Origin of the sequence: Pantoea eucrina (assembly GCF_001691555.1) — a bacterium.
Classification (GTDB): Bacteria; Pseudomonadota; Gammaproteobacteria; order Enterobacterales; family Enterobacteriaceae; genus Pantoea; species Pantoea borealis.
In genome coordinates, this window is sequence record NZ_MAYN01000008.1 from 1,690,840 (window position 1) to 1,748,510 (window position 57,671).

The following is a 57,671-nucleotide window of genomic DNA, read 5'->3' on the forward strand; positions in this document are numbered from 1 at the left end:
GCGGTAGATCGCGCCAGAGTCGAGCAGATGCCACCGCAATGACTCTGCCATCGCTTTGCATAACGTCCCTTTCCCTGCGCCGCTTGGGCCATCGATAGTAATTACCGGGGCGATTACCGTCATTGTTCTCTCCTGTTACAGCCTGCTTATTAACAGTCCAGGGACTGTCTGAATTGCGCAGTAGTATACGCTGCCTGCAGCCGGTTAGTTACCCCTGCACATCGACAGCGGTGACAGTTTGCGCTTTTTCAGATGATTTTCTGTGCAGAAAGACCAGTGGAGTGCAAAGCGATCCGGCGCACATACGCCGGATCGGGCTATCAGGAAGCGTGGCTGACTTTTGCCAGCTGCCGGAAATAGTCCGGGAAGGTTTTGGCTGTACAGCCTGGATCGAGGATCGTTACCGGCGTATCGGAAAGTGCAACCAGAGAAAAGCACATCGCCATACGGTGATCGTTATAGGTGCCGATATCTGCGTGCTGCAGCTGCGCAGGTGGCGTAATCCGGATAAAATCGTGGCCCTCTTCGACTTCTGCGCCCACTTTACGTAGTTCAGTTGCCATGGCCGCCAGACGATCGGTTTCTTTCACGCGCCAGTTGTAAATATTACGCATCAGCGTAGTGCCCTGTGCAAACAGCGCCGTCGTTGCGATAGTCATCGCTGCGTCCGGGATATGGTTCATGTCCATGTCGATGGCGTTCAGTTCACCGCGTGTACAGGCGATGTAGTTATCCCCCCACTCGATCACCGCGCCCATTTTTTCCAGTACGTCAGCAAAGCGGATATCGCCCTGCACGCTATTACGGCCAATGCCGGTAACCCGTACGGTGCCGCCGCGAATGGCCGCTGCAGCGAGGAAATAGGAAGCTGAAGAGGCGTCCCCTTCCACCAGGTATTCGCCCGGTGACTGATACTGCTGCTGACCTTTAACAATAAACCGCTGATAATGCTGGTTTTCAACTTCTACGCCAAAGCAGCGCATCAGATGCAGCGTGATATCAATATAAGGTTTAGAAACCAGATCGCCTGCGATCGTGATACAGGTATCCTGCTGCGCCAGCGGCGCAGTCATCAGCAGCGCAGTCAGAAACTGGCTGGATACGCTGCCATCAACGCTGACGTCACCGCCGGTGAAACCACCGTTCAGGCGCAGCGGCGGATAATCACGCTGTTCCAGATAATCAATACTGGCCCCACCCTGACGCAGCGCATCGACCAGGTGACCGATAGGACGCTCTTTCATGCGCGGCTCACCGGTTAACACCACGGCGTGGTCGCCCAGGCAGAGTGCAGCAGCCAGCGGGCGCATTGCGGTGCCCGCATTACCAAGAAACAGCTCCAGCGGCTGCTCCGCATGAAGGGCGCCACCGTTGCCTGTAACTTCGCATACGGTGCGGTCAGCGGAAAGCGTGTAGCTGACGCCCAGCGCCTGCAGCGCAGTGAGCATATGTTTTACATCATCGCTGTCAAGCAGGTTAGTCAGGCGCGTCGTGCCGTTAGCCAGCGCGGCCAGCAGCAGTGCACGGTTTGAAACGCTTTTTGAACCCGGCAGGTTGACCGTGCCGTCGATGCGGGCAATCGGTTGAAGAGTCAGGGAGTCCTGCATGTGAAACGAAATCTCCAAAAATACGAAACCCCGTCTGTTGACGGGGTCTGATACCAGACAAGCTGGCGTGAAACACAGATCAGCCGTGACGACGCTCGAACTCTGTCATAAATTCGGTCAGCGCTTTAACGCCTTCCAGCGGCATGGCGTTGTAGATAGATGCACGCATACCGCCCACAACACGGTGGCCCTTCAGCGCATGCAAACCTGCCTTCAGCGACTCTTCCAGGAATAACTTATCCAGTGAGTCATCTGCCAGCTGGAACGGAACATTCATACGTGAGCGGTTTGCGCTGGCAACCTCATTACGATAAAAACTGCTGTTATCAATGGTGCCATAGAGCAGTTCAGCTTTTGCCTGATTCAGCTTATCCATCTCACTGATGCCGCCTTTCTCTTTCAGCCATTTGAAGACCAGACCAGAAAGATACCAGGCGAAAGTAGGCGGCGTATTAAACATTGAGTCGTTTTCTGCCAGCACGCTGTAGTCAAGAATAGAAGGTACGTAGCGCTGGGCTTTGCCCAGCAGATCCTCACGTACTACAACCAGCGTCAGCCCCGCCGGGCCAATATTTTTCTGCGCACCGGCATAAATCAGACCATAGCGGCTGACATCGATAGGCCGGGAGAGAATAGTAGAAGATAGATCGGCCACCACGGTTTTATTGCCGAAATCGGGCTCTTCATCAATCGCCAGACCATCAATGGTTTCATTAGGGCAGAAATGCACATAAGCGGCATTGTCGCTTAGCTGCCAGTCGCGCATAGGCAGTAGCGCGCGCTTGCCGTCCAGCGTGGTTTTGATATCAATCGCGTTTGGCGTGCAATATTTTTCTGCTTCTTTAATTGCGCTGTGTGCCCAGTAACCGCCATCGATGTAATCAGCCGTGGTCGCCTCACCCAGCAGATTCCCCGGGATCGCCGCAAACTGCGCACGGGCACCACCATGACAGAATAAAACTTTGTAATTGGCCGGGATTTTAAGCAGATCGCGAAAATCCTGTTCCGCCGCTTCTGCCACGGCCATAAACTCTTTACTGCGGTGGCTAATCTCCATCACTGACGTGCCTAAACCATGCCAGTTGGTCAGCTCCTGCTCTGCGCGACGAAGTACTTCCACCGGCAGCATTGCCGGGCCGGAGCTAAAATTGTAAACCTGCGTCATGTCCCCTCACCACTCTCTGCTTGAACGGTTATGAATCTCTCTCCGGTTTTATCATTGCCTCCGGGCGGCTGCAATCATTTATCCGGCCGCGATCACATTTCTGAGGCACACCTGGCCGCAGCTTATATTACAAATGTAACGCACTGCGGGATATTGTGAGGCGGGCTGCACCAGGCCTGCCCGACCGTGGCCGGCTGTTGGCTCTGTCGGCGTTACGCCGGGAGAAAATGCCGGGGATGATAGCGCCACTGCGGTAAAACCCGTATTATTGCGCGCTTTACGCCCACCTTATCGACTTGAGAGAGCGCCACTATGACGCAAACGTTTATTCCAGGAAAAGATGCCGCGCTGGAAGACTCCATCGCCCGCTTCCAGCAAAAACTGCAGGATCTGGGTTTTAATATTGAAGAGGCTTCATGGCTGAATCCGGTTCCGCACGTCTGGTCCGTACATATTCGCGATCGCGATTGCCCGCTCTGCTTTACCAACGGCAAGGGTGCCAGTAAAAAAGCGGCACTGGCCTCAGCGCTGGGTGAATATTTTGAACGCCTCTCAACCAACTACTTTTTTGCGGATTTCTGGCTGGGTAAAACCATCGCGAACGGCGATTTTGTTCACTATCCGAATGAGAAGTGGTTTGCACTGCCGGATGACGAAAGCCTGCCTGAAGGCATTCTTGATGCACGCCTGCGTCAGTTTTACGATCCGGACGCCAGCCTGAGCGCGGCGGATTTAATCGATCTGCAGTCCGGCAATACCGCGCGCGGCATTTGTGGCCTGCCGTTCACGCGTCAGTCCGATCAGCAGACTGTGTATATCCCGATGAATATTATCGGCAACCTTTATGTCTCCAACGGCATGTCCGCAGGCAATACCGCGAATGAAGCACGCGTACAGGGGCTGTCTGAGGTTTTTGAGCGTCATATTAAAAACCGTATTATCGCTGAATCCATCAGCCTGCCTGAAATTCCGGCTGAGGTGATGCAGCGTTATCCCGATGTAATTGAAGCTATCGGGCGACTGGAAGCGGAAGGCTTTCCTATCTTCGCTTACGACGCCTCCCTGGGCGGCAACTATCCGGTTATCTGCGTAGTGCTGTTCAACCCGGCCAATGGTACCTGCTTTGCCTCATTTGGTGCCCATCCTGACTTTGGCGTGGCGCTGGAACGTACCGTTACTGAACTTCTGCAGGGCCGGGGTCTTAAAGATCTGGATGTCTTTACGCCGCCGACCTTTGACGATGAAGAAGTGGCTGAGCATGCAAACCTGGAGACACACTTTATCGATTCCAGCGGTCTGATCTCCTGGGATATGTTTAAAGATGAAGCAGACTATCCGTTTGTGGACTGGAGCTTTGCCGGCACGACCCAGGAAGAGTTCGCTACGCTGATGGCCATCTTTGCTGCAGAAGATAAAGAAGTTTATATCGCGGATTATGAACATCTGGGCGTGTATGCCTGCCGCATTATCGTACCGGGTATGTCCGACATCTATCCGGCGGAAGATCTGCTGCTGGCTAATAACAATATGGGCGCTTCACTGCGTGAAACGCTGCTGGCACTGCCGGCCAGCGAGTGGCAGCCTGAGGCCTATCTGGCGCTCATTGAACAGCTGGATGAAGAGGGCCATGATGACTTCACACGCGTGCGTGAGCTGCTGGGTCTTGCAACCGGCAAAGATAATGGCTGGTATACACTGCGTATCGGCGAGCTGAAAGCGATGCTGGCGCTGGCGGGAGGCGATCTCGATCAGGCGCTGATCTGGACGGAGTGGACCATGGAGTTCAACCAGTCAATTTTCAGCGCAGAGCGTGCTAATTATTATCGCTGTCTGCAGACGCTGCTGCTGCTGGCTATGGAAGATGAGCGCGAACCGGTGCAGTATCATCGTGCGTTTGTCCGGATGTATGGTCAGGCGGCGGTTGACGCCGCGTCTGCTGCCCTTAGCGGTGAAGCGCCATTTTATGGTCTGCAGGCCATCGATGAAGATCTGCATGCGCTACCTGCTCATCAGGCGCTGCTGGCGGCGTATGAAAAACTGCAGGCGGCAAAACGCCGCTACTGGTCCGCGGTGTAAGCACTGCGTGGGAATTGTTTACTGACGTCAGTGAAACAGGTATGGCCAGACGGCTGTACCTGTTTTTTTTACCGCGCTACACCTGCCATTAAAATAAATCTGCATATTTTAAAATTATTTTATTTATTTAAATTCAATAGCTTGAATGAATTTAATGCTATTCCCTCTTCCTTCTCCTGACTAAAGATGATCCATATCAAGTCCGCTGCTTACCGGCTTTGTTAGCATCTCCTCAGACCTGTTACGGAGAGCGTAAGCGTGAAAGCTGACAATCCCTTTAATGCTTTATTGCCTGCGGCAATGGCTAAAGTTGCTGAAGAGGCGGGCGTCTATAAAGCAACTAAACATCCCCTTACGACCTTTTTCCTTGCCATTACCGCCGGCGTCTTTATCTCGATCGCCTTTGTGTTCTATATCACCGCGACCACTGGCAGCACACTGCTGCCGTGGGGCGTGGCCAGACTCATAGGGGGCATCTGCTTTTCGCTGGGTCTGATGCTGGTGGTGGTATGCGGTGCCGATCTCTTTACCTCAACTGTTCTTATTGTCGTGGCCAAAGCCAGCGGGCGTATCAGCTGGCTGCAGCTGGCCCGCCACTGGCTGAATGTCTACGTCGGCAACCTGTGCGGCGCGCTCTTTTTCGTCATGCTGATCTGGCTGGCCGGTGAGCATATGGTGGCTGGGGGTGCGTGGGGACTTAATCTGCTGCAAACCGCCGATCACAAGATGCATCACAGCTTTGCAGAGGCCGTAGCACTGGGCACGCTGGCTAATCTGCTGGTCTGTCTGGCCGTCTGGATGAGCTATTCCGGACGCAGCCTGACTGACAAGATGATTGCCATGATTCTGCCGGTGGCGATGTTTGTTGCCAGCGGCTTTGAACACAGCATCGCCAATATGTTTCTGATCCCGATGGCCATCCTGATCCGCGATTTTGCCGCACCGGAGTTCTGGCAGCTGACCGGTACCACTGCCGCTCAATTTCCGGCACTCAATTTCAGCGATTTCATTTTCAACAATCTTATCCCGGTCACGCTCGGCAATATTATCGGCGGCGGTGTACTGGTTGGATTGACTTACTGGGTTATCTATCTGCGCGGTTCTGCGCCGGCAGCGTAATTGTGTCCGGGGGCAGCAATGCGTCCGGCAAGAGAGTCTCCTTAAACAAGGCAGGTATATCATGTCCGAACTGAATGAAAAAATGGCAACAGCCTGGGAAGGATTCAAGGCCGGGGAGTGGCAAAGCTGCGTTAACGTACGCGACTTTATCCAGAATAACTATACGCCGTATGAAGGCGACGAATCGTTTCTCGCCGGTGCCACCCCCGCGACAACGGCACTGTGGAACCGCGTACTGGAAGGGATCAAAATCGAGAACCGTACGCATGCGCCGGTAGATTTTGATACCGATCTGGCCTCCACCATTACCTCGCATGATGCAGGCTATATCGACAAATCTCTGGAAACTATCGTTGGTCTGCAGACTGACGCGCCACTGAAACGTGCCATTATTCCTTTTGGCGGCATCAAAATGGTGGAAGGCTCCTGTAAAGTTTATGGACGTGAGCTCGATCCGGCGCTAAAAAAAATCTTTACGGATTATCGTAAAACCCATAACCAGGGCGTATTTGACGTCTATACGCCGGATATTCTGCGCTGCCGTAAATCAGGCGTACTGACCGGGCTGCCTGACGCCTACGGCCGTGGTCGTATTATTGGTGATTACCGTCGCGTTGCGCTCTACGGCATTGACTATCTGATGCAGGACAAAGTCGCGCAGTTCACGTCGCTGCAGCACGATATGGAAAACGGCGTGGATCTGGAAGCCACCATTCGCCTGCGCGAAGAGATCGCTGAACAGCACCGTGCGCTGGGCCAGATCAAAGCGATGGCGGCAAAATATGGCTGTGATATCTCTCTGCCGGCCACCACCGCGCAGGAAGCGGTACAGTGGACCTATTTTGGTTATCTGGCGGCCGTAAAATCGCAAAACGGCGCCGCAATGTCATTTGGTCGCGTATCTACTTTCCTGGATATTTATATTGAACGCGATATGCAGGCTGGCAGGCTCACTGAAGAGCAGGCGCAGGAGCTGATTGACCATCTGGTCATGAAACTGCGCATGGTGCGTTTCCTGCGCACGCCGGAATATGACGAGCTGTTCTCAGGCGATCCTATCTGGGCGACGGAATCACTCGCCGGAATGGGCGTCGACGGACGCACGCTGGTGACTAAAACCACGTTCCGCTTCCTGAATACGCTCTACACCATGGGCCCCTCCCCTGAGCCTAACATGACCATTCTCTGGTCCGAAAAGCTGCCGCTCAACTTTAAAAAATATGCGGCTAAAGTCTCCATCGATACCTCGTCACTGCAGTATGAAAATGATGACCTGATGCGTCCTGACTTTGATAATGACGACTACGCTATCGCCTGCTGCGTCAGTCCGATGATTGTCGGCAAACAGATGCAGTTCTTCGGCGCGCGTGCCAACTTGGCCAAAACGCTGCTGTACGCCATCAATGGCGGGATGGATGAAAAACTCAAAATGCAGGTCGGGCCAAAAGAGGCGCCTATTACCGATGAAGTGCTCGACTTTGAAACAGTCATGGCACGCATGGATCACTTTATGGACTGGCTGGCGCAGCAGTATGTCACCGCGCTGAACATCATCCACTATATGCACGATAAATATAGCTATGAAGCTGCGCTGATGGCGCTGCACGATCGCGACGTTTATCGCACCATGGCATGCGGGATTGCCGGGCTCTCAGTGGCAGCGGACTCTCTCTCTGCCATCAAGTATGCCCGGGTGAAACCCATACGTGATGCTGACGGGCTGGCCACCGACTTTGACATTGAGGGCGATTATCCGCAGTTCGGTAATAATGACCCGCGCGTCGACGATCTGGCCTGCGATCTGGTTGAACGCTTTATGAAAAAGATTCAGCAGCTCCGGACCTATCGCAACGCCGTACCAACCCAGTCCGTGCTGACCATTACCTCAAACGTGGTATATGGCAAAAAGACCGGTAATACTCCGGATGGTCGCCGCGCCGGTGCGCCGTTCGGCCCGGGTGCCAATCCGATGCACGGACGCGATCAGAAAGGGGCCGTAGCCTCGCTGACCTCAGTGGCTAAATTGCCGTTTGCCTATGCAAAAGATGGCATCTCCTACACCTTCTCCATCGTGCCCAATGCGCTCGGCAAAGATGATGAGGTGCGGAAATCAAACCTTGCGGGCCTGATGGATGGTTATTTCCATCATGAAGCGGACCTGGAAGGCGGCCAGCATCTGAATGTCAACGTCATGAATCGCGATATGCTGCTGGACGCGATGGCGCATCCGGAAAATTACCCGCAGCTCACCATACGCGTTTCGGGTTATGCAGTGCGCTTCAATTCGCTGACCCGTGAGCAGCAGCAGGATGTGATCACCCGCACCTTTACTGCCTCACTCTGATGATAAACAGGGCTCCCTGACAGGGGCCCTGTTTCAGAGTCCGTTTTGGCAGCGTGCTGACGCGGGCACGCTGGCAAAACTGACTTCCCTGCTGAGCGCAACAAAGATTGCGTTGCCTGAAACAGGCTAATCCGGAGAACCATCGCTATGTCTGCTGTCGGTCGTATTCACTCTATTGAATCCTGCGGAACCGTTGACGGTCCCGGCATTCGTTTCATCACATTTTTCCAGGGCTGCCTGATGCGCTGTCTCTACTGCCATAACCGCGACACCTGGGATACCCACGGCGGCAAAACGGTGACGGTTGATGAGCTGATGCAGGATGTGCTTGCCTGCCGTCATTTTATAACGGCGTCCGGCGGAGGGGTAACTGCCTCCGGCGGCGAGGCGATCCTGCAGGCGGAGTTTGTGCGTGACTGGTTCCGCGCCTGTAAACAGGCGGGCATTCACACCTGCCTCGATACCAACGGTTTTGTGCGGCGCTATGAGCCGGTAATCGATGAGCTGCTGGAAGTAACCGACCTGGTGATGCTGGATCTGAAACAGATTAATGATGAGATCCATGAAATTCTGGCCGGCGTTTCTAATCATCGCACGCTCGATTTTGCCCGCTATCTGCAGAAAATCAATAAACGCACCTGGATCCGCTATGTGGTGGTGCCGGGCTATTCAGATGACGATGACTCCGTGCACCGGCTCGGCCGGTTTACTGCGGAGATGCAGAATGTGGAAAAAATAGAGCTGCTTCCCTATCACGAGCTGGGCAAGCATAAATGGCAGGCTATGGGGGAAACGTATCAGCTGGAGGGCGTCAGGCCGCCAGCAAAAGAGACGATGGAGCGCATCAAAGGAATTCTGGCGGGCTACGGCCACAACGTCATGTATTAAAAACCAGAGAGAGCGACCTGCTCTCTCTGATGTTTGAACCTGTCAGGCGTGCGCCACCGGCGTCGCATGATGATCGGCTTTGCGCAGCAGCATGACCAGATAGACCAGCGCCACCGCAGCGATCATTACAAACAGCAGCTGGTCAGAGTAATGCTGCATCAGCATTGAGGTCATTGCCGGTCCCACCAGGCTGCCTACGGTATAACTGAACAGCAGCGCCTGATTCATCGCCACCAGTTCGTGGTGTGCAACGGTCTCACAGGCCCATGACATGGCAACCGGGTAGAGCGTAAAGCCTGCCAGCCCCAGCACAAACAGCGCCGGCGCCATTGCCGTATCACCCAGCATCGCCATGGCGCCGAGGATCACAACAAACACCTGCACGCGCAGGACCATCAGACGGCCAAAGCGATCGGCCAGACGCCCGATAGGCCACTGTCCGATAATACCGGAACTCACCAGCAGCGCCATCCAGTAGCCTACTGAAGCATCGCTCATACCGCGATGCGACAGATAGAGCGGCATCAGCCCATAGAGTGATCCCAGTACAATGCCGGAAATAATGCAGCCGTTGATCCCGAGGCGTGAACTGCGGCGGCGCAGCATGCTCCAGATGCGGGTGGTGGAGGCCTCTTCGCTCTCCGCTACCATACTCACCTGTACAAAAAGCAGTGGCAGTATCGCGCAGACAATCAGCGCCGTCACCCAGGGGATAACGTGCAGCAGTTCAGTGGAGACGCTGCTGACCAGCAGCTGCCCGGCCACCGTACCGAGATAATAGACAATCATATAGGCAGCCAGCAGCTGACCGCGGTTACGCACCGTACCGCTGCAGAGCAGCGCGCTTTCCACTACTACCCAGATTAGCGCACAGCCTACGCCAGCGCTGAAGCGCAGCAGCGTCCAGCTGGAGAACCCTTCCAGCAGCACCATTCCCATCGTCGCCAGAGCAAACAGCACGCTGGCAAAATAGAAGCAGCGATTAAAACCGTAGCGCGCAATCAGCCAGCCAGCCAGCAGCGTGCCCGCCAGATTGCCGGTGTAATAGGCAGAACTCGCCATGCCTACCTGCCAGGTAGGCAGCTGCTCATGAGCAAGCCAGAGCGGCACCAGCGTATTAAGCACAGCGATAGAAACCGTCATCAGCATTAAGCCGCAGAGCAGCAGCAGGACGGGGCGCGACCAGGTAAGCATAAGGATAAAACCAATGGAAAGAAGCGAGAATTGCGCGCAGTTTGCCACTGGAAAACGGAAAGTCAACGAAGAGAAAAACGGCACCGCACAATTTGCTGCTGAACAATTTATTTTTTTTATCTTCAGGCGGTTAGAAGCATAATAAACAAAGCCGGATTAAAATCTATCATTATGAATTTACAGATTTTTAGCGCTTAACTGCCGGCGCTCTTCGATAACGTTTATTTGTGATAACTTTGCAGGGAAAAGGCATTGCTGCGAACGATATTGCCCATAAAAAAACCCGGCCAGCGCCGGGTTCTTTAATCAGGGTACGATCAGCCAATATACTCCAGACCGCCCATATAAGGACGCAGCACGTCCGGAACGGCAATCCGGCCATCGGCCTGCTGATAGTTTTCCAGTACTGCAACCAGCGTACGACCTACCGCCAGTCCCGATCCGTTCAGCGTATGCAGCAGGCGCGGCTTTTTATCACTTTTGCTGCGGCAGCGTGCCTGCATACGACGCGCCTGGAAATCCCACATGTTGGAGCAGGAGGAGATTTCACGGTAGGTATTCTGCGCCGGCAGCCAGACTTCGAGATCGTAGGTTTTCACTGCGCCAAAGCCCATATCACCGGTGCAGAGCAGCACTTTACGGTAGGGAAGATTAAGCAGTTGCAGCACTTTCTCCGCATGTCCGGTCAGCGCTTCAAGTGCATCCATAGAGGTTTCCGGCGCAACGATCTGCACCATCTCAACTTTGTCGAACTGGTGCATACGGATCAGCCCGCGCGTATCACGCCCGTACGAACCTGCCTCAGAGCGGAAACATGGCGTATGCGCCGTCAGCCTGATTGGCAGACTCTCTTCTTCGACGATTTCATCACGCACCAGATTAGTCAGCGGCACTTCAGCGGTAGGGATCAGCGCATAGTTACTGCTGCCCGCCTCTTCACCCAGCGGTTTGGTGTGAAACAGGTCTTCGCCAAATTTTGGCAGCTGCCCGGTGCCATACAGCGTATCGTGGTTAACCAGATACGGCACATAGGTTTCCAGGTAGCCGTGCTCCTGCGTGTGCAGATCGATCATAAACTGACTCAGGGCGCGATGCAGGCGGGCAATCTGCCCCTGCATTACGATAAAGCGGGAACCGGTCAGTTTAACGGCGGCGGCAAAATCCAGCCCCCTGACCGATTCACCCAGCTCCACGTGATCTTTAACCGGGAAGTCAAACTGGCGCGGCTCCCCCCAGCGACTGATTTCCAGGTTCTCACTGTCATCTTTACCCAGAGGAACGTCATCAGCCGGGAGGTTTGGCAGCGCCAGCGCAAAATCGCGGATCGCATTTTGCAGCACATCCAGTTCAGCTTTAGCCGCATCCAGACGTTCACCCAGCGTATTCACTTCCTGACGCAGCGGCTCGATATCTTCCCCACGGGCTTTTGCCTGACCGATGGATTTGGATCGGGCATTACGCTCAGCCTGCAGATTTTCTGTCTCTACCTGCAGTACTTTACGACGCTCTTCTAAGGAGCGCAGCGTATCCACATCCAGTTTAAATCCCCGGCGTGCCAGTTTTTCTGCGACTGCGTCTGGCTCGTTACGCAGCAGATTGGGATCGAGCATGCTTATCCTGTGTAATAAAAGGTTAATTGAAAAAAAGAGGGGTTGCATCCCACTGGAATGCAATGAATTCCTTGCTCACCTTACCGTAACGCGTTTATCAGCGGTAGCGTTTTATCGGGCTATTTTGATCCTGCTCAGCCAGCCAGGCGAGTTTTTCACCGATCTTCCCTTCCAGTCCGCGCGGCACAGGATGGTAATAACGGACGTCGCGCATTTCCGGCGGAAAAAAGACTTCGCCGGCCGCATAAGCGTTGGGCTCGTCATGCGCATAGCGATAGCTTTTACCCAGCCCCATCTCTTTCATCAGCTTTGTCGGCGCATTACGCAGATGGTCCGGCACATCATAGTCGGGATGCTCGCGCGCATCGCGCAGCGCCGCTTTGAAAGCCGTGTACACTGCGTTGCTTTTCGGCGCACACGCCAGATAGACAATCGCCTGCGCAATCGCGCGCTCGCCTTCTGCCGGCCCGACGCGCGTAAAGCAGTCCCAGGCTGAGATGGCTACCTGCATTGCACGCGGATCGGCATTGCCGACATCTTCCGAGGCGATAGCCAGCAGGCGCCGTGCGACGTAGAGCGGATCCCCGCCTGCGGTTATGATTCTGGCATACCAGTAGAGCGCCGCGTCGGGCGCAGAGCCGCGCACCGATTTGTGCAGCGCCGAGATAAGATCGTAAAAGCGATCGCCCTGATTATCAAAGCGCGCCGCGCGCTCGCCGGCGACTTCAGTGAGCAACTGCGGCGTCAGCTCCCGTTTACCCTCTGCGTTAACATCTGCCATATCCGCCATCATTTCCAGCGTATTAAGCGCCCGGCGTGCATCACCGCTTACCAGTTCGGCGATCATCCGGCGAGTGGCATCAGGCAGCACAATGTCGCTGTCGCCATAACCACGGGTGTCATCCTCCATCGCCTGCGTCAGCACCTGCTCAATATCTTCTGTGGTCAGTGATTTGAGCAGATAAACGCGCGCGCGCGACAGCAGCGCAGAATTGAGTTCAAACGAAGGATTTTCCGTAGTCGCGCCAATAAACGTAATGGTGCCGTCTTCAATGTGCGGCAGAAAAGCATCCTGCTGGCTTTTGTTAAAGCGATGGACCTCATCCACAAACAGGATAGTACGCCGGCCGGCATGGCGGTTTTGCCGGGCACGTTCAATCGCTTCACGAATATCCTTTACGCCGGACGTCACCGCTGAAATGCGTTCCACATCAGCGTTGCCGTAGTGCGCGATGATCTCCGCCAGCGTGGTTTTTCCGGTGCCCGGCGGGCCCCACAGGATCATTGAGTGCAGCTGTCCGGCTTCAATCGCCCGCGGCAGCGGTTTACCCGGGGCCAGCAGATGCTGCTGGCCGATATACTGCTGAAGCGTGGCGGGCCGCATTCTGGCGGCCAGCGGTTTAAACGCATTTGAAGGGGCAAAATCCAGAGAGAGATTACTCAACTCAACCTCACTGACGCTGGTCGTCTACCGTTACCCCTTTTGGTGGCGTAAAGGTAAATTTATCGGGACTGATGGCACCATTTTTCTGGCTCTTCAGCTGGTAGCTGCTGCGCTGGCCATCCTGCTCAATCGCGCTGAACTGATTGATGGTGCCCGATGATGAGACGTTAATGGTGAACTGCTTCAGATTGCCGTCGCTGTTTTTTGGCGTCAGCTCAAAGCTGTCCCCCTGCTGTTTGATATTGTACTGCTGCCAGTCGCTGGGCTGATTGCGCGCGATAAGCATAAAGGGCGTATTGCTGGTGGCATTCTGCAACAGGCTGACGCTGGCCTGTTCGACAAACGGGTTATAGAACCACAGGTTTTTACCGTCAGAAACAATAACGCTCTCATCTGGTGCCGTCATATGCCAGTTAAACAGGCTGGGACGCTTAACCCATAACTCCCCTTCACCATCCTGAACATTAGCGCCGCTGCCGTCGGTCACTTTCTGACTAAAACTGGCATGGAAGCTGTTTACTTTGTTCAGGCGCTGCTGCAGATCGCCAGAGGCATCTGCCAGTGCAGATGCTGAAACAAAACCGGCCAGCAGGCCACAGGCAATAACGCGTAATTTCATCTGATTCGATTCCTTATTCACTGTTCCTGATACTCACTGCTATTAAACGTAGTTGCCGTATTGTCTCTTCGACAGAAGAAAAAGCCGAAAGGTCCCAAAGATATGGAGATTGCGCAACAGATAAACAATGGGCCAGTTAATAACTGGCCCATGAGGAAAATAGTGCTGTCAGCCGGCGTTACATTTCATGTGGTGGCGGTGAAAGCACCTCGCGGTTACCGTTATGGCCCGGCTCAGAAACAATACCCTGTGCTTCCATCTGCTCAATGATACGTGCCGCACGGTTGTAGCCGATGCGGAACTGACGCTGCACGCCAGAGATAGAGGCACGACGTTTCTCAACCACAAAGGAGACTGCCTGATCGAATAGCGGATCGAGCTCTTCATCACCATCCATACCCCCTGCGCCGCCTTCGCTCTCCTCACCCGCTGTGATGCTGTCAATATACTGCGGGCGTCCGCGCGCTTTCCAGTCCTGCACAACAGCATGAACTTCCTGATCGCGCACGAATGCGCCATGCACGCGTACCGGCATCGAGGAGTTAGGCGGCATGTAGAGCATATCACCCATTCCCAGCAGCGATTCTGCGCCGCCCTGATCGAGAATAGTACGCGAGTCAATTTTACTTGATACCGTAAAAGCGATACGGGTAGGAATGTTGGCTTTAATCAGACCGGTAATAACGTCAACCGACGGACGCTGAGTTGCCAGCACCAGGTGAATACCGGCAGCACGCGCTTTTTGCGCCAGGCGCGCTATCAGCTCTTCTACCTTTTTACCCACGGCCATCATCAGGTCGGCAAATTCATCTACCAGCACCACGATGTAAGGCAGTTTCTCCAGCACGGGCGGTGTCATGTCCATGCTGTCTCCCGGCTTCCAGAACGGATCCGGAATCGGACGGCCCATCGCCGCAGCCTGCTCGATTTTTTCGTTATAACCGGCAAGGTTACGTACGCCCAGTGCAGACATCAGTTTGTAGCGACGCTCCATCTCTACCACGCTCCAGCGCAGCGCGTTAGCCGCGTCTTTCATGTCGGTTACCACCTCGGTAAGCAGATGTGGGATCCCTTCATAAACTGACAGCTCAAGCATTTTCGGGTCGATCATGATAAAGCGCACTTCTTCCGGTGTCGCTTTATAGAGCATGCTGATGATCATGGTGTTAACGCCAACCGACTTACCGGAACCGGTGGTACCGGCTACCAGCAGGTGTGGCATTTTTGCCAGATCGGCAACAACAGGCTGTCCGGAAATATCTTTACCCAGCACCACTGACAGAGGAGAGGGGTTATCGCGGAATTTGTCGCAATCCAGCACTTCACGCAGATAGACTGTCTGGCGATGTTTGTTCGGCAGCTCAAGCCCGACATAAGGTTTACCGGGGATGACCTCCACCACGCGCACCGCCACGGCTGACAGCGAACGCGCCAGATCGCGGGAGAGGTTAGAGATCCTTGCTGCTTTAACGCCCGGAGCCAGGTCGAGTTCAAAACGGGTGATCACCGGGCCCGGAGAGATCCCTACCACTTCAGCTTTTACCCGATAGTCCGCCAGGCGTGCTTCTACCAGGCGCGCCGTCTGTTCCAGCGCAAACATATCCACGGGCTCTTCTTCTTCCGGCGGAGCTGTCAGCAGCTCAAGTACCGGAAGCGGCGTCGAAGGTTTCTCCAGTGGTCGTTCATGACGCACCAGGAAAGGGTGAAACAGACTATCCTGCGCCGGAGTAGCCGGTGCGACTGCAGGCTCTGGCTCTGCTGCAAATCCTGTGCTGCCCGCTTCACTGTATGAAGGCGGTGGAACGGGTTGTGCGGGCACAGCCGGTTCCGCTACCGGCACGGCGGGCTGCTGCCATTGAACCGCTGGTTCCGCTGCCGGTGCAACTGGCTGCTGCTGCACCGCCGGTTCCGCTGCCGGTACAGCTGGCTGCTGCCACTGAATAGCGGGTTCCGCTGCTGGTACGGCTGGCTGCTGCCGCGGCGCCACAGGTTCTGCTGCCGGTACGGCTGGCTGCTGCCACTGCGCTTCAGGTTCCGGCGTGGCCGCGATAGTAAACAGCGGTTCGCTCGGCGTATCATCAACCAGATCTTTCATGGGTGAGAAGTCAAAAGCAGCCGAGGTATCCAGATTAAACACCGGCGCTTTTTCTTCCTGTGGCGCGCTATAGCGCTGCTGCTGCTGTGCCGCAAACTGGCTTGCCAGCTGCGCCTGATGCTGCGCCTCCTGATCATCCTCTTCAGTATGCGACTCCCAGCTTTCACCATAGCGCTGCTGCTGCTGTGACTGAAATGCATCACGCAACTGCGCTTCCTGAAGCGCAGCGTCTTCTTCATACTGCGGCTGATGCAGCGTGGCACTCACATCCGGCTGCTGCTGCTCTGCTTCTTCACGCGCTTTCTCTTCTGCCATACGCTGTGAAGGCAGTTTAATCCCATAAGAGGCAAGTTCACGTCGGGTCGGCAGTTTAACTTTGTTGGGTCGCGGCAGCTCCGGACCAATACCCTGCTTTACCTGCGGGTTACGATCGCGCTCAGGCACAATGTCAAAAACAGGCGACAGCGACTCTTCAGTGCGCTGTACGGCAGCAGTGGCAGCACCTGTGGCCGCAGCGGCCGTAAATGCAGGGGCAACAGCAGAAAAGCGATCGGCACTTTGCCAGTCGCCCATGCGCGGGCCATCTTCATCCTGTACAGCAGGTGACGCGACAGGCTCTTCCGGCAGTTCGAAATGATAGAGGGGTGGCGTCTGCAGTGCTGGCGTGGCTGCAACAACCGGTTGAGATGCGACCGGTTGCGGCACCGCAGCCTGTGTAGCCGCTGGCTCAACCGCCAGTACAGGTTCTGCTACAGGAGCCGAAGCGGGCGGTGCCTGACGGGCAGCTTCACTCACTGCAGACAGTGCTGCAGCGGTTGCGCTGGACGCTTTGGCCAGCAGGGGTTCACTGGCCAGCTCAGCAGCAAGTGCAGGCGCGGGCGCAGGCGTTCGCGGCGCAGCCAGCAGCACATCCTCTTCGTCAGCATCCTGAAGCGCTACAGCCGGACGCGATGGGATATCCGCTTCCTCTTCATACTCATCCTCTTCCCAGCGATCGTCATGACGAGAGCGGTTACTGGCGAACGTCAGCACGCCCATTACCACGCTCCCGATTTTTTCAGCGATAGCGAGCCATGACCAGCCAGTATAGAGTGTGATACCTGCAGCCCAGATACAGAGCAGCGTCAGCGTGCCGGTTGCTCCATGAAGCCACGGCGCCATAGCATTGCTGACCAGACTGCCGATAACACCGCCCGAGGCGAAGTACCAGATATCATCCACATTCAGCGCTGCCAGGCCGCAGGTAGTCACCACCAGCGCCAGCACGCCTATCAGACGTAATCCAACGGCAAAATAGTCGATATAATCCTGCCGATCGCGCTGACGAAAAGTGATCCAGCACAGGCCCAGGATAACGGGTGGAATGGCATAAGCCATCACGCCGAAGATAAACAGCAAAGTATCTGCCAGCCAGGCGCCAACGCTACCCCCGATATTATGGATAGGTTCATGCCATGCGGTCTGAGACCAGCTGGGATCGGAAGGGTTAAAACTCACCAGTGACACCATCAGATAGATGGCGAACAGGGCTACAAGGATGAGCAACGCCTCGAGCAGACGACGTCCACTGCTCAGCGGTTGTAACGAAACATCTTTATCTTCTGTGTATTCCTGGCTCAAGAGAACTCTCCAGGTGCCTGTAAAATAAGAAGGCAACAGCGCCGGAAGAGCCCGACGCTGGTCCTGTATGAATTCACAGGAGTGTACCTAAATCCTGCACGCTTTGCACCTTCCCTGCGTTAGCGGGTTTTAATGACCAGCCGGTTACTCTGTTTAACCTCTTCCATCACGACATAGGTACGGGTGTCGTTTACGCCTGGCAGGCGCAGCAAGGTTTCTCCCAGCAGTTTGCGATAGGCAGACATATCAGGCACGCGGGTTTTCAGCAGATAGTCAAAGTCACCGGAAACGAGGTGACACTCTTGAGTTTCCTCAAGTTTTTGCACTGCGGCGTTAAATTGCTCAAACACGTCAGGGGCACCGCGATTCAGAGTAATCTCAACAAACACCAGCAGGGATGCATCAAGATAGTGGGGGTTGAGCTGCGCGGTGTAGCCCAGGATAAAGCCCTGTCGCTCCAGACGGCGAACACGCTCAAGGCATGGCGTTGGCGAAAGGCCTACGCGCTTGGAAAGCTCAACATTGGAGATACGGCCATCTTTTTGCAGTTCATTCAGGATATTTCTGTCGATACGATCCAGATCTTTTCCGGGGCGCTTTTTATTGTCTACCATTATTATTGTCTCTCTTAATTCCTTCCCTATGCCTGCCACACCCTGAAAAATGCGTATTTCAGAGCCTTACTGAATTGAAGACCATAAGCCTGTGCAGTCACGCACCATCCGTATGACGCATGCTGTCTGTCCACATCATGCGTCATTACCAATGTCAGGCTGAGATTTTCTGACGCCGCCGCGCAAAACAGTGATGAATTACCATTCTGAACCGTCAGAGACTCTCTGCTTCTTCCAATGTTTTCGCAAATGCGCAGGCGATTGTCAAAGTAAAACATCTAAATTCAGTACAAGATGCCAGATACCGTGCTGGAGCCCTGTTTTTAAATGATATTTTCAGGGCAGTGATGTCCTTTATTTACTCAGAATGCACTCTTTTAGCGCAACGCTGCAGCAAAGATACGTTTCATCGTCTACGCCGCTTGCAGCAATTGCTAACAAAATGGTGCAAAGCTTTTTTTGCTGTCCTAATTTCCCTACAATCAAAATCACTGTTGTCAGAAACACACTGAGGAATGCATGAGTACGGCCAAACACAGCAAACTGCTTATCCTGGGCTCAGGCCCAGCCGGTTATACCGCTGCAGTTTATGCGGCACGCGCTAACCTGAATCCGGTGCTGGTTACCGGTCTGGAAAAGGGCGGCCAGCTTACGACGACCACCGAAGTTGAAAACTGGCCAGGCGACCCGCACGACCTGACCGGGCCGTCGCTGATGGAGCGTATGCATGCGCATGCCGAAAAATTCAATACTGAAATCCTGTTCGATCATATTCATACCGTTGATCTGCAGCAGCGCCCTTTTCGCCTGACCGGTGACAGCGGCGAATATACGGCGGACGCTCTGATTATTGCGACGGGCGCATCGGCACGCTATCTGGGTCTGCCTTCTGAAGAGGCGTTTAAGGGCCGGGGCGTCTCTGCCTGTGCAACCTGCGACGGATTTTTCTATCGCAACCAGAAAGTTGCGGTAATCGGCGGAGGCAATACTGCTGTTGAAGAGGCGCTGTACCTTGCCAACATCGCGTCTGAGGTGCACCTGATCCACCGCCGTGACACCTTCCGCGCAGAGAAGATTCTGATTGACCGGCTGATGGAAAAAGTGCGCAGTGGCAATATTGTGCTGCATACGCATCGTACGCTGGAAGAAGTGACCGGTGACCAGATGGGTGTGACGGGCGTGAAGCTGCTGGCAACTAACGGTGAGCCTGCAGAATCACTTGAGGTAGCAGGCCTGTTTGTGGCGATTGGTCATAGCCCAAACACTGCCATTTTCGAGGGCCAGCTGGCACTGGAGAATGGCTACATTAAAGTACAGTCCGGCCTGCACGGTAACGCGACCCAAACCAGTATTCCGGGCGTCTTTGCCGCAGGTGATGTCATGGATCATACCTATCGTCAGGCGATTACATCAGCCGGCACCGGCTGTATGGCTGCGCTGGATGCAGAGCGCTATCTGGATGGTCTGGTTAAAAACGATCGGTAAGTTGTTAATAATCTGATCATAATTATATGAAGGCGACCTATTCAGGTCGCCTTTTTTATATACAGCGTGCTAAAGTGCTGCCGATCGCAATAACCTGATACTTTATCCGGGTTTCGCCCTGATTCAGAAGAGCAGACGACAGTATGAACAGATCACGGCAACAGACAGTGCTGAGCTGGTTACGGCAGCAGCGAGCTTCTGGCGCAAATGCCCTGCGGCTGGCTGCACTATGCGGTTTTGCCTCCGCAATCATCCTTATTACGCAGGCGTGGCTGATGGCTACGCTACTGTACCAGCTAATCGTGTCTCATCAGCCCCGTTCGGCGCTGGTTGCTCAGTTTCTGCTATTGCTGCTCTGTTTTCTGTTGCGCGCCGGTTTTAACTATGGACGGGAGATGGCGGGCTTCCGCGCCGGTCTTGCTATCCGGCGGGCGCTGCGGCGGCAACTGCTTGATCGTCTTGATGCGCTTGGGCCTGCCTGGATACAGGGCAAACCTGCGGGCAGTTGGTCAACGCTGCTGCTTGAACAGATTGAGCAAATGCAGGATTACTATGCACGCTATCTGCCACAAATGACGCTGGCAGTGGTTATTCCCTGTGCGGTTCTGATTGCCATATTTCCCGTCAACTGGGCTGCAGGGTTGATTCTGCTGGTTACCGCACCGCTGATCCCGCTGTTTATGGCGCTGGTTGGCATGGGTGCAGCGGATGCCAGCCGGCGTAACTTTCTCGCGCTATCGCGGCTGAGCGGTGATTTTTACGACCGTCTGCGCGGGCGCGAAACGCTGCGTTTGTTCCACCGTGCGGCGGCTGAAGAAAAGGCTATTGCTGCCAGCACCGATAGTTTTCGTCAGCGGACGATGGAAGTGCTGCGTCTCGCGTTTCTCTCCTCAGCGGTACTGGAGTTTTTTGCCTCGCTGGCCATTGCCGTTGTTGCCGTCTACTTTGGCTTCTCTTACCTTGGCGAATTTGATTTCGGTCATTACGGCGCCGGCGTAACGCTGTTCGCCGGCTTTCTTGCGCTGATCCTTGCACCGGAGTTTTTCCAGCCGCTGCGCGATCTGGGCACCTTTTATCACGCTAAAGCGCAGGCGACAGGCGCGGCAGATGCGCTGGAAACGTTCCTGCATGCGTCGCCGGACGTTCCGCAACCGGAGGCGGTTCGTCCATGGTGTGAAAACGCCCCTCTGACGCTGACCGCAGAAAATCTGGTGGTGATGAGTGCCAGCGGCCATGCGCTGACGCAGCCGCTTAATTTCACTTTGCACGCAGGCTGCCGGGTTGCACTGGTTGGTGAAAGCGGCGCAGGTAAAACCGTGCTGATGAATGCGCTGCTTGGTTTCCTGCCCTGGCAGGGAACGCTGCGGGCTAACGGCGTGGATCTGCGCTATATCGAGCGTGCAAGCTGGCAGCGACAACTTGCCTGGGTGGGGCAAAACCCACAGCTGCCCGCAGGAACGCTGCGCGATAACCTGATGCCGGAGCAATCCGCTGATGAGAGCAGGCTGCAGGCTGTATTGGCACAGGCAGGCGTGAGCGACTTTCTGGCTGGCCTCCCGCTGGGGCTGGATACGCCGACCGGCGATGATGGGGTCGGACTTTCTGTCGGTCAGGCACAGCGGATTGCGGTTGCCCGTGCGCTGCTGAAGCCGGCAAAACTGCTGCTGCTGGATGAGCCCGGTTCAGGTCTGGATAGTACCAGTGAATACCATGTGATGCAGGCGCTTAACCAGGCGGCACGGCAGCAGACGACGCTGATGATCACGCATCAGCTGCACGATCTGGCGCAGTGGGATGCGGTGTGGGTTATGCAGCAGGGTGCACTGGTACAGCAGGGAAGCTGGCAGCAGCTCAGCACTCAGCCCGGGCTGCTGCAGGAGATGATACGGCAACGTCAGCAGGAGAATTCACTGTGCGTTCATTAATGCCTTTTGTGCGTCTGTTCCGGCAGCATCCCTGGCGCCTGGGATTAGGGATCGCGCTGGCTATCTTTACCCTGCTGGCCAGTGTGAGCCTGCTTACGCTCTCCGGCTGGTTTCTTGCTGCCTCCTCGCTGGCAGGTATGGCCGGGCTCTACACCTTCAACTATATGCTGCCGGCAGCAGGCGTGCGCGGTGCCGCGATTATACGTACCGCAGCGCGTTATTTTGAGCGTCTTGTCAGTCATGATGCCACCTTTCGGGTGCTGCAGCATCTGCGTGTATATACTTTCAGGCGCCTGATGGCACTGGCGCCTGAGCAGCTGTCGCGCTTTCGCCACGGCGAGCTGCTGAACCGCTTTGTCAGCGATGTTGATACGCTCGACCATCTCTATCTGCGCGTTATTTCGCCTCTGGCCGGTGCAGCGGTGGTTATTATCGTTGTAACCGGCGGTCTGTCCCTGCTCAACCTGCCTCTGGCGCTGATTTTAGGGGGCAGCATGCTGCTGACCCTGCTGATACTGCCCGCCGCCTTCTGCTATTTTGGTCAGACTGCCGGCGCGCGCATCGCCCGTTCGCAGGCGAGCTGGCGCCTGCAGCTTGCCTGCTGGCTCATGGCACAGGCTGAACTGCAGATCTATGGTGCGGCAACGGCCTGGCGTCAGCGGCTGGACAGTGAAGAGCGGCAGTGGCAGCACGCGCAGCAACAGCAGCATCACCTGCAGGCGTTTGCACAGAGCCTGCTGCTGCTGATAGCCGGTCTGACCGTAACGCTGCTGCTGTGGGTTTCAGCTGACACTGTCGGGGGCGCAACGATTGCGCTGTTTCTGTTTTGCGGTCTGGCAGCGTTTGAAGCGCTGGCGCCGGTTGCCGGCGCGTTTCTGCCGCTGGCGCAGGTCAGCAGCGCCGCACAGCGCGTGCAGGAAATCATTGACCAGCCGCCGGCCATCCATTTTCCGCCGCGTATGCAGGACGCGGGGCCGGAAATGCGTCTGGTACTGGATGACATCTCATTTAGCTATCCGCAACGCCCGGAGCCGGTATTACAGCATTTTTCACTGCGGCTGCAGCCGGGCGAACGTATTGCCCTGCTCGGCCCGACCGGCTGTGGCAAATCGACCCTGCTGGCGCTTATCACCCGCAGCCGGGAAGCCACCGCGGGTCATATCTCTCTTAATGATATTCCGCTCTCAGAGTGGGATGAGCGCAGCCTGCGGCAGCGTATCAGCGTGGTAACACAGCGCGTGCATCTTTTCAGCCAGACGCTGCGCGATAACCTGTTACTGGCGCGCCCGGCGGCCAGCGATAGCGAGCTGACTGCCGCGCTGGTTCAGGCTGGACTCGGCTTTCTGGCCGAGCAGCCTGACGGACTGGATAGCTGGATGGGTGAAGGCGGCAGGCCGCTGTCCGGCGGCGAACTGCGGCGCCTGGCCATCGCGCGTGCCCTGCTGCATAACGGCGACCTCTGGCTGCTGGATGAGCCTACCGAAGGGCTGGATGCCACGACTGAGCAGCAGATCCTGCAGTTACTGCTGCGGGTCAGCGAGGGTAAGACGCTGATCGTGGTAACCCATCGCCTGCAGGGCCTGGAAAGGATGGACCGCATCTGCGTGATGGATCAGGGCACCATTGTGGAATCGGGTTCGCATGACGAATTAATCTCAAAAGCGGGTCGCTACTGGCGTTTCCGGCAGCGCTTTGCGTTATAGTCTGGAGATGACGCTTTTGGGTAGCTGATGCCATGAGACTGGTACAACTTTCACGTGATTCACTGCACTTTCCACCGCCGGAAATGGCGCTGCGCGAACCAAACGGTTTGCTGGCTATGGGCGGAGATCTCTCGCCTGCGCGTTTGATTAATGCGTACCAGCACGGTATTTTTCCCTGGTTTTCGCCCGGCGACCCGATCCTCTGGTGGTCGCCCGATCCGCGAGCCGTGCTGATGCCAGATGCGTTTCATCTCAGCCGGAGCATGGCGCGTTTTCACCGGCGCTCTCCCTATCGCGTTACCATGAATCACGCGTTTGCGCAGGTGCTTGAAGGCTGCGCCACCGGGCGTCAGGAGGGAACGTGGATCACCTTCGAAGTCAAACGTGCCTGGCTGCGGCTATATGAGCTGGGCCATGCACACTCTATCGAAGTGTGGCATGAAAATAGCCTGGCTGGCGGCATGTATGGTCTGGCGCTCGGACAGATGTTTTGCGGAGAATCGATGTTCAGCCGACAGGAAAACGCGTCTAAAACCGCGTTATGGGTCTTTTCACAACACTTCCGTGCCCACCAGGGAAAACTCATTGATTGCCAGGTGCTGAATCCCCACACCGCATCACTTGGGGCAACAGAAATCCCGCGTGCTGACTATCTGCAGGCGCTAAAAAAACTGGCGTGGCAGCCGGTTGCTGAGGGATGCTGGCAAACACAGACCCTTTTTTAGCCCTGCCCGCAGATGTTTTGCACACAAATCTACATAAAAGTGATACAATAAGCGAGTTTGGTATGTCGTCCGCGCTTCGCTGTGGCGAGCCGGAATTGCCAGGCTGGGAATCTCACCTGTTCCTGAAACTGTTTCATCCGTGCCTGCCGGGCCGGTTGCTGCAGATTCTTAGCCCGCTAATCCCCCGCAGACGTCAACAACACCCGAATTTATCCGTACTGCACGCGCTATAGCGCGACGCACGGCGAAGCGTTGGCAAAAACAGCCAACGTTTCTTTACATAAATCATGGAATTCGGCATTATCTTGCCGGTTCAACAGTTTGGTAGTTCACCCAGAGGATTCGATGGCCAAAGAAGACAATATTGAAATGCAGGGTACCGTACTGGATACGTTACCTAACACCATGTTCCGCGTAGAGCTTGAAAACGGGCACGTGGTTACCGCTCATATCTCCGGTAAAATGCGCAAAAACTATATCCGCATCCTGACGGGTGACAAAGTCACTGTTGAGTTGACCCCGTACGACCTGAGCAAAGGCCGCATTGTCTTCCGCAGTCGCTAAGCTGCTGCACACGTCGCGGGCTGGTTAAGTTTCCAGCCGCAAAAAAAGGCCGGATAATTATCCGGCCTTTTGTTTTCCTGGTCAGGCGTTAGTGCACAGTCCCTTCCGTTTTACGCTTTTCAGCGCTCAGGAAGTGATAAGTAAGCTGGTTTTTATCTTTATCCAGCCCCACCGACACCGAGCCTCCATCCACCAGTGAACCAAACAGCAGTTCATTGGCCAGCGGTTTTTTCAGGCTTTCCTGCACTGTACGCGCCATCGGACGCGCACCCATTGCTTTATCGTAGCCTTTTTCTGCCAGCCAGTCGCGCGCGTCATCGCTCACTTCCAGTGAAACACCTTTTGCGTCCAGCTGCGCCTGCAGTTCAACAATAAACTTATCGACTACCTGATGGATCACCTCAGCAGAGAGATGACGGAACCAGATAATGTTGTCGAGACGGTTGCGGAACTCTGGCGTAAAGATCTTTTTAATCTCTTCCATCGCATCCGTACTGTTATCCTGCTGAATCAGGCCGATCGACTTACGTTCGGTTTCGCGTACGCCAGCATTGGTGGTCATGACCAGCACCACATTGCGGAAGTCCGCTTTACGCCCGTTGTTGTCGGTCAGCATACCGTTATCCATAACCTGCAGCAGCAGGTTGAAGACATCCGGGTGCGCTTTCTCAATTTCATCCAGCAGCACAACCGCGTGCGGATGCTTGATAACCGCATCCGTTAACAGACCACCCTGGTCAAAGCCCACGTAGCCTGGAGGTGCACCAATCAGGCGGCTGACCGTATGGCGCTCCATGTATTCCGACATATCGAAACGCAGCAGCTCAATGCCCAGCGCTTTAGCCAGCTGTACGGTGACTTCTGTTTTACCTACCCCAGTCGGGCCGGCGAACAGGAAAGAGCCTACCGGCTTGCGATCCTGACCCAGGCCAGCGCGGCTCATTTTAATCGCTTCAGTCAGCGCCTCAATTGCATTATCCTGACCAAACACCAGCATTTTCAGGCGGTCGCCCAGATTTTTCAGCGTATCACGATCGGTGGCCGACACGCTCTGTTCCGGAATACGTGCAATTCGCGCCACTACCGATTCAATGTCAGAGACATTAACGGTTTTCTTACGCTTGCTCACCGGCACCAGACGTGCCCGCGCACCCGCTTCATCAATCACATCAATCGCCTTATCCGGCAGATGACGGTCGTTGATATATTTCACCGCCAGCTCGACTGCTGCGCGCACGGCCTTAGCGGTATAACGCACGTCGTGATGCGCTTCATATTTCGGCTTCAGTCCGTTGAGGATCTGCACGGTCTCTTCGACCGAGGGTTCAGTAATATCAATTTTCTGGAAGCGGCGCGCCAGTGCGCGATCTTTCTCGAAAATATTGCTGAACTCCTGATAAGTTGTGGAACCCATCACGCGGATTTTGCCGCTGGAGAGCAGTGGCTTAATCAGGTTAGCGGCATCCACCTGCCCGCCCGACGCCGCACCGGCACCGATGATGGTATGAATTTCATCAATAAACAGGATGCTGTTGTTATCCTGTTCCAGCTGTTTGAGCAGCGCTTTAAACCGCTTTTCAAAATCGCCGCGATATTTGGTGCCCGCCAGCAGAGAGCCGATATCCAGTGAATAGATAGTGCACTCTTTCATTACTTCCGGTACGTCACCCTGCACAATACGCCAGGCGAGCCCTTCGGCAATAGCGGTTTTACCCACGCCGGATTCACCCACCAGCAGCGGATTGTTTTTACGCCGGCGACACAGTACCTGCACGGCGCGCTCCAGCTCTTTGTCGCGACCAATAAGCGGGTCAATGCCGCCAACGCGAGCAAGCTGATTAAGATTGGTGGTGAAGTTTTCCATACGCTCCTCCCCGCCTGCCTGCTCTTCATTGACCGGATTATCCGCATTACTCTGCGACTGACCGGGCTCATCTTTACGCGTGCCGTGAGAGATGAAATTCACCACATCAAGACGGCTGATTTCATGTTTGCGCAGCAGATATGCCGCCTGCGACTCCTGCTCGCTGAAAATAGCGACCAGGACGTTAGCGCCTGCTACTTCACTGCGGCCGGAAGACTGAACGTGGAATACCGCACGCTGCAGTACGCGCTGGAAGCTGAGCGTAGGTTGCGTATCGCGCTCCGCTTCGCCTGCCGGCAGCACCGGTGTGGTTTGTTCGATGAAGGCTTCGAGTTCCTGACGCAGAGCCACAATATCCACCGTACAGGCTTCCAGTGCCTCTCTGGCCGACGGGTTGCTAAGCAGCGCCAGCAACAGATGTTCGACGGTCATAAACTCGTGACGGTGCTCGCGCGCTCTGGCGAAAGCCATGTTTAAACTGAGTTCCAGTTCTTGATTGAGCATTTGGCACCTCCCCCAATTATCGCTCTGACTGCCTGTTTCCTATATGGAGACAGGTTCAGGCTTTTTCCAGCGTACACAGCAAAGGATGTTGATTCTCTCTGGCATAGTTGTTCACCTGCGCAGCTTTTGTTTCTGCTACTTCAGCGGTGAAAACACCGCAGACTGCCTTTCCATGATAGTGAACTTTCAGCATCAGTTGCGTGGCGCGTTCAATATCATAAGAAAAGAACTTTTGCAGAACGTCAATAACAAATTCCATAGGTGTATAATCGTCATTATTCAGGATGACTTTATACATTGAAGGCGGCTTTAACCCTTCACGTACTTTGTCTTCGGCCAGGTGTTCAAAATTAAGCCAGTCGTTTGTGTTTGCCATAATCATCCATTGGAATTCTGCGTTGCGGTCATGCATTTTAGCCTGCAGTAACCTGAAGTTTAACACGTCTGTCAAGACGGGTTTGCTATCGCTGCTATCGGTACGAAAAGCAGATGCGCGACCTGTATCACAAAATTCTCAATAGCGTTAACTGCCTCAAATTTTGATGAATTTCTGCCCACGCATCCGGGCCGATTGCTTGACGATAAGGTCCGTTTCTCTACATTCTACATGCACAAGCTGATTGAGTTTTAAACAACCTCGACTCACAGCTGCGATGACCTCACCTACTTATCAGAATGTCTTGCGAGGGAAGTAAAAGCATGGAGACGGGTACTGTTAAATGGTTCAACAACGCCAAGGGCTTCGGCTTTATTTGTCCGGTTGGCGGTGGCGATGACATCTTTGCGCACTACTCTACCATTCAGATGGAGGGTTACAGAACGCTTAAAGCGGGTCAGCACGTTCAGTTTGACGTTCACGAAGGACCAAAAGGCAACCATGCCAGTCTGATAGTTCCCTGTGAGGCGGCGTTGCTTTCCTGACCTGTGCAGCGCGGTTATTGTGACCACTCCGCACCTGAAATGCCAGCCGGTAACGCTGGCATTTTACTTTTCCCTCTACCCTGCACGTCGCTGTGCCAGCAGTTTTACCTGACTAAACAGCTCCCTGAACAGCGACGGGATGGCCTGCGGGCCGCGCTCACCGGCCGCCAGCGCCACGGCGATAGCCAGCTCAGGCTTGGAGCTATGATGGATCGCCTGAGTAATAATACGCCGTGGCGTCATCGCAATGTTTAACGGCAGGTGCGCCATTTGGTGATAGACCGCGCGAAATCCGTGCTGATAGAGGAAATGTTCAATGTCGGCTGCCGGAAACTGCGTCAGATGCACCTCCGCCTTTTCGTGGATCAGCAGCTGGCTGCGGGTTGTCGCCGCATATTTCTTTCCTGCCTCATCGCCATCGGTCAATACATGCCAGGCAATTCCCATACGCCGGGCAAACTTCAGCAGCGGCTTCAGGCCGGCCTGGGCAAACTCGATCACCCGGATCCCTTCTGCTGCAAAATGATCGCCCTGCTGCCGCGCCAGTTCATTAACGATCCATACCTCAGTCTCGCCCTCCACCAGTAACCAGCAGCGGGCAAACAGTGCAGCAGGTCGATTGACGCGAATATGAAACGCGATACGCCGGTGATCCTCCGCGCTCAGTCCCGCTTCACCAATACGCCATGCCACCACGCGGCTCGCTTCGCGCACCAGACGACAGAGATTTTCCAGCGGCGTCTGGGAGACCAGTTCACCTGAATTAGTGGTAACCAGTCGCTGTAGCGGCAGCAGCGTCAGTAAATTCCAGGTCACTGAAAGCATTATCGGATGCAGCCGCGTTTCAGGATCTTCGACCAGCAGAACAGGCTGTGCGCCGGCTGGCAGCGCACTGCTGCCAGGGAGCAGTGCCAGCAGCCGCAGCTGCACCTCGCGACGATGCTCAGCACTGGCCCCTGCCAGCAGCCGGTTAAGCGCATCCAGCGCCTGCCAGCCTGCGCTGCCATCGCGCAGCTCCGGTGCCATTCGTGGGTGACTGACGCCGGGTTGCTGAACAAGAAAATAGTGCGCCATAAGCTGCTGCATTGTCTGTACGCCCTGCCGCAGTACCTCATCGCTCACTGCCTGCCCGCCAGCTGCGCGATTGAGCTGCTGTAATACCGCCTGCAGCGCCTGCAGACCCGGATCCCGCCCGTCACCGCCGGGTTCGCGCGTCCGGTGACGCTGACCGAACCGCGCGTCGCGTAAACGCAGCACCGGATGATGCTGCCGCAGCCAGCCTATCGCCGCCTTTGTCGGCTCCTGCGCCAGCAGCTGATTATGCACGTCGATAAAGCGCCAGCTGCTTTTTACGCCGTCCGCTTTACAGGTGGCCCGCAGACTGAAGCGCAGATAATATCCCTGCTCATCGCGCTGCCAGAAAGGCTGCAGCAGGGTATTTTCCCGCTCTGCTTCGCTGGCGCGAAAGCGCACCACTATCTGTAATGTGCGCCAGCGTGCCGCCGGATTTGCAGGCGGAAAATGGAAATCGTCTTCACTGAGGGCCGCCTGCCCGCCGGACGGATCCAGCATAAGTGAAAACGCATCAAGCAGGCTTGACTTGCCCCAGGCGTTTTCGCCGATCAGAAGATTCGTCATGGTAAGCGGCAGCGAGAGCTGATTAATGCCACGAAAGCCGCTGATATCAATATGATCCAGAATCATGGGATTATCCTGTTCAGAGATTGCCTGAGCATGGTGTACGGTTGCACAGGGGTCAAGGCGCAGATTATCGGCAAAGGGTGATTTACAGCGTGTGCTTTTTTGATTAGCGTGGCGTCCTTTTCCCACGGACGGATGTTCGCTATGTATGGTCTGATGATTATTTTGCTGCCGCTGATTGCCGGTTATTTGCTGCATCTGCAGCAGCCAGCACTGTTACGCACGGTGGCGCGGTTGCTGAGTGCGCTGGTCTATATCATTCTGTTTTTCATGGGTGTAAGCCTGGCATTTCTGGATAACCTCAGCGCGAATTTGCTCACCATCTTCTACACCGCTTTTATCTGTACCCTCTCGATTCTCGCCTGTTCGCTGCTGGCATTCTGGCTGCTTGAGCAGCGTCTGCCGTGGCGGCATCCGCATAAAGCGCAGGCGCTGCCCTCGCGTCTTGCGATGGCACTGGATTCACTCAAACTCTGTGGCTCGGTGCTGGGCGGGTTTCTGCTCGGATTGTCGCAATGGGCTCCGCTGCGCCATGCGGCCACCGTCAGCGAATATGCCCTGATCCTGATGCTGTTTCTGGTGGGCGTTCAGCTGCGCAGCAGCGGCATGACGCTGCGGCAGATTGCGCTTAACCGGCGTGGTGCGCTGGTGGCGGGCGTCTCACTGGCTGGGGCGCTCGCCGGAGGCGCGCTGGCCGCTGTCTGCCTTGGATTGCCGCTGAAAACCGGCCTCGCGCTGGCCAGCGGCTTTGGCTGGTATTCGCTTTCCGGCATTCTGATGACGGACGCGTTTGGTCCGGTTATCGGCAGCGCGGCGTTCTTTAACGACCTGCTGCGTGAACTGATCACAATTATGCTGATCCCGCTGCTTATCACCCGGCATCGCAGCATGACGCTGGGCCTGAGCGGCGCCACCTCCATGGATTTTACCCTGCCAATTCTGCAGCGCGCCGGCGGCATGGAGATTGTTCCTGCGGCCATTGTGCACGGGTTTATCATGAGCCTGCTCGCGCCGGTGCTGATCGCTTTTTTTTCCGCCTGACCGGTCTGCAGCGCACTTTTTCACGGCAGGCGTGCAGCGGCGTCGTCTACGCTTTCTGACGGAAAGATTTTTGCCATCAGCATAGATGGCCCCCATCAGAAAGGAGCAAACGATGAAACAAACTGTGGCCGCCCTGCTGGCACACACGCTGGAGAGCGCGGGCGTAAAACGTATCTGGGGTGTAACCGGTGATTCGCTTAACGGCCTGAGCGACAGCCTGAACCGCATGGGCACCATTGAATGGATGCCGACGCGGCATGAAGAGGTCGCCGCGTTTGCCGCCGGTGCGGAAGCGCAAATCAGCGGCGAACTGGCGGTCTGCGCCGGCTCCTGCGGTCCTGGTAACCTGCACCTGATTAACGGGTTGTTTGACTGTCATCGTAACAATGTGCCGGTACTGGCCATTGCTGCTCATATCCCTTCCAGCGAAATCGGCAGCGGCTATTTTCAGGAGACGCACCCGCAGGAGCTGTTTCGTGAATGCAGCCACTACTGTGAGCTGGTTTCTAATCCTGAGCAGCTGCCGCAGGTGCTGGGCATTGCCATGCGCAAAGCGATCCTCAACCGCGGCGTCTCTGTGATCGTACTACCGGGTGACGTGGCGCTGCAGCCCGCCCCGAAGAGTGCGCGCAGCGAATGGTATCCGCCGCAGCTGCCGCAGGTTGTGCCCGCCGCAGCGGAGCTTGCCACCCTGGCGGAAACGCTCAACGGCGCAGGCAATATTACGCTGATGTGCGGCAGCGGCTGCGCCGGTGCCCATGCTGAAGTTGTCGCCCTGGCGGAACGGCTTAAGGCGCCGGTAGTGCATGCGCTGCGTGGCAAAGAACATATTGAATATGACAACCCGTATGATGTTGGCATGACCGGGCTGATTGGTTTCTCTTCCGGCTATCACGCCATGATGAATGCCGACACCCTGATCCTGCTCGGCACGAAATTCCCCTATCGTGCCTTCTACCCTGCCAGCGCGCGTATCATTCAGATCGATATCAATCCCGGCAGCCTGGGCGCGCACAGCCACGTGGATATGCCGCTGGTGGGTGACGTTAAAGCCACGATCCAGGCACTGCTGCCGCAGCTTGAGGTGCATGACGATCGCCATCACCTTGACCGTGCGCTGGAGCACTACGCTGACGCCCGCAAGAGCCTTGACGATCTGGCAACCGCAAACGACAACCAGGCGATCCATCCCCAGTATCTGGCACAGCAGATCAGCCGCTACGCCGCTGACGATGCCATCTTTACCTGCGACGTCGGCACGCCCACCGTCTGGGCGGCACGTTACCTGCAGATGAACGGTAAGCGACGCCTGCTGGGATCGTTTAATCACGGCTCTATGGCCAATGCGATGCCGCAGGCGCTGGGTGCCCAGGCTATCGACAGAGAGCGTCAGGTGGTGGCGCTGTGTGGCGACGGGGGCTTCAGTATGCTGATGGGAGACTTTATCTCGGTAGCGCAGCTGAAACTGCCGGTGAAGCTGGTGATTTTCAACAACAGCGTGCTGGGTTTTGTGGCAATGGAGATGAAAGCAGGCGGTTACCTTACCGACGGCACCGACCTAGAAAATCCTGATTTTGCTGCGATTGCCGCCGCCTGCGGCATCAAAGGTATCCGGGTTGAAAAAGCGTCAGAACTCAATGCGGCGCTGGAACAGGCTTTCGCACATGATGGCCCGGTTCTGGTGGATGTGCACACGGCTAAAGAGGAGCTGTCGATGCCACCGCAGATCAAAGCCGAGCAGGCAAAAGGGTTCAGTCTCTATATGCTGCGCGCTATCCTGAACGGACGCGGCAATGAGATCACCGAGCTGGCGAAAACCAACTGGCTGCGGTAAAAACAAGGCTCCTGCCGGACAGGCAATGATGCGGGCGAGCAGCCCGCTTTTTCTTTCAGGAGAGCCCCGTGATCGATTTGCGCAGTGATACCGTAACCCGCCCGAGTGCGGCGATGCTGGACGCCATGATGAACGCCGCAACCGGAGATGACGTCTATCGTGACGATCCTACGGTCAACGCACTGGAAGCAGAGGCGGCGGCGATGAGCGGCAAAGCAGCCGCGCTGTTCTTTCCTACCGGTACCCAGGCAAATCTGGTGGCGCTGCTGTGTCACTGCCAGCGCGGCGATGAGTATATTGTGGGCCAGCAGGCGCACAACTATAAATATGAAGCGGGCGGCGCGGCGGTGCTGGGCAGCATTCAGCCTCAGCCGATCCTTGCTGCGGACGATGGCACACTGCCGCTGGCGGACGTTGCCGCTGCGATCAAGCCGGATGATATCCATTTTGCCCGTACCCGCCTGCTGAGTCTGGAAAACACGCATCACGGCAGGGTACTGCCGCTCAGCTATCTGGAGCAGGCGTGGCACTTCACCCGCGAACGCGGGCTGGCGCTGCACATTGATGGTGCGCGTATCTTTAATGCCGTGGTGGCACAGCAGGTGACGCTGGCAGAAATTGCACGCTACTGCGATACGCTGACTATCTGCCTGTCAAAAGGGCTGGGCACCCCGGTAGGCTCACTGCTGTGCGGCGACAGCGCTTATATTGAGCAGGCGCGGCGCTGGCGTAAAATGACCGGTGGCGGGATGCGCCAGGCGGGTATTCTGGCGGCGGCCGGGCGTTATGCGCTGCAGCACAACGTGACCCGGCTGCAGGACGATCATGACAACGCCGCGTGGCTGGCGGACCAGCTGCGCGCGCTGGGCGTGGAAGTCATAAGCCAGCAGACAAATATGCTGTTTGTGCAGGTTCCGCCCGGGCAGACAGATGCGCTGCAGCGCTGGATGCACGCCGCGAATATCCTGATTAGCATCGGCCCCCGGACGCGCATGGTGACTCACCTGGATGTATCCCGTGCCGATCTGCAGCAGGTGGTCGCACGCTGGCAGGCGTTTCTTCAGTCAGCGGCCTGACAGCTAGCGCGCCGCGCCGTACTGTGCCAGCAGCGCCCGGGCTATCGCCAGCGTCTCTGCGTCAGCAATACCGCGATAGTCGTGCGGCCGGAAGTGCATCTGAAAGGCTGCAATCAGCCGGCGCTGCCTCTCAGGCGTTGTCGCGCCCGCCACGTCATAGCCATACCGCTGCAGCGCTGCCAGCAGCGGCTGCGGATCCACAACGGTGCTGGCGGACTGCCCCGCCAGATAGCGGGCCGTAATCGCCGGATCGGGCCAGGCACCTATCCCCCGGGCGGCCAGCTGCTGCCAGGGAAAGAGCGGACCCGGGTCCTGCTTGCGCTGCGGCGCAATATCGCTGTGGCCCACGATATTTTCGGGCGCAATACCGTAACGCTGCTGCAGATCGCGCAGCAGCGCTGTCAGCACGGTAATTTGATCGGGTGTATAAGGCTGCCACGTTAGCCCGGTCAGCGTACGCTGATAGCCCGCATTGACTATCTCAATGCCCACTGAGGTGTCATTAATGCGGGTAGCCCCGCGCCAGAAACTGGGTCCGGCATGCCAGGCAAGCTGCTGCTCCGGCACCAGCTGCCAGACTACTCCCCTGCCCGCTTTCTGTGGCGGCTGACGCGGAATAAGGTAGTGTGCACTGACCTGCCGATCGGTCAGGGTTGCCAGCGAAGAAGAGAAATCGTCTGCGGTGTAGTGGATCACCACGACTTTGATGCGCGGTCGCGCGCCCTGCGCCGGATGCGCTGTATCGGCCCAGTACCCCTGACGCGCTTCCATTGAAGAGTGACAGGCGCTGAGCAGCAGCGCCATGACCACGATCAGCAGGAATCGCATCAGCGCACGATCACCGCAGTGCCGGAGACGCTGACCATCAGCATGCTGCTGTCTTTGCCGACGGTTTCGTAGTCAATATCGATCCCCACTACCGCATTAGCGCCCAGCGCTTTCGCCTGATCGCCCAGCTCTTTAAACGCAATCTCACGCGCCTTGCGCAGCTCTTTTTCATAGGCCCCCGAACGTCCGCCTACGATATCGCGGATGCCGGCAAAGAAATCACGAAAAATATTGGCACCTAAAATCGCCTCGCCGGTAACCACGCCGCAGTATTCGGTAATGCTGTGGCCTTCCAGAGTTGGTGTCGTCGAAAATTTCATAGTTATCTCCTGAAGATGTCGATGGGACCCGCACGCATGGTGCTGAAAAAGCACGACTATACTCTATGCTAAAACCCATGCTTTGCCACAGAACAATAAGGAACCGGAGATGAGAATCAAAGCCCTTGCACTGCTGGCATCAGCAGTAACGCTGCTGAGCGCCTGTACCACTGTAGAGCCGGTTATCAGGGATAATGGCCCGCGCAGTGCGGCCTGTATTGATGGCGGGCCGGATAGCGTGGCGCAGCAGTTTTACGATTTGCGCGTAAATGCTCCTTCAGCGGGCCTGCCCGATCGCGCGCTGCTGGCCAGATATCGCCCTTATCTGAGCGATCATCTTTATCAGACGCTGCTGCAGGCGCGGGAAAAGCGCAATCAGCCGGCAGAGTGGCGTCAGGGCGATCTCTTTTCCAGTCTGGCTCAGGGGCCGGCCGCCGCTGATGTAGAGAGCGCTTCTTCGATCCCCAATCGCGATGCGCGAAATATTCCGTTGCGCGTCACGCTAACGCGCGGCGATAAACAGTGGCGCGATGAAGTGCTGATGATCCGTGAAGGAGAGTGCTGGGTGGTGCAGGATGTGCGCTATATGGCAGCCTGGCCGCACGCCGGCGGTGGCTCACTCAGCCAGCTGCTGGAGCAGAAAAAATAGCGCGTTTTTTTGTTATCCTGTTCACACATTAGGGCGCCGCATCGGTATAGAGCCCCTGACCGGTGTTAACGTCGGGCGTAACCGTAGTGCAACCCCCGTCTGACACAGGCCGCACAATTTTCTGCTGCACCGGACCGGATAACGCGCTGTTTAATAAATTTTAAGTCACTTGATTTGCATAACTATGCCGGGAACGTTAAGATTCGCGGCATTATTTGCTCTCTATTTTCCGCGCATGAGTATTCAATTAAACGCTATTAACTGCTTTTACGGTGCCCATCAGGCGCTGTCTGACATTAACCTGGAGTGTCCGCAGGGAGAGACGCTGGTGCTGCTTGGTCCCAGCGGTGCCGGGAAAAGCTCACTCCTGCGCGTGCTCAATCTGCTGGAGCTGCCGCGTTCCGGCACGCTGCAGATTGCCGGCAACCAGTTTGACTTTACCAGGTCCCCCACTGACAGCGCCATTCGCGAGCTGCGTCAGAACGTGGGTATGGTATTTCAGCAATATAATCTCTGGCCGCACCTTACGGTTATGCAGAACCTCACTGAAGCCCCGTGTCGCGTACTGGGTCTCTCAAAAGAGGCGGCGCGCGCACGTGCCGATAAGCTGCTGGAGCGTCTGCGCCTGACGCCTTATGCCGATCGTTTTCCGCTGCATCTCTCCGGTGGTCAGCAGCAGCGCGTGGCGATCGCCCGTGCGCTGATGATGGAGCCGCAGGTGCTGCTGTTTGATGAACCTACCGCCGCGCTCGATCCGGAAATTACCGCGCAGATCGTGACGATTATTCGCGAACTGGCACAAACGCAGATCACGCAGGTTATTGTGACCCATGAGGTTGAAGTGGCGCGCAAAACGGCCAGCCGCGTGGTTTATATGGAGAATGGTCACATCATTGAACAGGGTGATGCCAGCCGCTTTACACAGCCGCAAACCGACGCGTTTGCACACTATCTTTCGCACTAAGTCAGGATGCTAATAATGAAAAAAGTTGTACTTGCTGCCCTGCTCACCACACTGAGCCTGAGCGCTTCTGCTGCACAGACGCTGCGTTTCGCTACTGAAGCCTCTTACCCGCCGTTTGAGTTCGTTGACGCTGAAAACAAAATTCAGGGATTTGACGTCGATCTGGCCAATGCGCTGTGTAAAGAGATGGATGCAACCTGCACATTTACTAATCAGGCTTTCGATAGCCTGATCCCCAGCCTGAAATTCCGCCGTTTCGACGCGGTGATGGCCGGCATGGATATCACACCAGAACGTGAAAAGCAGGTGCTGTTCAGCAAGCCTTACTATGACAACTCTGCCACCTTTATTGTGCAGAAAGGCAAACTGGCTGATGTGGCTGCCCTGAAAGGCAAGCGCGTTGGCGTGCAGAACGGCACTACTCATCAGAAGTTCCTGACCGACAAGCATAGCGATATCACTATCGTGCCTTACGACAGCTATCAGAACGCCGTACTGGATCTGAAAAATGGCCGTATTGACGCTGTCTTTGGGGATACTGCCGTGGTCAATGAGTGGCTGAAGCAGAACGCAACGCTGGCGCCGCTGGGTGAAAAAGTCACGGATAAAGATTACTTCGGAACCGGTCTGGGCATCGCCGTGCGTCAGGGTAACGCTGAGCTGCAGGGTAAGTTCAACGCGGCGCTGGATAAGATCAAAGCTGACGGCACGTATAAAACTATCTACAGCAAATGGTTCCAGCAGTAATCTCTGATGAATGAAATGATCTCTCTTGCAAGCGCCGCCGGGATAACCGTCGGCCTTGCTGTTTGTGCGCTGATCGCCGGCCTTGTGCTGGCGATGCTGTTTGCTGGCTGGGAGTCGCTGCGCATAAAACCGCTGGCGTGGGTCGGCACCGTGCTGGTCACGCTGATTCGGGGTCTGCCGGAAATTCTGGTCGTACTCTTTATCTATTTCGGTGCTTCGCAGCTGCTGCTGACGCTGTCTGACGGTTTCAGCCTTAACCTGGGCCTGTTTACCCTTCCGGTTCAGCTGCAGATTGAGAATTTTGACGTCAGCCCGTTTCTCTGCGGAGTGATTGCGCTGGCTATGCTCTACTCCGCCTATGCGTCACAGACGCTGCGCGGAGCACTGAAAGCGGTGCCGGCAGGCCAGTGGGAGTCGGGACAGGCGCTGGGCATGAAAAAATCTGCGATCTTTTTCCGGCTGATTATGCCGCAGATGTGGCGCCATGCGCTGCCGGGCCTCGGCAACCAGTGGCTGGTGCTGCTGAAAGATACGGCGCTGGTGTCGCTGATCAGTGTCAACGACCTGATGCTGCAGACGAAAAGTATCGCTACGCGCACACAGGAACCGTTTACCTGGTATCTGGTGGCTGCCGCTATCTATCTGGTGATTACGCTGTTCAGTCAGGCGATTTTGCGCCGCATTGAATTACGCACCACGCGTTTTGAGCGGGGAGCCTGACGCATGCTCGATTATTTACCTGAACTGCTGAAAGGCCTGCATACCAGCTTAACGCTGACGCTGGCCTCACTGGTGGCCGCGCTGCTGCTGTCGCTGCTCTGTACTATTGTGCTGGCACTGAAAGTACCGGTCGCCAGCCTGCTGGCAAAAGGCTACATCACGCTGTTTACCGGCACTCCGCTGCTGGTGCAGATCTTCCTGATCTACTACGGGCCGGGTCAGTTCCCTGCCATTCAGAATGTGCCGTGGCTCTGGCATCTGCTGTCTCAGCCCTGGCTGTGCGCGATGCTGGCGCTGTCGCTCAACAGCGCAGCCTATACCACCCAGCTATTTTATGGCGCGGTACGCGCAATTCCGGCGGGTCAGTGGCAGTCATGCGCCGCGCTGGGCATGAACCGCAAGGATACGCTGCGTATTTTGCTGCCCTACGCGTTTAAGCGCGCCCTCTCCTCCTATTCCAACGAAGTTGTGCTGGTGTTTAAAAGCACCTCGCTGGCCTACACCATTACGCTGATGGAAGTGATGGGGCACGGTCAGATGCTCTACGGACGCACCTATGACGTGACGGTGTATGCGGCGGCAGGCCTGATCTATCTGGTGGTTAACGGCGCGCTGACGCTGCTGATGCGGCTGATAGAGAAACGTGCACTGACATTTGAGCAGCGCAGCTGAGTGCCTCCGGGACGGTTGCTTTTGCGCCACGCCGGCGTCCGGGCAACCGTCTTCTGCAAATCCTTACTTATCCAAAATAATTGCATAAAAATTCATTAAATGGCATTGTGTCACGCATTCCACTTCTGGCTTGCTTATGAGAATGACATGATGAAAAAATGGATTATCGCCGCAGCGCTCGCTGCGGTTACGGTGAATGCTTATGCAGCTGAAAAAATACGTTTTGCCGTTTCAGCTACCTATCCGCCGTTTGAATCACTGGATCACAACAATCAGATTGTAGGCTTTGATATCGATCTGGCGAAAGCGCTGTGCGCGCAGATTAAAGCCGAATGTACATTCACGAATAATGCGTTTGACAGCCTGATCCCGTCGCTGAAATTCCGCCGCTATGATGCGGTAATCTCCGGTATGGACATCACCGCCGAGCGCAGTAAGCAGGTCGATTTCAGCCAGCCTTACTATGCCAACTCCGCTATCGTGATCGCCCGGAAAGGCGAGTTCAGCGATTTCAGCCAGCTGAAAGGCAAGCGTATTGGCGTGGAAAACGGTACTACTCACCAGAAATATCTGGCTGAAAAGCATCCGGACGTGGTAGCAGTCGCCTATGACAGCTATCAGAATGCGATTCTTGACCTGAAAAACGGCCGCCTCAATGGCGTATTTGGCGACAGCGCCGTGGTCAGTCAGTGGCTGAAAGCCAATGACGATCTCGGTACCGTGGGCGATCATGTCAGGGATACGGATTACTTTGGCACCGGGCTTGGCATCGCCGTGCGTAAAGGTAACAGCGCACTGCTGAATGAGTTCAATAGTGCGCTGGCGGCCCTGAAAGCTGACGGCAGCTGGCAGCAGATCAACCAGAAGTGGTTTCCTGAGTAAATTCTTTCAACAGCGCGTGCTGCGTTATGCAGCACGCGGCCGATCGTTCCGCGTCAGCAGACATAACACTTCAAAATGAGCGGTGTGCGGGAACATATCAAACAGCTGTACTCTTTGTATGTTGTAATCACTAAGCCGGGCAATATCCTGCGCCAGGGTGGCAGGATTGCAGCTGGAGTAGAGGATAAAAGCCGGAGCCATATCGCTTAAATAGTCGCACAGCTCGCTGCCAATACCGCGACGCGGCGGGTTCACCAGTACCAGCTGCGGTATGTCTGCCCGCGAGGTGGCGAAACGGGTGGAATCCAGAGCGGCAAAGTGCACCTTTTCCAGCCCCAGCTGCTGCGCCGATTGCTGCGCACAGGCGATCGCTTCAGGGCTGATTTCAATCCCCGTCAGCGTCATCTCTGGCGTTGCGCAGTGCAGACCAAATCCACCTACGCCACAAAAGAGATCCCACATGCTGGTCACGTTCAGCTCCGCAACCCAGTCGCGTGCGGTGGCGTAGAGCGCCGCCGCCACCTGCGGATTGGTCTGGAAGAAACTCTGCGGCCGGATATAAAGCGGAACCTGATTAACGCGTTCCGGCAGCGCCTGCTGCGCGGTCAGCGCGATCTCTTCGTCGCCTTCCAGAATCGCCATATGTACCGGCTGAATATTGGCGGAGATAACCTGCAGCTGCGGCAGCTGCTGCTGCAGCCACGGCAGTGCCGCCTGCAGCTGCGGCACCTTACTGGCTGAGCGCAGTACAAAACGCAGCATCATGCCGCCCTCACTGCTCTGCGTCAGCAGCAAAAACTTCAGCTCGCCACGCCTGCGCGTCACATTGTAAGGCGTCAGACCGGCGCGTGCGATAAAGGGTTTAAGCAGCGCAAACACCGGCGCAAAGCTGGCGGGATAAAGCGGACAGGCGCAGAGATCAACCGGGTCGCCGTCAGACGCCACCAGACCAAAAACAGGGCGCTCCACGCTGCCGCTGACGACCATTTTGGCCTTATTGCGAAACCCCTGCTCTGCTGATGTCACCGGAAGCCGCCAGTCGCTGACCGGCATCGCTGCAAGCAGCTGAGCAAGCTGCGTCTGCTTATCGCTGACCTGCTGCGGATAGGGTTTTTCCAGCCACTGACATGAACGGCAGCGGCCAGCGTCATAAAGCGCGCAATGCATGGAACAACCTGTACTCGGAGAAAAAACGGGGGGCGATTGTATCACCGGGCGCGGAAAAATGCGCGACTGCTGGCCGGCACAAACAGCAGCAGCGCTACCAGTACGTCCGGTAATTTTTGCTGCAGCGTATGGTGGATAATCTGCAGATTGTTATCACCTGAAATACTGAATATTTCCGGATAGATCCAGCCCACCGACGCCATCAGCATATAGAGCAATACCACCACCTGACTGATCAGATAACCCCAGCGACCCCGATTGCTGCCGCGCATGAACGTAAAAGCACAGCGCAGTTCAAACAGGAAAATCAGCTGACTGGCGATAAATATCAGGGTTGAATCCCATGCCTGTGCGCTGCGGTGCACAAAGTTGGCAATCTCCTCATAGCCCAGCTCGCCAGCCATCATGATCACGCTGAGGCAGCGCGTGACAATAATCGCAATACCGGCAATGGTCACCGGCACCGGCGTTGAGTTTAACACAGCGTTTTTCAGCGTTTCCGACATCACCCAGGCTCCATAAGAAAAGGCTGGCAACGCCAGCCTTGCTTATAGTGGCAAACTCACAGGATTTCAGCCACGTTTTGCTTTCTGAATATCGCGCAAACGCTGTTTTTCTTCATGCGCCATAAAGCGCCAGGCGATAAAACCGACCAGCCCGACCACAAACAGAATAATAGACGCCAGCGCGTTGATCTCCGGGTTCACCCCACGCCGTACGGTGGCGAAGATCGCCATGGGCAGCGTGGTCGCCCCCGGCCCGGTAACAAAGCTGGCAATCACGAGGTCATCAAGCGACAGCGTAAAGGCCAGCAGCCAGCCGGTGACGATGGCGGGTGCAATCATGGGAACGGTGATCACAAAGAACACCTTCAGCGGCGTGGCGCCCAGATCCATGGCGGCCTCTTCGATGGAGCGATCCAGCTCGCGCAGGCGGGCGTTGATCACCACCGCAACATAGGCGGTACAGAATGTGACGTGCGCCAGCCAGATAGTCAGCATGCCACGATCGCCCGGCCAGCCCAGCGTATTTGCCATCGCCACAAACAGCAGCAGCAGCGACAGCCCGGTAATAACATCGGGCATGACCAGCGGCGCAGTCAGCATAAAGGCGAAACCGCTGTGGCCGCGAAAGCGGCCGAAGCGCACAATGATCACCGCGGCCAGGGTGCCCAGTATCACAGCCATGGTAGCCGAAAGCCCCGCGATGGTCAGACTCAGCCCGACGGCATCGAGCATCGCCTCATCCTGAAACAGCACGCGATACCAGTGAAAAGAGAAACTCTCCCACACCGTAACCAGCTGCGAACTGTTAAAGGAGTAGACCACCAGCAGCAGCATGGGGGCATAGAGAAACAGAAAGCAGAGTACCAGAATAGCAGTACGCCACGGCGAGCGAATAACCGGTAGCTGACTCATGCTTTCTCCCCCGCAGCGCGATTTTGATGCTTGTGGAACCAGATAATCGGCAGGATCAGGATCAACAGTATGGTTACCGCCAGCGCTGAAGCCACCGGCCAGTCGCGGTTATTAAAAAACTCCTGCCAGAGAATGCGGCCAATCATAATACTGTCCGGGCCACCCAGCAGTTCCGGAATGACATACTCCCCTACCGCCGGTATGAACACCAGCATCGACCCGGCGATAATGCCGCCTTTGGTCAGCGGCACAATCACGCTGAAAAAGGTCTTCAGCGGACGCGCGCCTAAATCCAGCGACGCTTCCACCAGCGAATAGTCAATGCGCGTCAGCGCGGTATAGATCGGCAGCACCATAAAGGGCAGATAGCAGTAAACAATACCGATATAGACCGCCGTATTGGTGTAGAGGATCACCAGCGGATGATCGATAACGCCAAGCCACAGCAGAAAACGATTCAGAATGCCGTTGTTGTTCAGCAGCCCCATCCAGGCATAAACGCGCACCAGAAATGAGGTCCAGGAGGGCAGGATCACCAGCAGCAGCAGTATGGTTCGCATCGACGGCTTGCTGTGCGCGACCGCCCAGGCGAGCGGATAAGCGATAAGCAGGCAAATTACCGTGGAGATCGCCGCCACTTTCAGCGAGGTCAGATAGGCCTCAGCGTAAAGCGGATCGTCAGTGAGCGTAAAATAGTTGCCGAGGTTCAGCACCACATTCAGCTGGTCATCCGCCCAGCTGACCAGATCCGTATAGGGCGGGATGGCGCGGGCGATATCGGCAAAGCTGATTTTAAGCACAATCAGAAACGGCAGCAGGAACAGCAGGATCAGCCACAGGTAAGGCAGCGCAATCACCAGCTTGCGCCCGTGCTGCATCTTCATACGTGTTGCCCAGCGCTGCAGTGGCGTGCCTGCCAGTACCGGCTGAGGCCGCGGAGAAATCTGACTCATAAACGTCCCCCTAGACCGTCAGAACCACACAGCTGTCCGCATCCCAGCAGAGACGCACTTCATCTCCCCAGACGGGCGCACCTTTGCGAAAACGATGCGCGTTCTGCAGCTGCGCGCTGATCATCTGGCCACTGTGCAGGCGCACATGGTAAATCGACAAATCACCCAGATAGGCGATATGCACCACTTCGCCCACGGCAAAGTTGCAGCCGTCAGCCGGAACCGTGTCGCACAGCATGACTTTTTCCGGGCGCAGCGCAATGTGGACCGGTACGTTGTCAACAATAGAGACATCCGTCTGGACCTTCAGCGGATGCATCAGGCCAGGGCTGTCGATGACCACGCCCTCATCGCGCCGTTCGCGCAGCAGCCCCTCGAACACGTTGACCGAGCCGATAAACTCCGCGCTGTAACGGCTGGTAGGATGCTCATAAATCTCTTCCGGCTCGCCAATCTGCACAAACTTACCGCGATTCATGATGGCAATGCGTCCGGCCATGGTCATCGCCTCTTCCTGATCGTGCGTGACCATAACGCAGGTGGCGCCCACGCGCTCCAGGATATCCACCACCTCATGTTGCATGCGATCGCGCAGTTTTTTATCCAGTGCACCCATCGGCTCATCCAGCAGCAGCAGTTTAGGCCGTTTTGCCAGGCTGCGCGCCAGCGCCACGCGCTGACGCTGCCCGCCTGAAAGCTGATGCGGTTTGCGGCTGGCGAACTCCTGCATATGCACCAGCGCCAGCATCTCTGCTACGCGGCTGGCGATCTCTGCTTTGGATAATTTGTCCTGCTTCAGACCAAAGGCGATGTTTTGCTCCACTGTCATATGCGGAAACAGCGCGTAAGACTGAAACATCATATTGATAGGACGCTGATAAGGCGGCACGTGAGACAGATCCTGGCCATCCAGCACAATCTGGCCGCTGCTGGGGATCTCAAATCCTGCCAGCATGCGCAGCAGCGTTGATTTGCCGCAGCCAGACGCCCCCAGCAGGGCGAAAATTTCACCTTTGTAGATAGTCAGGCTGACATCATCTACGGCGTGCTGACCTTCAAACGATTTGGTCAGGTTACGGATCTCCAGCAGCGGCGTTAAGGCCTTTGCTGATTTACTCTGAGAACGGGAAATCGCGTCGTTCACTCACATTTCTCCGGCGCTAAGCGGGGGTAGCGCGGCACGGCCAGCCGCTGGAATGGCACAGCAGAGGCCCGTACTGCGCCTCTGCTGTGGTTACCGGTCAGGGATATCGTTCAGAACGAATCACTTACCACTTTTTACTTTAGTCCATGCGCGGGTACGTGCGCGATCCAGTTTCGGATCCTGGACCTTGAGCACAAACAGCTTCGCCATCGCGTCCGGCGTCGGGAAAATGCCTGGATTGTTGCGGACATCGGCATTAATCAGCGGCAGTGACGCTTTGTTGCCGTTGGCATAATTGATTTTGCTGGATACCTCAGCGATCACTTTTGGCTCCATGATGTAGTTCAGCCACTGATAGGCGGCATCCTTGTTTTTCGCATCTTTCGGGATCGCCATCATGTCAAAGAACGCCAGGGCGCCCTCTTTCGGCACGCTGTAACCCAGATGAACACCATTATTGGCTTTTTCAGCCCGATCTTTTGCCTGCAGAATATCGCCAGACCAGCCTATCGCTACACAGGTGTTACCGTTTGCCAGATCGTTAATATATTGCGACGAGTGAAAATAGCGAATGTTTGGCCGCAGCTTCATCAGCAGATCGGTCGCCGCCCCGGTGTAATCTTTGGCATCGGTGCTGTTTGGGTCTTTGCCAAGATAGTTCAGCACGGTGGCAAATATCTCTTCCGGCGCATCCAGGAAAGAGACGCCGCAGCTTTTCAGTTTTTCGAGGTTTTCCGGTTTCAGTACCAGATCCCAGCTGTTAACCGGCGCATCCGCACCGAGCGCAGCTTTGACTTTCTCCACGTTATAACCGATGCCGGTGGTGCCCCAGAGATAAGGGATCGCGTATTTATTGCCGGGATCGTGCTGTGCCACTTTGGCCATCAGATCCGGATCAAGATTTTTGTAGTTCGGCAGTTTGCTTCTATCGAGTTCCTGAAACACGCCCGACTGCAGCTGACGCGCGAGAAAGCTGGATGAGGGCACAACCACATCATAGCCGGTGCTGCCCGCCATCAGTTTGCCTTCCAGCACTTCATTGGAATCAAAGACGTCATAAACGACTTTAATGCCGGTCTGCTTTTCAAAGTCAGGTACCGTATCGGCCGCAATATAATCGGACCAGTTATAGACGTGCAGCGTTTTATCTTCTGCCTGAGCAGCAACAGCCGATGCCATCACCACACCAGCAACTGCGGCTGGCAACCATTTTTTTGTCTGGTTGTTCATCTGTTATTTTCTCCTGAACGGGTCAACAAACGCTGCATACAGCCGATCCGATGATTTCCTGTCTGAAAGTAGCCAGACATACAATGAATCACTCTTCAGCGGACGTTAAATAGTAAATACCTATAGCCAGTCTCGGGAGAGTGAGCCAGCAAACTGCAAATGGGTAGCTATGCAGATGCGTAACGGCGGGCCTTCCCTGAAATCAGTATAGCGCTGCTGAGCGATGGCCTGCCCTGCACAGCTCCGCAAGAATAGCCCCCCTGATCTCTGCGCACCAGACCCCAGCGTAAAAAACGCCTTTTTACGATATTTTATGCATTTTTGTGCTATGTGGTCTGGCAGTTACGGCATAAAGCATGACTAAAATCTGGTGTTAGCGGGCAAATAACAGAATAAAAAATGGCAGGATAAAGCGAGAAAGAAAACTGCCGCAGTGTGCGGCAGTTAATAACGAGCGGAATTAATGTAAAACACCTGAACTGCTTACCCCGGAAGCGCGCTCTTCCTCTTCACCCATCATCAGCAGATGGTTCGCGAAGGCTTCCATAATCACCATGGAAACCCCTTCTTCACTCTGCTTCATAAAGTGCGTGAACTGACTAAAGGTAATGCCGGCGGTAATACTCAGCGACTGGCAGACAATCAGCTTTGGCAGATTATCATCCTGAATATCGATGAAAGCTTTGATGGTCAGTGAGCTGGCGTTAATTTGTGACAGATCGCCGACCAGCGGAATAAGCGCCGTGGGTTTTACTTCAGCCAGCGCAGAAAACAGAATAACGTTATCCACCAGGTCAATTTTTGCGTCAAACACCCCGTCAAAATTCTGCATGTGCGGCAGATGTAACGCCTGACAGGCATCACATTCGAACCAGGTGATATTTTGTTGATCCAGCCAGCGACGTAGCATGTCGATGTCAGGAACGACCAGTGAATCCATCGCTATTTCCTGTGGGGTGAATAAATAAGCGCCTTAGCTTACGGAAAAATGTGGGCAGATGCCACGAAAACCACCGGAAAACGCTATCTAGCCACCGGTTTTAGGACGATAGCCGGGGCAGGCGTGCTGCTCAATCCAGTCGATCATCATAGCGGCAATATCGAGCCCCGTGCACGCCTCAATACCTTCCAGACCGGGTGACGCATTGACCTCCATGACCAGCGGTCCGCGGCTGGCACGCAGAATATCAACGCCTGCCACGGCCAGGCCCAGCGTCGCCGCAGCTTTAATGGCGATGTTGCGCTCCCGCTCGCTGATGGTAACAGGATGCGCGGTGCCGCCCCGATGCAGGTTAGAGCGAAACTCCCCTTCTTTTGCCTCACGCTCTATGGCAGCCACCACGCGATCGCCGATCACCAGGCAGCGAATATCGCGGCCCCGCGCTTCTTTGATAAACTCCTGCACCAGAATATGGGCGTTAAGTCCCCGAAACGCATCAATCACGCTTTCGGCGGCCTGGCGCGTCTCTGCCAGCACGACGCCAATACCCTGCGTGCCTTCAACCAGTTTGACCACCAGCGGCGCACCGCCCACCATGCGGATCAGATCGCCGGTATCATCCGGCGATGAAGCGATACCGGTAACCGGCATATCGATGCCCTCGCGCGCCAGCAGCTGCAGCGAGCGCAGCTTGTCACGGGCGCGGGTAATGGCCACCGATTCATTGAGCGGATAGCTGCCGAGCAGCTCAAACTGACGCAGCACCGCGGTACCATAAAAGGTCGTCGCGGTGCCGATACGCGGGATCACTGCATCAAAATGGACGAGTATTTCACCCTGATAATGCACGGCCGGCAGCGCTGCATTAATGTTCACGTAGCAGGAGAGCGGATCGATTATCGCAATCTGATGCCCGCGCGCCTCAGCGGCCGCACGCAGCCGCTGGCTGGAGTAAAGCGTGCTGTCACGGGTGAGAAGCGCCATTTTCATGCAGCCATACTCCTGACTTAACGCGTGGCCCAGCCCTGACTGTGCAGATAGTCGAGCATAAACGGACGCGTCTCTTTAATGATCAGGCGCTGGATCAGATCGCTCCAGGTTTCAGATCGCTGATTACTGTCGCGCTGCATGTAGTAATCTGTGATTTGCTGGTCGTACTCTGCCAGCAGCGCTTTATCAACCTGATGATAGCTGTTTTCATGTACCAGCATCGCCTGCGGCATGCGTGGTTTCACATCCGGAGAGGCAGACGGATAACCGATACAGAAGCCAAACAGCGGCAGCACAAATTTTGGCAGATCCAGCAGCGCGGTGACGTCGGCAATGTTATTGCGGATCCCGCCGATAAATACGCCGCCCAGCCCAAGCGACTCAGCGGCCACCATCGCATTTTGCGCCATTAGCGCGGTATCCACACAGCCCAGCAGCAGCTGTTCAGCCCGTCCCAGCTGCGCATCCGGACAGATTTGCAGATGGCGGTTAAAGTCGGCACAGAAGACCCAAAACTCCGGGGCATCGGTGACCCACGACTGACCTCCCGCCAGTTCCGCCAGCGCAGTGCGCTTTTCACGATCGGTGATGCGTACAATGGATGAGCACTGCAGAAAACTGGAGGTAGAGGCCGCCTGCGCTGCAGCAATAATCGCGCGGCGCTGAGCGTCATCAATACCCTGCTCAGTAAAAGCACGAATGGAACGGTGGCTGCATAGCAGATCGATTGTCGGCGTCATTATGTTCTCCGGTTATTTCCTGGTGTGAGTATGATCAAAAAGGTGCGGGGCCATCACTTTTGCGGTGCGCCACATGATTAGCCATGCCGCAGGCAGCATCAGCGCAATGCCCAGCAAAAAAAGTAGCGTAGCCAGCGGCTTTTGCCCAATCATGGCAGGCGCTGGCAGCCAGTTATTCAACAGCAAAAGCGCGGCGGCTACTGCGCAGGCGCCCAGGGCTTCCAGCAACAGAATGGACTTAGGTAGTCTGGCAAGGTTGCGCATGGGTATACCTCTGCTGTTTATGGATCTGGTTCAGCATATCGCTGCTGCCGGCATAGCCCGTCAGGGATAGCGTGCGTCCATCAGAGTAACAGGTATTTTCTGCTTCTCTTAAGCAGCACGAGCGGGCATGATGTGAACCATTATTCACGCTGTGCTGTGATTTTGCTCACAAAACAGCAGCGGAAGGAGAAAAGCAATGATTGCAGTGATTTTTGGCCGTTCAGGTTGCCCTTATTGCGTACGCGCTAAAGAGTTAGCCGCTAAGCTGACCAGCGAACAGGATAGTTTCAACTATCAGTATGTTGATATCCAGGCCACCGGCATTACTAAAGCCGATCTGGAAGCGCGCGCCGGTAAACCGGTAACAACGGTGCCGCAGATTTTTCTCGACGATCGGCACATTGGTGGTTACACCGAATTTGCCGCCTGGACCAAAGAAAATCTGGGCATTGAGGCATAAAAAACGGGCCGCAGGGCCCGTTTTTTTTAATTAATACGCATGGCCAGCATGATACGCAGCAGACGTATCAGTAGCGCACCACATCCTGCCCAGAACAACGCGCTCAGACTCCAGGCCACACCCAGCAGCGGCGTATGAGTGACCTGCTCTGTCACCACTACCCAACTCATTCCCAGCAGCGTTCCCGCTATCGCTGACCACAGCGTTGACACCATCGGACTGGCGGGCTGTAGCAGCGCGATGACCACACCAGGTAATAAAAACAGCAGGAGTTCTGGCTGACCATGCCGCATATGGAGCGGCACGCTCCAGAAATGGTGGGCAAAAATAAACACCAGCGTATAAAGCGTCGCGCCTGACGCGAATGCGGACCAGCGATGGCTGCGCTGCAACATAACAATCCTCAACGTTAACGTTAAAACAGAACTTTTAATGCCTGGCGCACCTGCGTGGAAATAAATAGAAACAGCTACAAACAGAAAGAGTGAGCGATGCGGATAGCTGAAGCAAATAATAATGTTTAGAATAATGCCGCTTCAGAATCAGGCGGGATAAAAATGCCAGTCCCGGTGTTGACCGCTCCGTTCAAGATAGCTAAAAATTCTCTTCCTATCAACCTGTTACACGTGAATAAGAAGTTAAAACTGTGAACATTAACGTCGCAGAATTGTTAAGCAAAAATGACGTTCTGTTATTATTTGTCGTACTCGCACTCGGCCTGTGTCTGGGAAAACTGCGTCTTGGTTCTGTCCAGCTGGGTAATTCAATTGGTGTACTGGTTGTCTCCCTGATTTTAGGCCAGCAGCATTTTGCGATAAATACCGATGCCCTGAGCCTGGGCTTTATGCTGTTTATTTTTTGTGTCGGCGTGGAGGCGGGACCTAACTTCTTTTCTATCTTTTTCCGCGACGGCAAAAATTATTTTTTCTTAGCCATAGTGATGGTGGTCAGCGCGCTGCTGGTCGCGTTAATGCTTGGCAATCTGTTTGGCTGGGATATCGGCCTGACGGCAGGCATGCTGGCCGGTTCAATGACCTCAACGCCGGTGCTGGTGGGGGCTGGCGATACGCTGCGGCAGAGCATCAGCGATCCGCGTCAGCTGAGTATGATGCAGGATAACCTGAGCCTCGGCTACGCCCTGACCTACCTGGTAGGGCTGGTCAGCCTGATTTTCGGCGCCCGATACCTGCCCCGTTTGCAGCATCAGGATCTGCCTACCTGCGCCCAGCAAATCGCCCGCGAGCGCGGGCTGGATGCCGACAGCCAGCGCAAGGTTTTTTTACCGGTGATCCGCGCCTATCGCGTCGGCCCGGAGCTGGTCGCCTGGAGCGGCGGCAAAAACCTGCGCGAGCTGGGCATTCATCGCCAGACCGGCTGCTACATAGAGCGTCTGCGGCGTAACGGCATTCTCGCCAGCCCGGACGGTGATGCCATGCTGCAGCTGGGTGATGAGATTTCCCTGGTTGGTTACCCTGACGCTCACGCGCGGCTTGATGCCAGCTTCCGCAACGGTAAAGAGGTGTTCGATCGCGATCTGCTCGATATGCGCATCGTCACCGAGGAGATCGTGGTAAAGAACCACAATGCGGTAAATAAGCGGCTCAGCCATCTGAAACTCACCGATCACGGCTGCTTTCTGAATCGGGTGATCCGCAGTCAGATTGAAATGCCGATTGATGACAGCATTATGCTGAATAAAGGGGATGTGCTGCAGGTCAGCGGCGAAGCGCGCCGTGTGAAAAGTCTGGCCGATCGTATTGGCTTTATCGCCATTCACAGTCAGATAACTGACCTGCTGGCTTTCTGTGCTTTCTTTATCATCGGCCTGATGATAGGGATGATCACATTTCAGTTCAGCAATTTCAGTTTTGGTATCGGCAATGCCGCAGGCTTACTGTTTGCCGGTATTATGCTGGGCTTCCTGCGCGCGAACCATCCGACCTTTGGCTATATTCCGCAGGGCGCTCTGACCATGCTGAAAGAGTTCGGATTAATGGTTTTTATGGCAGGCGTCGGGCTCAGCGCCGGCAGTGGACTGCAGCACGGCCTCGGTAATGCCGGAGCACTGATGCTGCTGAGCGGGCTGCTGGTCAGCCTGGTGCCGGTGGTTATCTGCTATCTGTTTGGCGCTTACGTACTGCGCATGAACCGCGCGTTGCTGTTTGGTGCCATTATGGGCGCGCGCACCTGCGCGCCAGCGATGGAGATTATCAGCGATACCGCGCGCAGTAATATTCCGGCGCTGGGCTATGCCGGCACCTATGCGATTGCCAATGTGCTGCTGACGCTGGCCGGCACGCTGATTGTGATTATCTGGCCGGTGCTGGCGGGATAAATTATTTTTGCCGGCCCGGAACCTTTACCGGCCGCCAGCGTCTGAATAAGTGCCACTGCTTTTCTTTGAAATCCCCGGATTGAGGAGCCCGCCAGTCTTTTTATGACTGACGGGTTTTTTTATTTCTGCCGGTGGTGCCTTAAGGTTGCGCTAAGCGAATCGCGCCATGCTGTGATCCTGACTTTTTTAGCGATCACTCTTCATGCAACTGTCATCAAAGTTAAACACTTCCACAACCTGCTACCGGAATCGGAGCGGGACTATTTATTCTTTTTCTACCCGCTTCTACGCTATCAACCTCATTTTACTGGCTATTCTGGCAGCGCTGTTTATTTACTTCTCACGCGATGAGCAGCTGGATATCGCTATCAGTCAGTACTGGTTTGACCCGCTTACGCAGCGCTTTCCCTGGCAGCACAGCCGCTGGCTGGATGTCATTAATCATCGCATCGCCAAGGATGTGATCATTGCCGGAGCCGTGCTGCTGCTGTTTCAGGGAATACGGACCCGTAATGCGCGACAGATGCTGGTTGCGCTGCTGTTTGGTCTGGGCCCGCTGGTGGTGGGGATCATCAAAGCGCATAGCGCGCACTCCTGCCCCTGGGATCTGGCGATGTTTGGCGGTAAGGCGCTCTCCTTTCCGCTGCTGGGCAGCGTCCCCGCCGGCAGCGGACCCGGCGGCTGTTTCCCGGGCGGACATGCGTCGAGTGGCTTTGCGGTGATGGCGCTGTTCTTTCTCTGGTGGCCGGAGCATCCACGCCGCGCGCTGCTGGCGCTGTCTGCAGGCGTCACTCTGGGATTGCTGATGGGGTTTGGTCAGGTGATGCGCGGTGCGCACTTTTTTTCACACAATTTATGGGCCGGCTGGTGGGTCTGGCTGGCACAGCTGCTGACAGTAGCCGGTATTTCTTTTTGGGTTAACAAAACGAGGATAGCTAAACGGGATGGAAGCGATTAACCACACCCTTTTTTTATGGATTAATGCCACGCCAGCGTCACCGCTCTGGCTGCTGAACCTGGCCACGTTTATCGCAAAGGATCTTATTGCGATTGTGCCGCTGCTGATCGTAGCCCTCTGGCTGTGGGGGCCGCGTGAACAGGTGCAGTCCCAGCGTGCTCTGGTTCTGAAAACCGGTATGGCGCTTATCTATGCGCTGCTGATCTCCTGGTGTACCGGCCAGCTGCTGCCCCATCCGCGCCCCTTTGCCATTGGCTTTGGCCACCAGTTTCTGATGCACGCCGCAGACGACTCCTACCCGAGCGATCACGGCACAACCATTTTTACCTTTGCTCTTGCCTTTATTTTCTGGCACCGGCTCTGGTCCGGTATCCTGCTGCTGGCCATCGGCAGCGCCATCGCCTGGTCACGCGTCTACCTGGGCGTTCACTGGCCGCTGGATATGATCGGGGGGTTCCTGGTAGGTATGCTGGGTTGCCTGGCCTCGCAGATGGCCTGGCAGCTCTATGGCGATCGCCTGCTGGCGATGACGCATCAGGTTTATCGCGTGCTGTTTGCTATGCCAATTCGTAAGGGCTGGATCAGGGAATAAGCGCGCTGAGCAGCGCGGGGCTGGGTGGCTCAGCAGCGCGGGGCTGGGCGCTCAGCAGCGCGGGGCTGTGTGCGGCAGCACGCGGCACTGAGGGGATTCCGCCCGCCAGACTTCTGGCAGTTTCAGCGGCATTGCCGCACGCGGACGGGCTAAGGGGCGGGTGGGCGCGCCCCTTAGCAATCCCCGCCCCGCGCCGTCCTCGCGAATTCCCGGGCTTATCCCTCCGGCCTTAACGGACCGCGCGGATTCGCTCCTGCTCACCCCGCGCTCTCGCCGGCGTCCTGCCGGCTCGTCCTGGCCGTCACGCTGCGCCCGGCGCTGCGGATAGCGCCCCCTCCCCGCCTGCATATTCATTTTTTCATTCTTAAAAGGTCGCAGGGTCTGAACCTGCGGACAGAACCCACAGCCATAAAAAAACATAATAGAGAGAAAAAAGCAGCAGCAGCGGGAAGCGCCATCCGGGTCCGCCGGGGGAGGGCGCGGTTCCGGGATGAGCCGACAGGACGTCGGCGAAAGGGCGCGGTGAGCAGGAGCGAATGGCGGCCGGTCCCCGGGAAGCGGGCGTGAGCGAGGGAACCGCGCAGCGGCGGACGGGGCTGGCGCAGGGCCGGGGAGTGCAGAGGGCGCGGCCTGGCGTCCTCTGCCCGGTCGCCGTGCCGGGGCAGAGGCTGCTGCCGCCGCTGACGGCGAACGGAACCAGCGCTTAATCCGGAACCCGCGCCTGCGCCAGCGCCAGCGTCCTAACTAAACCACTTCCCGAACCAGCCGTGGAATTTCATCATAATAAAATCCCAGATACGCCCGACAAAGCCGCCTTCCGGCACGGCTTCCATTGCCACCAGCGGGCGTTGCTCAATGGTTTTCCCGTCCAGCTGAAAATCGATAGTGCCGACAACCTGATTTTTGGCGATGGGTGCTTCCAGCTGCGGCGTATTGAGGGTAAAGCTCGCTTTCAGATTTTTCATCTGCCCCTTAGGCACGGTAATGGCGGCATCTTTCGCTACGCCAAGATTTACCTCTCCCTTGTCACCAAACCAGACGCGCTGGCGGGCAAATGGCTTATCGGCCTTGATAGGCGTTACCGTCTCATAAAAACGGAACCCCCAGGTCAGCAGCTTTTCACTCTCACGAAACCGAATGGCATCGGTTTGCGCACCCAGCACTACGGAGACCAGTCGCATATCGCCATCAACGGCAGACGCGACCAGATTGTTGCCTGCGCCTGAAGTATGTCCGGTTTTAATGCCGTCCACTTTCAGGTTAGAGCTCCAGAGCAGCCGGTTGCGGTTGCGCTGTTTAATATTATTAAACGTGAACTCTTTCTCGCTGTTCAGCGCATACTCGTCCGGCACATCGCTTATCAGCCGCTGGCCGATAATCGCCATATCGCGGGCAGTGCTGTATTGCCCTTCCGCGTCCAGCCCGTGCACCGTCATAAAATGGGTATTTTGCAGGCCAAAGGCTTTCACATAGTTATTCATCAGTCCGATAAACGCATCCTGACTGCCGGCAACGTAATCTGCCAGCGCAATACAGGCATCGTTACCGGACTGAATAACAATGCCTTTATTTAATTCTGATACCGGAATGCGGTCGCCAGGCTTGAGAAACATCAGCGATGAGCCGCGCAGCTTGGGATTACCGGTTGCCCAGGCGTCCTGGCCGATCGTTACCATATCCCCGTTGTTAATCTTTCCGGATTTCAGCGCCTGCCCTACCACATAGCTGGTCATCATCTTGGTCAGACTGGCGGGATCGAGCCGCTGATCGGCATTCGACTCAGCCAGCACTTTGCCACTGTTGTAATCCATCAGCACCCAGGCTTTAGCCTCGATTTGCGGGGCGGCCGGGGCGTCAACGGCCTGAGAAACCGCAGGAAAAATAAACAACAGCGAGGAAGCAGCCAGGGGCCGTAATAACGATGCGCAAAGGTGTAGTTTCATGGGCGTAACCAGATTGTCCTTGTAAAATCGGGGCTTTCGCGGGCGGGGGAGATCTCGTGTAAAACGCTAACGGTTCACGCGGGCGAAAAAAACCGTTGAATCGTAAAGTTAATTAAGTTTTCTTATATTAATCCAGGTGAGCCTCCTGTCAGGCCCAGTGTAAGCCGTCACCGGCGGTAAAAAAACTGCGCACAATTCTGAATTTGACTGAAAAAGCTAAGCCTGTCACAAAACTCCGCTACGCTGAAACCAGCCAGCCTGAGGAGAGCGTTATGGATCTTGCCGTGTTCGATCTCGATGAAACCCTGATAAGCGAAGACAGCACCAGCCTCTGGTTACGGTGGCTTGTCTCACAGGGATTTGCGCCTGAAACAGTGATTGATGAGGATCGCAGGCTGATGCAGCGTTATCACGCCGGTGAGCTGCCCATTGAAGAGTATATGCACACCACGCTGGCGCCGCTGGCTGGCATGGCCACGCCGACCGTGGCTGGCTGGATAAGACGCTTTATCCACCGCGACATCCTGCCGCGTGTGTTTCCTGCCGCGCGGGAGCGTATTCAGTGGCATCAGCAGCGCGGCGATAAGGTGCTGATCGTTACCGCCAGCGGCGACCACCTTGCCATTCCTATCGCTGAGCGTCTGGGCGTGGACGGTGCGCTGGCCATCCATGCTGAAGTGGTTGATGCGCGCTACAGCGGATCTATTCTCGGCACCGCAACCTATCGCGAAGGCAAAGTGGTGCGCCTGCGCGACTGGCAGACCCGTCAGCAGGCGCTCAGTTTTACACGGACCTGGGCCTACAGCGACTCGTTTAACGATCTGCCGCTGCTGACCTGGGCCGATCACGCCTGGGCAGTCAATCCGGATGCGCGTCTGCAGCATGAAGCGGAGCAGCGCGGCTGGCAGATTTGCCGCTGGGCGCGCTGACTAGTTGCGTGTTGCAGCCTGCTCCGGCTCCGGTCCCACCCGAAGCAGTTTACCGCTGGCCTCATCAGTCAGTACATAGAGCCAGCCATCCGGCCCCTGACGCACATCACGGATGCGTTCGTTGCGATCGGTCAGCAGGCGCTCTTCCTCCGTAACCCGATCGCCCTCAACGCGCAGACGGATGAGGCTTTTCTCTTTTAACGCACCGATAAACAGCGCATTTTTCCACTGCGGGAAGCGCGTGCTGTTGTAGAACGCCATGCCGCTGATAGCCGGTGACACCTTCCACCAGAACAGCGGCTGATCGGTTCCGGCTACATGGGTGCCTTGCGCTTCCGGTACCGGCTGCCCGCTATAATCTATGCCCCAGGTGGCGAGCGGCCAGCCGTAGTTGTGGCCCTTCTCCAGCCGGTTTACCTCATCGCCGCCACGGGGCCCGTGTTCACTTTCCCACATCTGCTGTGTCCAGGGATTCAGCGCCAGCCCCTGAGGGTTACGCACGCCATAGCTCCAGATCTCCGGACGGGCACCCTCTTTGCGGACAAACGGGTTATCCTGCGGCACCCTTCCCTCCTGCGTCAGACGAACAATTTTGCCTGACAGTTTATCCAGCTGCCGGGCGCTGCTGCTGACAAAATTGTCGCCAAACGCCACATAGAGAAAGCCCTGCCGGTCAAACGCCAGCCGGGTACCCAGATTCGCACCGCCGGAGAGTTTTGGCGTCTGCTCCAGCACCACGCGAAATCCGTTAAGCTTCTGCCTGTCCTCACTCAGCTGGCCATACCCCACGACCCCGCCGGCGCGCCCGCTGGCGTCAGCCGTGGTATAACTCAGCCAGACGCGGCGGCTTTGCGCGAAGTCAGGCGCCAGAACCACATCCAGTAATCCACCCTGCCGCTCAGCCCAGACCTGCGGCACGCCCTGGATCGGCTGCGACAGACCGCTTTCAGGTTGCCAGCTGCGCAGCTGACCGGTGCGCTCAGTGATAAGCAGCGTGCGATTATCCGGTAAAAAGGCCACGGCCCAGGGATGAGAGAGTTTATCCTGCAGCACCTGTACCGTCACATCCGCGGCCAGCGCCAGGGAAGAACCGCTTAGTGCGCCGGAAATCAGCGCTGTTCGCCAGATATGCATAGGTTGCTCCTGTGTTCACTCTGCCGTTAAGGGTAGACAGCGCGCGCGCAGCAGCGGATGAAATTTACAAAACATTAAGCCCGGCGGAAGCCGGGCTGGAGGGAATTATTCGAAGCAGGTTTCAGGGTTATCAGACAGGCAGATAAACTCTGCGCCGCCTTTCGTCAGGGCGTTGATTTTGCCCGTTTCGATATCGTAAACCCAGCCGTGCAGACGCAGCTTGCCTTTACGCAGCGCGACAGAGACAGAAGGATGCGTTTTGATATTGTTCAGCTGCGCAATAACATTCTCTTTCACCATCTCATTAAGGCGCACCTCAACAGAATCGTAGTTACGTTCATCAACCACAGATTTCGCGGCGTTAGCGTAGTGCAGCCAGTGATCGACCGCCGGCATGTTTTCCAGATCGGCATTAGAAGCGATAGCGTTCATCGCGCCACAGTTAGAGTGGCCGCAAATGATAATTTCCGTTACGCCCAGCGCCAGTACCGCATACTCGATAGTGGCAGAGACGCCGCCTGGCTCCGGGCCAAAGGGCGGCACAATGTTGCCGGCGTTGCGGATCACAAACAGCTGACCCGGCTCCTGCTGGGTGACCAGCTCCGGTACCAGACGGCTGTCTGAACAGGAGATAAACAGCGCTTTAGGATTCTGGTTGGAAGCCAGACTCTTGAAAAGATCCTTCCTTTCAGGGAATACGTTCTGTTGAAAATTCAGAAAACCTTTGACGATCTCTTGCATTTGTCTGCTCTCACTCTATGCACTGCTGCGCTGTCATCTCGTAGCCTGCCAGCGCATGCGTTTAAATTCTTCAGCGTTGAGAATAAGTTACCTTCAACAACCCGTCATTTAAGCAAAATCGCAGCCACCGCACAACCCGCTACAGGCTGAAATACCCGGCGTCAGGCGGCGCCGCGCACTCTAAGCATAGCGCTGCATTCGTATTTTGCTGTC

The 57,671-nt window shown here is 55.9% G+C and carries 53 protein-coding genes (1 of these 53 running past the window's edge); 25 read left to right on the forward strand and 28 right to left on the reverse strand.

Features of this window, described 5'->3' with window-relative positions; genetic code table 11:
* The 3 genes from cmk to serC form a co-directional block, all read right to left on the reverse strand.
* Positions 1-123: the 5' portion of a (d)CMP kinase gene (gene cmk, locus BBA90_RS14100; protein WP_065649698.1), read on the reverse strand. It extends 558 nt beyond the left edge of the window; only the first 123 of its 681 coding nucleotides appear in the window; it begins with the start codon at positions 121-123; its stop codon lies beyond the left edge, outside the window.
* A 197-nt stretch (positions 124-320) separates the two neighbouring features.
* The gene (aroA, locus tag BBA90_RS14105) at positions 321-1,607 is read right to left on the reverse strand and encodes a 3-phosphoshikimate 1-carboxyvinyltransferase (protein ID WP_065649699.1); all 1,287 of its coding nucleotides are present in this window, start codon (positions 1,605-1,607) and stop codon (positions 321-323) included.
* Between the two features lie 79 nt (positions 1,608-1,686).
* Positions 1,687-2,772 carry a 3-phosphoserine/phosphohydroxythreonine transaminase gene (gene serC, locus BBA90_RS14110; RefSeq protein WP_065649700.1) on the reverse strand — a complete coding sequence of 362 codons (1,086 nt, stop codon included), beginning with the start codon at positions 2,770-2,772 and terminating at the stop codon, positions 1,687-1,689.
* A 312-nt stretch (positions 2,773-3,084) separates the two neighbouring features.
* Between serC and ycaO the strand changes: the two genes are divergently transcribed.
* From ycaO to pflA, 4 genes are all read left to right on the forward strand, one after another.
* Positions 3,085-4,848, forward strand: coding sequence for a 30S ribosomal protein S12 methylthiotransferase accessory factor YcaO (gene ycaO / locus BBA90_RS14115; RefSeq protein WP_065649701.1), 1,764 nt, complete (start codon positions 3,085-3,087; stop codon positions 4,846-4,848).
* Positions 4,849-5,106: 258 nt separating this feature from the next.
* Entirely contained in the window at positions 5,107-5,967 is an 861-nt protein-coding gene (focA, locus tag BBA90_RS14120; protein ID WP_065649702.1) for a formate transporter FocA, read from the forward strand.
* Between the two features lie 61 nt (positions 5,968-6,028).
* On the forward strand, positions 6,029-8,311 hold the full coding sequence (gene pflB, locus BBA90_RS14125) for a formate C-acetyltransferase (protein ID WP_065649703.1): 2,283 nt from the start codon (positions 6,029-6,031) through the stop codon (positions 8,309-8,311).
* Positions 8,312-8,458: 147 nt separating this feature from the next.
* Positions 8,459-9,199: a pyruvate formate lyase 1-activating protein gene (pflA, locus tag BBA90_RS14130; protein WP_065649704.1), complete on the forward strand. Its 741-nt coding sequence runs from the start codon at positions 8,459-8,461 to the stop codon at positions 9,197-9,199.
* 42 nt (positions 9,200-9,241) lie between these two features.
* Here pflA and BBA90_RS14135 read toward each other — a convergent pair whose 3' ends face one another.
* On the reverse strand, positions 9,242-10,393 hold the full coding sequence (locus tag BBA90_RS14135) for an MFS transporter (RefSeq protein ID WP_065649705.1): 1,152 nt from the start codon (positions 10,391-10,393) through the stop codon (positions 9,242-9,244).
* 13 nt (positions 10,394-10,406) lie between these two features.
* Between BBA90_RS14135 and BBA90_RS19595 the strand changes: the two genes are divergently transcribed.
* Positions 10,407-10,535: a hypothetical protein gene (locus BBA90_RS19595; protein WP_276203855.1), complete on the forward strand. Its 129-nt coding sequence runs from the start codon at positions 10,407-10,409 to the stop codon at positions 10,533-10,535.
* A 175-nt stretch (positions 10,536-10,710) separates the two neighbouring features.
* Here the strand turns inward: BBA90_RS19595 and serS are convergent, their stop codons facing one another.
* From serS to lrp, 5 genes are all read right to left on the reverse strand, one after another.
* Positions 10,711-12,003: a serine--tRNA ligase gene (serS, locus tag BBA90_RS14140; protein ID WP_065649706.1), complete on the reverse strand. Its 1,293-nt coding sequence runs from the start codon at positions 12,001-12,003 to the stop codon at positions 10,711-10,713.
* A 97-nt stretch (positions 12,004-12,100) separates the two neighbouring features.
* Positions 12,101-13,447 (reverse strand): replication-associated recombination protein A, encoded by a 1,347-nt coding sequence (locus BBA90_RS14145; protein WP_065649707.1) that lies wholly within the window; start codon positions 13,445-13,447, stop codon positions 12,101-12,103.
* A gap of 7 nt (positions 13,448-13,454) precedes the next feature.
* A complete protein-coding gene (lolA, locus tag BBA90_RS14150) occupies positions 13,455-14,066 on the reverse strand; it encodes an outer membrane lipoprotein chaperone LolA (protein WP_065649708.1) in 612 nt (203 codons plus the stop codon).
* Between the two features lie 178 nt (positions 14,067-14,244).
* Positions 14,245-17,781, reverse strand: coding sequence for a DNA translocase FtsK 4TM domain-containing protein (locus BBA90_RS14155; RefSeq protein WP_065649709.1), 3,537 nt, complete (start codon positions 17,779-17,781; stop codon positions 14,245-14,247).
* Positions 17,782-17,900: 119 nt separating this feature from the next.
* A complete protein-coding gene (gene lrp / locus BBA90_RS14160) occupies positions 17,901-18,395 on the reverse strand; it encodes a leucine-responsive transcriptional regulator Lrp (protein WP_006118610.1) in 495 nt (164 codons plus the stop codon).
* 519 nt (positions 18,396-18,914) lie between these two features.
* On the opposite strand from lrp, the gene trxB reads away from it, so the two are divergent.
* From trxB to infA, 5 genes are all read left to right on the forward strand, one after another.
* Positions 18,915-19,880, forward strand: a complete 966-nt coding sequence (gene trxB / locus BBA90_RS14165) for a thioredoxin-disulfide reductase (protein WP_065649710.1) — start codon at positions 18,915-18,917, stop codon at positions 19,878-19,880.
* Between the two features lie 143 nt (positions 19,881-20,023).
* A complete protein-coding gene (gene cydD / locus BBA90_RS14170) occupies positions 20,024-21,805 on the forward strand; it encodes a heme ABC transporter permease/ATP-binding protein CydD (protein ID WP_065649711.1) in 1,782 nt (593 codons plus the stop codon).
* Entirely contained in the window at positions 21,793-23,508 is a 1,716-nt protein-coding gene (gene cydC, locus BBA90_RS14175) for a heme ABC transporter ATP-binding protein/permease CydC (RefSeq protein ID WP_065649712.1), read from the forward strand. The genes cydD and cydC overlap by 13 nt, the downstream gene beginning before the upstream one ends.
* 32 nt (positions 23,509-23,540) lie before the next feature.
* Complete coding sequence (gene aat, locus BBA90_RS14180) at positions 23,541-24,233, forward strand: leucyl/phenylalanyl-tRNA--protein transferase (RefSeq protein ID WP_065649713.1); 693 nt, start codon at positions 23,541-23,543, stop codon at positions 24,231-24,233.
* A gap of 345 nt (positions 24,234-24,578) precedes the next feature.
* The gene (infA, locus tag BBA90_RS14185) at positions 24,579-24,797 is read left to right on the forward strand and encodes a translation initiation factor IF-1 (RefSeq protein ID WP_002211347.1); all 219 of its coding nucleotides are present in this window, start codon (positions 24,579-24,581) and stop codon (positions 24,795-24,797) included.
* 88 nt (positions 24,798-24,885) lie between these two features.
* Here the strand turns inward: infA and clpA are convergent, their stop codons facing one another.
* Positions 24,886-27,165: an ATP-dependent Clp protease ATP-binding subunit ClpA gene (gene clpA / locus BBA90_RS14190; protein WP_065649714.1), complete on the reverse strand. Its 2,280-nt coding sequence runs from the start codon at positions 27,163-27,165 to the stop codon at positions 24,886-24,888.
* 55 nt (positions 27,166-27,220) lie between these two features.
* The gene (clpS, locus tag BBA90_RS14195) at positions 27,221-27,541 is read right to left on the reverse strand and encodes an ATP-dependent Clp protease adapter ClpS (RefSeq protein WP_039385772.1); all 321 of its coding nucleotides are present in this window, start codon (positions 27,539-27,541) and stop codon (positions 27,221-27,223) included.
* A gap of 323 nt (positions 27,542-27,864) precedes the next feature.
* Between clpS and cspD the strand changes: the two genes are divergently transcribed.
* Complete coding sequence (gene cspD / locus BBA90_RS14200; protein ID WP_065649715.1) at positions 27,865-28,086, forward strand: cold shock-like protein CspD; 222 nt, start codon at positions 27,865-27,867, stop codon at positions 28,084-28,086.
* Between the two features lie 75 nt (positions 28,087-28,161).
* Here cspD and BBA90_RS14205 read toward each other — a convergent pair whose 3' ends face one another.
* Entirely contained in the window at positions 28,162-29,790 is a 1,629-nt protein-coding gene (locus BBA90_RS14205; RefSeq protein ID WP_065649716.1) for an ATP-dependent nuclease, read from the reverse strand.
* A gap of 141 nt (positions 29,791-29,931) precedes the next feature.
* On the opposite strand from BBA90_RS14205, the gene BBA90_RS14210 reads away from it, so the two are divergent.
* The 3 genes from BBA90_RS14210 (at position 29,932) to ltaE (ending at position 33,738) form a co-directional block, all read left to right on the forward strand.
* Positions 29,932-30,828, forward strand: a complete 897-nt coding sequence (locus tag BBA90_RS14210; RefSeq protein ID WP_065649717.1) for a lysine exporter LysO family protein — start codon at positions 29,932-29,934, stop codon at positions 30,826-30,828.
* A gap of 112 nt (positions 30,829-30,940) precedes the next feature.
* Complete coding sequence (gene poxB / locus BBA90_RS14215) at positions 30,941-32,662, forward strand: ubiquinone-dependent pyruvate dehydrogenase (RefSeq protein WP_065649718.1); 1,722 nt, start codon at positions 30,941-30,943, stop codon at positions 32,660-32,662.
* Between the two features lie 68 nt (positions 32,663-32,730).
* Complete coding sequence (gene ltaE / locus BBA90_RS14220) at positions 32,731-33,738, forward strand: low-specificity L-threonine aldolase (RefSeq protein WP_065649719.1); 1,008 nt, start codon at positions 32,731-32,733, stop codon at positions 33,736-33,738.
* A gap of 3 nt (positions 33,739-33,741) precedes the next feature.
* On the opposite strand, the gene BBA90_RS14225 is transcribed toward ltaE, so the two are convergent.
* Together BBA90_RS14225 and BBA90_RS14230 are read right to left on the reverse strand one after the other, a co-directional pair.
* Positions 33,742-34,566, reverse strand: coding sequence for an N-acetylmuramoyl-L-alanine amidase (locus tag BBA90_RS14225; RefSeq protein WP_065649720.1), 825 nt, complete (start codon positions 34,564-34,566; stop codon positions 33,742-33,744).
* Positions 34,566-34,886 (reverse strand): heavy metal-binding domain-containing protein, encoded by a 321-nt coding sequence (locus tag BBA90_RS14230; protein ID WP_039383506.1) that lies wholly within the window; start codon positions 34,884-34,886, stop codon positions 34,566-34,568. Before BBA90_RS14230 ends, BBA90_RS14225 begins: the two co-directional genes overlap by 1 nt.
* A 109-nt stretch (positions 34,887-34,995) precedes the next feature.
* Between BBA90_RS14230 and BBA90_RS14235 the strand changes: the two genes are divergently transcribed.
* The 6 genes from BBA90_RS14235 to artJ (BBA90_RS14260) all read left to right on the forward strand — a co-directional run bounded on the left by BBA90_RS14235 (position 34,996) and on the right by artJ (BBA90_RS14260) (position 39,520).
* Positions 34,996-35,535, forward strand: a complete 540-nt coding sequence (locus BBA90_RS14235; RefSeq protein ID WP_065649721.1) for a lipoprotein — start codon at positions 34,996-34,998, stop codon at positions 35,533-35,535.
* A 235-nt stretch (positions 35,536-35,770) separates the two neighbouring features.
* Entirely contained in the window at positions 35,771-36,499 is a 729-nt protein-coding gene (gene artP / locus BBA90_RS14240) for an arginine ABC transporter ATP-binding protein ArtP (RefSeq protein WP_139074202.1), read from the forward strand.
* Positions 36,500-36,514: 15 nt separating this feature from the next.
* Positions 36,515-37,246 carry an arginine ABC transporter substrate-binding protein gene (gene artJ, locus BBA90_RS14245; RefSeq protein WP_065649723.1) on the forward strand — a complete coding sequence of 244 codons (732 nt, stop codon included), beginning with the start codon at positions 36,515-36,517 and terminating at the stop codon, positions 37,244-37,246.
* Positions 37,247-37,252: 6 nt separating this feature from the next.
* Complete coding sequence (gene artQ, locus BBA90_RS14250; RefSeq protein WP_065649724.1) at positions 37,253-37,966, forward strand: arginine ABC transporter permease ArtQ; 714 nt, start codon at positions 37,253-37,255, stop codon at positions 37,964-37,966.
* A gap of 3 nt (positions 37,967-37,969) precedes the next feature.
* The gene (gene artM / locus BBA90_RS14255) at positions 37,970-38,638 is read left to right on the forward strand and encodes an arginine ABC transporter permease ArtM (RefSeq protein WP_065649725.1); all 669 of its coding nucleotides are present in this window, start codon (positions 37,970-37,972) and stop codon (positions 38,636-38,638) included.
* Between the two features lie 150 nt (positions 38,639-38,788).
* The gene (gene artJ, locus BBA90_RS14260) at positions 38,789-39,520 is read left to right on the forward strand and encodes an arginine ABC transporter substrate-binding protein (protein ID WP_065650488.1); all 732 of its coding nucleotides are present in this window, start codon (positions 38,789-38,791) and stop codon (positions 39,518-39,520) included.
* Positions 39,521-39,544: 24 nt separating this feature from the next.
* On the opposite strand, the gene rlmC is transcribed toward artJ (BBA90_RS14260), so the two are convergent.
* The 10 genes from rlmC to BBA90_RS14310 all read right to left on the reverse strand — a co-directional run bounded on the left by rlmC (position 39,545) and on the right by BBA90_RS14310 (position 48,366).
* Complete coding sequence (gene rlmC / locus BBA90_RS14265; protein ID WP_065649726.1) at positions 39,545-40,687, reverse strand: 23S rRNA (uracil(747)-C(5))-methyltransferase RlmC; 1,143 nt, start codon at positions 40,685-40,687, stop codon at positions 39,545-39,547.
* Positions 40,688-40,728: 41 nt separating this feature from the next.
* Positions 40,729-41,193: a YbjO family protein gene (locus BBA90_RS14270; RefSeq protein WP_065649727.1), complete on the reverse strand. Its 465-nt coding sequence runs from the start codon at positions 41,191-41,193 to the stop codon at positions 40,729-40,731.
* 66 nt (positions 41,194-41,259) lie between these two features.
* The gene (gene potI, locus BBA90_RS14275; RefSeq protein ID WP_065649728.1) at positions 41,260-42,105 is read right to left on the reverse strand and encodes a putrescine ABC transporter permease PotI; all 846 of its coding nucleotides are present in this window, start codon (positions 42,103-42,105) and stop codon (positions 41,260-41,262) included.
* Positions 42,102-43,058 (reverse strand): putrescine ABC transporter permease PotH, encoded by a 957-nt coding sequence (gene potH / locus BBA90_RS14280; RefSeq protein WP_065649729.1) that lies wholly within the window; start codon positions 43,056-43,058, stop codon positions 42,102-42,104. Before potH ends, potI begins: the two co-directional genes overlap by 4 nt.
* Positions 43,059-43,068: 10 nt before the next feature.
* Positions 43,069-44,202: a putrescine ABC transporter ATP-binding subunit PotG gene (potG, locus tag BBA90_RS14285; RefSeq protein WP_065649730.1), complete on the reverse strand. Its 1,134-nt coding sequence runs from the start codon at positions 44,200-44,202 to the stop codon at positions 43,069-43,071.
* A 120-nt stretch (positions 44,203-44,322) separates the two neighbouring features.
* On the reverse strand, positions 44,323-45,432 hold the full coding sequence (gene potF, locus BBA90_RS14290) for a spermidine/putrescine ABC transporter substrate-binding protein PotF (RefSeq protein ID WP_065649731.1): 1,110 nt from the start codon (positions 45,430-45,432) through the stop codon (positions 44,323-44,325).
* A 460-nt stretch (positions 45,433-45,892) separates the two neighbouring features.
* A complete protein-coding gene (locus tag BBA90_RS14295; RefSeq protein WP_065649732.1) occupies positions 45,893-46,372 on the reverse strand; it encodes a YbjN domain-containing protein in 480 nt (159 codons plus the stop codon).
* An 87-nt stretch (positions 46,373-46,459) separates the two neighbouring features.
* Positions 46,460-47,362 (reverse strand): 30S ribosomal protein S6--L-glutamate ligase, encoded by a 903-nt coding sequence (gene rimK / locus BBA90_RS14300; protein ID WP_065649733.1) that lies wholly within the window; start codon positions 47,360-47,362, stop codon positions 46,460-46,462.
* A gap of 17 nt (positions 47,363-47,379) precedes the next feature.
* Positions 47,380-48,102: an oxygen-insensitive NADPH nitroreductase gene (nfsA, locus tag BBA90_RS14305; RefSeq protein WP_065649734.1), complete on the reverse strand. Its 723-nt coding sequence runs from the start codon at positions 48,100-48,102 to the stop codon at positions 47,380-47,382.
* Between the two features lie 12 nt (positions 48,103-48,114).
* The gene (locus BBA90_RS14310) at positions 48,115-48,366 is read right to left on the reverse strand and encodes a DUF1418 family protein (RefSeq protein ID WP_065649735.1); all 252 of its coding nucleotides are present in this window, start codon (positions 48,364-48,366) and stop codon (positions 48,115-48,117) included.
* A gap of 196 nt (positions 48,367-48,562) precedes the next feature.
* On the opposite strand from BBA90_RS14310, the gene BBA90_RS14315 reads away from it, so the two are divergent.
* A complete protein-coding gene (locus BBA90_RS14315; RefSeq protein ID WP_065649736.1) occupies positions 48,563-48,826 on the forward strand; it encodes a GrxA family glutaredoxin in 264 nt (87 codons plus the stop codon).
* Between the two features lie 26 nt (positions 48,827-48,852).
* Here BBA90_RS14315 and ybjM read toward each other — a convergent pair whose 3' ends face one another.
* Complete coding sequence (ybjM, locus tag BBA90_RS14320) at positions 48,853-49,221, reverse strand: inner membrane protein YbjM (protein ID WP_065649737.1); 369 nt, start codon at positions 49,219-49,221, stop codon at positions 48,853-48,855.
* A 251-nt stretch (positions 49,222-49,472) separates the two neighbouring features.
* On the opposite strand from ybjM, the gene BBA90_RS14325 reads away from it, so the two are divergent.
* The 3 genes from BBA90_RS14325 (at position 49,473) to ybjG (ending at position 52,711) form a co-directional block, all read left to right on the forward strand.
* Positions 49,473-51,161: an aspartate:alanine antiporter gene (locus tag BBA90_RS14325; protein WP_065649738.1), complete on the forward strand. Its 1,689-nt coding sequence runs from the start codon at positions 49,473-49,475 to the stop codon at positions 51,159-51,161.
* A gap of 202 nt (positions 51,162-51,363) precedes the next feature.
* Positions 51,364-52,119: a phosphatase PAP2 family protein gene (locus BBA90_RS14330; RefSeq protein WP_065649739.1), complete on the forward strand. Its 756-nt coding sequence runs from the start codon at positions 51,364-51,366 to the stop codon at positions 52,117-52,119.
* On the forward strand, positions 52,106-52,711 hold the full coding sequence (gene ybjG, locus BBA90_RS14335) for an undecaprenyl-diphosphate phosphatase (protein WP_065649740.1): 606 nt from the start codon (positions 52,106-52,108) through the stop codon (positions 52,709-52,711). The genes BBA90_RS14330 and ybjG overlap by 14 nt, the downstream gene beginning before the upstream one ends.
* Positions 52,712-53,451: 740 nt before the next feature.
* On the opposite strand, the gene BBA90_RS14340 is transcribed toward ybjG, so the two are convergent.
* Entirely contained in the window at positions 53,452-54,654 is a 1,203-nt protein-coding gene (locus tag BBA90_RS14340; protein ID WP_075050747.1) for a serine hydrolase, read from the reverse strand.
* A gap of 272 nt (positions 54,655-54,926) precedes the next feature.
* Here BBA90_RS14340 and BBA90_RS14345 point away from each other — a divergent pair, with 272 nt between their 5' ends.
* A complete protein-coding gene (locus BBA90_RS14345) occupies positions 54,927-55,583 on the forward strand; it encodes an HAD family hydrolase (protein WP_065649741.1) in 657 nt (218 codons plus the stop codon).
* On the opposite strand, the gene BBA90_RS14350 is transcribed toward BBA90_RS14345, so the two are convergent.
* Positions 55,584-56,717, reverse strand: coding sequence for a PQQ-dependent sugar dehydrogenase (locus tag BBA90_RS14350; protein ID WP_065649742.1), 1,134 nt, complete (start codon positions 56,715-56,717; stop codon positions 55,584-55,586). It abuts the gene before it with no gap.
* Between the two features lie 105 nt (positions 56,718-56,822).
* Positions 56,823-57,458, reverse strand: a complete 636-nt coding sequence (locus BBA90_RS14355; RefSeq protein ID WP_065649743.1) for a carbonic anhydrase — start codon at positions 57,456-57,458, stop codon at positions 56,823-56,825.
* Positions 57,459-57,671 lie beyond the last annotated feature (213 nt).

What these genes read in the sequence shown, in the direction of transcription:
- infA (WP_002211347.1), top strand. Translation starts at nt 24,579, where the DNA reads ATGGCCAAAGAAGACAATATTGAAATGCAGGGTACCGTACTGGATACG.
- BBA90_RS14315 (WP_065649736.1), top strand. Translation starts at nt 48,563, where the DNA reads ATGATTGCAGTGATTTTTGGCCGTTCAGGTTGCCCTTATTGCGTACGC.
- clpS (WP_039385772.1), bottom strand. Translation starts at nt 27,541, where the DNA reads ATGGCAAACACAAACGACTGGCTTAATTTTGAACACCTGGCCGAAGAC.
- BBA90_RS14225 (WP_065649720.1), bottom strand. Translation starts at nt 34,566, where the DNA reads ATGCGATTCCTGCTGATCGTGGTCATGGCGCTGCTGCTCAGCGCCTGT.
- rlmC (WP_065649726.1), bottom strand. Translation starts at nt 40,687, where the DNA reads ATGCATTGCGCGCTTTATGACGCTGGCCGCTGCCGTTCATGTCAGTGG.
- aat (WP_065649713.1), top strand. Translation starts at nt 23,541, where the DNA reads ATGAGACTGGTACAACTTTCACGTGATTCACTGCACTTTCCACCGCCG.
- pflA (WP_065649704.1), top strand. Translation starts at nt 8,459, where the DNA reads ATGTCTGCTGTCGGTCGTATTCACTCTATTGAATCCTGCGGAACCGTT.
- BBA90_RS14270 (WP_065649727.1), bottom strand. Translation starts at nt 41,193, where the DNA reads ATGTCGGAAACGCTGAAAAACGCTGTGTTAAACTCAACGCCGGTGCCG.
- clpA (WP_065649714.1), bottom strand. Translation starts at nt 27,165, where the DNA reads ATGCTCAATCAAGAACTGGAACTCAGTTTAAACATGGCTTTCGCCAGA.
- ybjG (WP_065649740.1), top strand. Translation starts at nt 52,106, where the DNA reads ATGGAAGCGATTAACCACACCCTTTTTTTATGGATTAATGCCACGCCA.
- artJ (WP_065649723.1), top strand. Translation starts at nt 36,515, where the DNA reads ATGAAAAAAGTTGTACTTGCTGCCCTGCTCACCACACTGAGCCTGAGC.
- BBA90_RS14350 (WP_065649742.1), bottom strand. Translation starts at nt 56,717, where the DNA reads ATGCATATCTGGCGAACAGCGCTGATTTCCGGCGCACTAAGCGGTTCT.
- BBA90_RS14135 (WP_065649705.1), bottom strand. Translation starts at nt 10,393, where the DNA reads ATGCTTACCTGGTCGCGCCCCGTCCTGCTGCTGCTCTGCGGCTTAATG.
- BBA90_RS14295 (WP_065649732.1), bottom strand. Translation starts at nt 46,372, where the DNA reads ATGGATTCACTGGTCGTTCCTGACATCGACATGCTACGTCGCTGGCTG.
- BBA90_RS14345 (WP_065649741.1), top strand. Translation starts at nt 54,927, where the DNA reads ATGGATCTTGCCGTGTTCGATCTCGATGAAACCCTGATAAGCGAAGAC.
- potI (WP_065649728.1), bottom strand. Translation starts at nt 42,105, where the DNA reads ATGAGTCAGCTACCGGTTATTCGCTCGCCGTGGCGTACTGCTATTCTG.
- BBA90_RS14235 (WP_065649721.1), top strand. Translation starts at nt 34,996, where the DNA reads ATGAGAATCAAAGCCCTTGCACTGCTGGCATCAGCAGTAACGCTGCTG.
- cspD (WP_065649715.1), top strand. Translation starts at nt 27,865, where the DNA reads ATGGAGACGGGTACTGTTAAATGGTTCAACAACGCCAAGGGCTTCGGC.
- artM (WP_065649725.1), top strand. Translation starts at nt 37,970, where the DNA reads ATGCTCGATTATTTACCTGAACTGCTGAAAGGCCTGCATACCAGCTTA.
- cydD (WP_065649711.1), top strand. Translation starts at nt 20,024, where the DNA reads ATGAACAGATCACGGCAACAGACAGTGCTGAGCTGGTTACGGCAGCAG.
- artQ (WP_065649724.1), top strand. Translation starts at nt 37,253, where the DNA reads ATGAATGAAATGATCTCTCTTGCAAGCGCCGCCGGGATAACCGTCGGC.
- lrp (WP_006118610.1), bottom strand. Translation starts at nt 18,395, where the DNA reads ATGGTAGACAATAAAAAGCGCCCCGGAAAAGATCTGGATCGTATCGAC.
- potF (WP_065649731.1), bottom strand. Translation starts at nt 45,432, where the DNA reads ATGAACAACCAGACAAAAAAATGGTTGCCAGCCGCAGTTGCTGGTGTG.
- rimK (WP_065649733.1), bottom strand. Translation starts at nt 47,362, where the DNA reads ATGAAAATGGCGCTTCTCACCCGTGACAGCACGCTTTACTCCAGCCAG.
- BBA90_RS14310 (WP_065649735.1), bottom strand. Translation starts at nt 48,366, where the DNA reads ATGCGCAACCTTGCCAGACTACCTAAGTCCATTCTGTTGCTGGAAGCC.
- serC (WP_065649700.1), bottom strand. Translation starts at nt 2,772, where the DNA reads ATGACGCAGGTTTACAATTTTAGCTCCGGCCCGGCAATGCTGCCGGTG.
- potH (WP_065649729.1), bottom strand. Translation starts at nt 43,058, where the DNA reads ATGAGTCAGATTTCTCCGCGGCCTCAGCCGGTACTGGCAGGCACGCCA.
- BBA90_RS14210 (WP_065649717.1), top strand. Translation starts at nt 29,932, where the DNA reads ATGTATGGTCTGATGATTATTTTGCTGCCGCTGATTGCCGGTTATTTG.
- artJ (WP_065650488.1), top strand. Translation starts at nt 38,789, where the DNA reads ATGAAAAAATGGATTATCGCCGCAGCGCTCGCTGCGGTTACGGTGAAT.
- lolA (WP_065649708.1), bottom strand. Translation starts at nt 14,066, where the DNA reads ATGAAATTACGCGTTATTGCCTGTGGCCTGCTGGCCGGTTTTGTTTCA.
- ybjM (WP_065649737.1), bottom strand. Translation starts at nt 49,221, where the DNA reads ATGTTGCAGCGCAGCCATCGCTGGTCCGCATTCGCGTCAGGCGCGACG.
- serS (WP_065649706.1), bottom strand. Translation starts at nt 12,003, where the DNA reads ATGCTCGATCCCAATCTGCTGCGTAACGAGCCAGACGCAGTCGCAGAA.
- BBA90_RS14205 (WP_065649716.1), bottom strand. Translation starts at nt 29,790, where the DNA reads ATGATTCTGGATCATATTGATATCAGCGGCTTTCGTGGCATTAATCAG.
- BBA90_RS14340 (WP_075050747.1), bottom strand. Translation starts at nt 54,654, where the DNA reads ATGAAACTACACCTTTGCGCATCGTTATTACGGCCCCTGGCTGCTTCC.
- poxB (WP_065649718.1), top strand. Translation starts at nt 30,941, where the DNA reads ATGAAACAAACTGTGGCCGCCCTGCTGGCACACACGCTGGAGAGCGCG.
- pflB (WP_065649703.1), top strand. Translation starts at nt 6,029, where the DNA reads ATGTCCGAACTGAATGAAAAAATGGCAACAGCCTGGGAAGGATTCAAG.
- BBA90_RS14330 (WP_065649739.1), top strand. Translation starts at nt 51,364, where the DNA reads ATGCAACTGTCATCAAAGTTAAACACTTCCACAACCTGCTACCGGAAT.
- aroA (WP_065649699.1), bottom strand. Translation starts at nt 1,607, where the DNA reads ATGCAGGACTCCCTGACTCTTCAACCGATTGCCCGCATCGACGGCACG.
- artP (WP_139074202.1), top strand. Translation starts at nt 35,771, where the DNA reads ATGAGTATTCAATTAAACGCTATTAACTGCTTTTACGGTGCCCATCAG.
- ycaO (WP_065649701.1), top strand. Translation starts at nt 3,085, where the DNA reads ATGACGCAAACGTTTATTCCAGGAAAAGATGCCGCGCTGGAAGACTCC.
- BBA90_RS14230 (WP_039383506.1), bottom strand. Translation starts at nt 34,886, where the DNA reads ATGAAATTTTCGACGACACCAACTCTGGAAGGCCACAGCATTACCGAA.
- BBA90_RS14355 (WP_065649743.1), bottom strand. Translation starts at nt 57,458, where the DNA reads ATGCAAGAGATCGTCAAAGGTTTTCTGAATTTTCAACAGAACGTATTC.
- BBA90_RS19595 (WP_276203855.1), top strand. Translation starts at nt 10,407, where the DNA reads ATGGAAAGAAGCGAGAATTGCGCGCAGTTTGCCACTGGAAAACGGAAA.
- trxB (WP_065649710.1), top strand. Translation starts at nt 18,915, where the DNA reads ATGAGTACGGCCAAACACAGCAAACTGCTTATCCTGGGCTCAGGCCCA.
- nfsA (WP_065649734.1), bottom strand. Translation starts at nt 48,102, where the DNA reads ATGACGCCGACAATCGATCTGCTATGCAGCCACCGTTCCATTCGTGCT.